The 56,414-nt window shown below is 63.3% G+C and carries 50 protein-coding genes and 1 pseudogene; 27 read left to right on the plus strand and 24 right to left on the minus strand.

Translation table 11 applies throughout. The features are described from left to right. Nucleotides 1-277: 277 nt before the first annotated feature. Together N4G42_RS01615 and N4G42_RS01620 are read right to left on the minus strand one after the other, a co-directional pair. On the minus strand, nucleotides 278-589 hold the full coding sequence (locus tag N4G42_RS01615; RefSeq protein WP_260665927.1) for a hypothetical protein: 312 nt from the start codon (nucleotides 587-589) through the stop codon (nucleotides 278-280). Nucleotides 590-650: 61 nt separating this feature from the next. Continuing rightward, nucleotides 651-1,085 carry a hypothetical protein gene (locus N4G42_RS01620; RefSeq protein WP_260665928.1) on the minus strand — a complete coding sequence of 145 codons (435 nt, stop codon included), beginning with the start codon at nucleotides 1,083-1,085 and terminating at the stop codon, nucleotides 651-653. A 631-nt stretch (nucleotides 1,086-1,716) separates the two neighbouring features. Here N4G42_RS01620 and N4G42_RS25615 point away from each other — a divergent pair. The 11 genes from N4G42_RS25615 to N4G42_RS01670 all read left to right on the plus strand — a co-directional run bounded on the left by N4G42_RS25615 (nucleotide 1,717) and on the right by N4G42_RS01670 (nucleotide 14,143). Then, complete coding sequence (locus tag N4G42_RS25615; RefSeq protein ID WP_409557788.1) at nucleotides 1,717-1,935, plus strand: hypothetical protein; 219 nt, start codon at nucleotides 1,717-1,719, stop codon at nucleotides 1,933-1,935. A gap of 646 nt (nucleotides 1,936-2,581) precedes the next feature. Beyond that, nucleotides 2,582-3,355 (plus strand): hypothetical protein, encoded by a 774-nt coding sequence (locus N4G42_RS01625; protein ID WP_260665929.1) that lies wholly within the window; start codon nucleotides 2,582-2,584, stop codon nucleotides 3,353-3,355. After that, entirely contained in the window at nucleotides 3,348-5,615 is a 2,268-nt protein-coding gene (locus N4G42_RS01630) for a hypothetical protein (protein ID WP_260665930.1), read from the plus strand. The genes N4G42_RS01625 and N4G42_RS01630 overlap by 8 nt, the downstream gene beginning before the upstream one ends. Then, nucleotides 5,612-6,892 (plus strand): ATP-binding protein, encoded by a 1,281-nt coding sequence (locus tag N4G42_RS01635; RefSeq protein WP_260665931.1) that lies wholly within the window; start codon nucleotides 5,612-5,614, stop codon nucleotides 6,890-6,892. The genes N4G42_RS01630 and N4G42_RS01635 overlap by 4 nt, the downstream gene beginning before the upstream one ends. Further along, the gene (locus N4G42_RS01640) at nucleotides 6,885-7,994 is read left to right on the plus strand and encodes a TniQ family protein (RefSeq protein ID WP_260665932.1); all 1,110 of its coding nucleotides are present in this window, start codon (nucleotides 6,885-6,887) and stop codon (nucleotides 7,992-7,994) included. Before N4G42_RS01635 ends, N4G42_RS01640 begins: the two co-directional genes overlap by 8 nt. Nucleotides 7,995-8,158: 164 nt before the next feature. Next, entirely contained in the window at nucleotides 8,159-8,929 is a 771-nt protein-coding gene (locus tag N4G42_RS01645) for a TniQ family protein (RefSeq protein WP_260665933.1), read from the plus strand. Nucleotides 8,930-9,176: 247 nt separating this feature from the next. Further along, nucleotides 9,177-9,578 (plus strand): IS66-like element accessory protein TnpA, encoded by a 402-nt coding sequence (tnpA, locus tag N4G42_RS01650; protein ID WP_121508969.1) that lies wholly within the window; start codon nucleotides 9,177-9,179, stop codon nucleotides 9,576-9,578. Further along, nucleotides 9,575-9,910, plus strand: a complete 336-nt coding sequence (gene tnpB, locus N4G42_RS01655) for an IS66 family insertion sequence element accessory protein TnpB (protein ID WP_121508541.1) — start codon at nucleotides 9,575-9,577, stop codon at nucleotides 9,908-9,910. The genes tnpA and tnpB overlap by 4 nt, the downstream gene beginning before the upstream one ends. 76 nt (nucleotides 9,911-9,986) lie before the next feature. Next, complete coding sequence (gene tnpC / locus N4G42_RS01660) at nucleotides 9,987-11,480, plus strand: IS66 family transposase (protein ID WP_370110907.1); 1,494 nt, start codon at nucleotides 9,987-9,989, stop codon at nucleotides 11,478-11,480. Between the two features lie 316 nt (nucleotides 11,481-11,796). Further along, entirely contained in the window at nucleotides 11,797-13,275 is a 1,479-nt protein-coding gene (locus tag N4G42_RS01665; RefSeq protein ID WP_121508539.1) for a SulP family inorganic anion transporter, read from the plus strand. Nucleotides 13,276-13,285: 10 nt separating this feature from the next. Beyond that, a complete protein-coding gene (locus tag N4G42_RS01670) occupies nucleotides 13,286-14,143 on the plus strand; it encodes a universal stress protein (protein ID WP_121508538.1) in 858 nt (285 codons plus the stop codon). A 100-nt stretch (nucleotides 14,144-14,243) separates the two neighbouring features. Here N4G42_RS01670 and N4G42_RS01675 read toward each other — a convergent pair. The 9 genes and pseudogenes from N4G42_RS01675 to N4G42_RS01715 form a co-directional block, all read right to left on the minus strand. Further along, nucleotides 14,244-14,467 (minus strand): annotated as a pseudogene (locus N4G42_RS01675) (IS3 family transposase); the annotation flags it as partial. A 113-nt stretch (nucleotides 14,468-14,580) separates the two neighbouring features. Then, nucleotides 14,581-17,103, minus strand: coding sequence for a S8 family peptidase (locus N4G42_RS01680; protein ID WP_260665936.1), 2,523 nt, complete (start codon nucleotides 17,101-17,103; stop codon nucleotides 14,581-14,583). A gap of 50 nt (nucleotides 17,104-17,153) precedes the next feature. Continuing rightward, nucleotides 17,154-18,155 carry an AAA family ATPase gene (locus N4G42_RS01685; protein ID WP_260665937.1) on the minus strand — a complete coding sequence of 334 codons (1,002 nt, stop codon included), beginning with the start codon at nucleotides 18,153-18,155 and terminating at the stop codon, nucleotides 17,154-17,156. A 1,025-nt stretch (nucleotides 18,156-19,180) separates the two neighbouring features. Beyond that, nucleotides 19,181-19,795: a chemotaxis protein CheC gene (locus N4G42_RS01690; protein ID WP_108496943.1), complete on the minus strand. Its 615-nt coding sequence runs from the start codon at nucleotides 19,793-19,795 to the stop codon at nucleotides 19,181-19,183. Nucleotide 19,796: 1 nt separating this feature from the next. Next, entirely contained in the window at nucleotides 19,797-20,159 is a 363-nt protein-coding gene (locus N4G42_RS01695) for a response regulator (protein ID WP_225580994.1), read from the minus strand. A 23-nt stretch (nucleotides 20,160-20,182) separates the two neighbouring features. Beyond that, complete coding sequence (locus N4G42_RS01700; RefSeq protein ID WP_260665938.1) at nucleotides 20,183-21,829, minus strand: GGDEF domain-containing protein; 1,647 nt, start codon at nucleotides 21,827-21,829, stop codon at nucleotides 20,183-20,185. Then, a complete protein-coding gene (locus N4G42_RS01705; protein WP_260665939.1) occupies nucleotides 21,810-22,358 on the minus strand; it encodes a molybdopterin-dependent oxidoreductase in 549 nt (182 codons plus the stop codon). Before N4G42_RS01705 ends, N4G42_RS01700 begins: the two co-directional genes overlap by 20 nt. Before the next feature lie 193 nt (nucleotides 22,359-22,551). Continuing rightward, nucleotides 22,552-24,459: a GspE/PulE family protein gene (locus N4G42_RS01710; protein WP_056057444.1), complete on the minus strand. Its 1,908-nt coding sequence runs from the start codon at nucleotides 24,457-24,459 to the stop codon at nucleotides 22,552-22,554. Nucleotides 24,460-24,485: 26 nt separating this feature from the next. Further along, entirely contained in the window at nucleotides 24,486-25,289 is an 804-nt protein-coding gene (locus N4G42_RS01715) for an exodeoxyribonuclease III (RefSeq protein WP_056057754.1), read from the minus strand. Between the two features lie 10 nt (nucleotides 25,290-25,299). On the opposite strand from N4G42_RS01715, the gene pyrE reads away from it, so the two are divergent. Both pyrE and N4G42_RS01725 read left to right on the plus strand, forming a co-directional pair. Continuing rightward, nucleotides 25,300-25,998 carry an orotate phosphoribosyltransferase gene (gene pyrE / locus N4G42_RS01720; RefSeq protein ID WP_056742150.1) on the plus strand — a complete coding sequence of 233 codons (699 nt, stop codon included), beginning with the start codon at nucleotides 25,300-25,302 and terminating at the stop codon, nucleotides 25,996-25,998. 5 nt (nucleotides 25,999-26,003) lie between these two features. Further along, on the plus strand, nucleotides 26,004-26,702 hold the full coding sequence (locus N4G42_RS01725) for a DUF4124 domain-containing protein (protein WP_116748633.1): 699 nt from the start codon (nucleotides 26,004-26,006) through the stop codon (nucleotides 26,700-26,702). A 125-nt stretch (nucleotides 26,703-26,827) separates the two neighbouring features. Here N4G42_RS01725 and gatB read toward each other — a convergent pair whose 3' ends face one another. Genes gatB through gatC form a run of 3 tightly spaced genes read right to left on the minus strand, consistent with a single transcriptional unit; the run spans nucleotide 26,828 to nucleotide 30,155 of the window. Beyond that, the gene (gatB, locus tag N4G42_RS01730; protein ID WP_260665940.1) at nucleotides 26,828-28,348 is read right to left on the minus strand and encodes an Asp-tRNA(Asn)/Glu-tRNA(Gln) amidotransferase subunit GatB; all 1,521 of its coding nucleotides are present in this window, start codon (nucleotides 28,346-28,348) and stop codon (nucleotides 26,828-26,830) included. Between the two features lies 1 nt (nucleotide 28,349). Beyond that, nucleotides 28,350-29,843: an Asp-tRNA(Asn)/Glu-tRNA(Gln) amidotransferase subunit GatA gene (gatA, locus tag N4G42_RS01735; protein ID WP_260665941.1), complete on the minus strand. Its 1,494-nt coding sequence runs from the start codon at nucleotides 29,841-29,843 to the stop codon at nucleotides 28,350-28,352. A 12-nt stretch (nucleotides 29,844-29,855) separates the two neighbouring features. Next, nucleotides 29,856-30,155: an Asp-tRNA(Asn)/Glu-tRNA(Gln) amidotransferase subunit GatC gene (gatC, locus tag N4G42_RS01740; RefSeq protein WP_008907365.1), complete on the minus strand. Its 300-nt coding sequence runs from the start codon at nucleotides 30,153-30,155 to the stop codon at nucleotides 29,856-29,858. 207 nt (nucleotides 30,156-30,362) lie between these two features. On the opposite strand from gatC, the gene N4G42_RS01745 reads away from it, so the two are divergent. From N4G42_RS01745 to mrdA, 4 genes are all read left to right on the plus strand, one after another. Then, complete coding sequence (locus N4G42_RS01745; protein WP_008907364.1) at nucleotides 30,363-31,406, plus strand: rod shape-determining protein; 1,044 nt, start codon at nucleotides 30,363-30,365, stop codon at nucleotides 31,404-31,406. A gap of 132 nt (nucleotides 31,407-31,538) precedes the next feature. Then, the gene (mreC, locus tag N4G42_RS01750) at nucleotides 31,539-32,462 is read left to right on the plus strand and encodes a rod shape-determining protein MreC (protein WP_056742141.1); all 924 of its coding nucleotides are present in this window, start codon (nucleotides 31,539-31,541) and stop codon (nucleotides 32,460-32,462) included. Nucleotides 32,463-32,505: 43 nt separating this feature from the next. Further along, nucleotides 32,506-33,024: a rod shape-determining protein MreD gene (gene mreD, locus N4G42_RS01755; RefSeq protein ID WP_056057460.1), complete on the plus strand. Its 519-nt coding sequence runs from the start codon at nucleotides 32,506-32,508 to the stop codon at nucleotides 33,022-33,024. Between the two features lie 181 nt (nucleotides 33,025-33,205). Continuing rightward, the gene (mrdA, locus tag N4G42_RS01760) at nucleotides 33,206-35,146 is read left to right on the plus strand and encodes a penicillin-binding protein 2 (RefSeq protein WP_260665943.1); all 1,941 of its coding nucleotides are present in this window, start codon (nucleotides 33,206-33,208) and stop codon (nucleotides 35,144-35,146) included. 125 nt (nucleotides 35,147-35,271) lie between these two features. On the opposite strand, the gene N4G42_RS01765 is transcribed toward mrdA, so the two are convergent. The 5 genes from N4G42_RS01765 to N4G42_RS01785 all read right to left on the minus strand — a co-directional run bounded on the left by N4G42_RS01765 (nucleotide 35,272) and on the right by N4G42_RS01785 (nucleotide 39,699). Continuing rightward, nucleotides 35,272-36,159, minus strand: a complete 888-nt coding sequence (locus N4G42_RS01765) for a DMT family transporter (protein WP_260665944.1) — start codon at nucleotides 36,157-36,159, stop codon at nucleotides 35,272-35,274. A 96-nt stretch (nucleotides 36,160-36,255) separates the two neighbouring features. Next, nucleotides 36,256-37,008, minus strand: a complete 753-nt coding sequence (locus N4G42_RS01770) for an amino acid ABC transporter ATP-binding protein (protein ID WP_056057470.1) — start codon at nucleotides 37,006-37,008, stop codon at nucleotides 36,256-36,258. Beyond that, nucleotides 37,005-37,787, minus strand: coding sequence for an amino acid ABC transporter permease (locus N4G42_RS01775; RefSeq protein WP_056057473.1), 783 nt, complete (start codon nucleotides 37,785-37,787; stop codon nucleotides 37,005-37,007). Before N4G42_RS01775 ends, N4G42_RS01770 begins: the two co-directional genes overlap by 4 nt. A gap of 127 nt (nucleotides 37,788-37,914) precedes the next feature. Then, complete coding sequence (locus N4G42_RS01780; RefSeq protein ID WP_260665946.1) at nucleotides 37,915-38,679, minus strand: ABC transporter substrate-binding protein; 765 nt, start codon at nucleotides 38,677-38,679, stop codon at nucleotides 37,915-37,917. 261 nt (nucleotides 38,680-38,940) lie between these two features. Then, nucleotides 38,941-39,699: a sulfite exporter TauE/SafE family protein gene (locus tag N4G42_RS01785; protein ID WP_056742136.1), complete on the minus strand. Its 759-nt coding sequence runs from the start codon at nucleotides 39,697-39,699 to the stop codon at nucleotides 38,941-38,943. Between the two features lie 352 nt (nucleotides 39,700-40,051). Between N4G42_RS01785 and N4G42_RS01790 the strand changes: the two genes are divergently transcribed. Together N4G42_RS01790 and N4G42_RS01795 are read left to right on the plus strand one after the other, a co-directional pair. Continuing rightward, the gene (locus tag N4G42_RS01790; RefSeq protein ID WP_260665947.1) at nucleotides 40,052-41,404 is read left to right on the plus strand and encodes an ammonium transporter; all 1,353 of its coding nucleotides are present in this window, start codon (nucleotides 40,052-40,054) and stop codon (nucleotides 41,402-41,404) included. 108 nt (nucleotides 41,405-41,512) lie between these two features. Next, nucleotides 41,513-41,842, plus strand: coding sequence for a hypothetical protein (locus tag N4G42_RS01795; protein ID WP_099731498.1), 330 nt, complete (start codon nucleotides 41,513-41,515; stop codon nucleotides 41,840-41,842). 36 nt (nucleotides 41,843-41,878) lie between these two features. Here N4G42_RS01795 and N4G42_RS01800 read toward each other — a convergent pair whose 3' ends face one another. Together N4G42_RS01800 and N4G42_RS01805 are read right to left on the minus strand one after the other, a co-directional pair. Then, the gene (locus tag N4G42_RS01800; RefSeq protein WP_192419808.1) at nucleotides 41,879-42,172 is read right to left on the minus strand and encodes an antibiotic biosynthesis monooxygenase family protein; all 294 of its coding nucleotides are present in this window, start codon (nucleotides 42,170-42,172) and stop codon (nucleotides 41,879-41,881) included. Nucleotides 42,173-42,511: 339 nt separating this feature from the next. Beyond that, complete coding sequence (locus tag N4G42_RS01805) at nucleotides 42,512-44,203, minus strand: GMC family oxidoreductase (protein ID WP_260665949.1); 1,692 nt, start codon at nucleotides 44,201-44,203, stop codon at nucleotides 42,512-42,514. 286 nt (nucleotides 44,204-44,489) lie between these two features. Here N4G42_RS01805 and N4G42_RS01810 point away from each other — a divergent pair, with 286 nt between their 5' ends. Genes N4G42_RS01810 through N4G42_RS01825 form a run of 4 tightly spaced genes read left to right on the plus strand, consistent with a single transcriptional unit; the run spans nucleotide 44,490 to nucleotide 48,202 of the window. Then, nucleotides 44,490-45,614, plus strand: coding sequence for an ABC transporter permease (locus N4G42_RS01810; RefSeq protein WP_260665950.1), 1,125 nt, complete (start codon nucleotides 44,490-44,492; stop codon nucleotides 45,612-45,614). Continuing rightward, the gene (locus tag N4G42_RS01815; RefSeq protein WP_260665951.1) at nucleotides 45,611-46,486 is read left to right on the plus strand and encodes an ABC transporter ATP-binding protein; all 876 of its coding nucleotides are present in this window, start codon (nucleotides 45,611-45,613) and stop codon (nucleotides 46,484-46,486) included. The genes N4G42_RS01810 and N4G42_RS01815 overlap by 4 nt, the downstream gene beginning before the upstream one ends. Next, nucleotides 46,486-47,454 carry an MlaD family protein gene (locus tag N4G42_RS01820; protein WP_260665952.1) on the plus strand — a complete coding sequence of 323 codons (969 nt, stop codon included), beginning with the start codon at nucleotides 46,486-46,488 and terminating at the stop codon, nucleotides 47,452-47,454. The genes N4G42_RS01815 and N4G42_RS01820 overlap by 1 nt, the downstream gene beginning before the upstream one ends. 55 nt (nucleotides 47,455-47,509) lie before the next feature. Further along, nucleotides 47,510-48,202, plus strand: coding sequence for an ABC-type transport auxiliary lipoprotein family protein (locus N4G42_RS01825; RefSeq protein ID WP_260665953.1), 693 nt, complete (start codon nucleotides 47,510-47,512; stop codon nucleotides 48,200-48,202). A 77-nt stretch (nucleotides 48,203-48,279) separates the two neighbouring features. Here the strand turns inward: N4G42_RS01825 and N4G42_RS01830 are convergent, their stop codons facing one another. From N4G42_RS01830 to N4G42_RS01840, 3 genes are all read right to left on the minus strand, one after another. Next, entirely contained in the window at nucleotides 48,280-49,656 is a 1,377-nt protein-coding gene (locus tag N4G42_RS01830) for an NAD(P)/FAD-dependent oxidoreductase (RefSeq protein ID WP_260665954.1), read from the minus strand. Nucleotides 49,657-49,744: 88 nt separating this feature from the next. After that, nucleotides 49,745-51,199 (minus strand): DUF1501 domain-containing protein, encoded by a 1,455-nt coding sequence (locus N4G42_RS01835; protein ID WP_260665955.1) that lies wholly within the window; start codon nucleotides 51,197-51,199, stop codon nucleotides 49,745-49,747. Between the two features lie 8 nt (nucleotides 51,200-51,207). Next, entirely contained in the window at nucleotides 51,208-53,082 is a 1,875-nt protein-coding gene (locus tag N4G42_RS01840) for a DUF1800 family protein (protein WP_260665956.1), read from the minus strand. Between the two features lie 372 nt (nucleotides 53,083-53,454). On the opposite strand from N4G42_RS01840, the gene N4G42_RS01845 reads away from it, so the two are divergent. The 4 genes from N4G42_RS01845 to N4G42_RS01860 all read left to right on the plus strand — a co-directional run bounded on the left by N4G42_RS01845 (nucleotide 53,455) and on the right by N4G42_RS01860 (nucleotide 56,319). Continuing rightward, nucleotides 53,455-53,673 (plus strand): CsbD family protein, encoded by a 219-nt coding sequence (locus N4G42_RS01845; RefSeq protein ID WP_056057504.1) that lies wholly within the window; start codon nucleotides 53,455-53,457, stop codon nucleotides 53,671-53,673. A gap of 110 nt (nucleotides 53,674-53,783) precedes the next feature. After that, a complete protein-coding gene (locus tag N4G42_RS01850; RefSeq protein WP_056057507.1) occupies nucleotides 53,784-54,365 on the plus strand; it encodes a hypothetical protein in 582 nt (193 codons plus the stop codon). A gap of 167 nt (nucleotides 54,366-54,532) precedes the next feature. Next, nucleotides 54,533-55,069: a hemerythrin domain-containing protein gene (locus N4G42_RS01855; RefSeq protein ID WP_260665957.1), complete on the plus strand. Its 537-nt coding sequence runs from the start codon at nucleotides 54,533-54,535 to the stop codon at nucleotides 55,067-55,069. A gap of 203 nt (nucleotides 55,070-55,272) precedes the next feature. Next, entirely contained in the window at nucleotides 55,273-56,319 is a 1,047-nt protein-coding gene (locus N4G42_RS01860; protein ID WP_260665958.1) for a GGDEF domain-containing protein, read from the plus strand. The last annotated feature ends 95 nt before the right edge of the window (nucleotides 56,320-56,414 follow it).

Consider the following 56,414-nt stretch of genomic DNA (forward strand, 5'->3'; position numbering starts at 1 on the left):
CTCGCAGGTCTGAGCGGACAGTTGTTCTGTTCGAGCAACCACCGCCATATCCTCAGGATCAAGCGGATGAAACCGCAAACTTAGTCGGCCCCACTTCTCACGTCTGCAGCGCTCTTGCCTGTATTCCGCCCGCATTCGCCTGTGCTTGCAGGTGCCCCAGCAGCACGTCCAGTAGGGCCACCCACCCTGGACCACCTCTGGGATGGCAGTGGGTGTAGATCTTCGGGTATTTCGACTCTAGGTCAGCCAGACTCATTGACGTGTTTCGACGTAAGCATCACTCCGCGCTATTGATCTTTCCGCGTGCATTTTGGGGGCCGCGCAGCGGCTCGTCGATGGCGCCGAAGAATCGTTCCAGCCGCTCTTGTTCTTTCGCTCGCCGCTCCAGCGTCCAGTCAATGTGGTGGCCCATCTTCAGGAGGAGGCGGTAGTGCGTGCGTAAGTTGTCCAAGCCCTTCTGTCGCAACGGATTCACGATTGCGCCGCACACGGCGCAGCGCGCTCCCTGGGCTGTGAGATCCAGCGTACCCAACCAGTCGCAACGGGTGCAGGCGACAGGTGAAGTTTTGTGTATCTGCTGCGCGATCATTGTGGTCTCCATCGGGGCATTGGACAAGACGTCTGAGCCAAGTGCCGTATCGCTGAACAGGTCAGCAGTCCTCCGGAACAATCGCCAACCGGTTGTAGATGCCTTCGGCGTCGTAGAAGCCAACGCCAGCCTGCAGGTAGGACTCTCGCAGCGCCAGATAAGAAGCGGTGGCCTTCAGTTCGCAAGAATACTCGCGGCCAGAGAAAAGGTTCTGTAACGGGCCAAGCAGGATTGAATCTCGGGCAGATTCCTGCCGAAGGAACTGGATGAATGCCTGCTGTGGTTCTCCCAGCTCAACGGGGCGGATGTCCCGTACCTCGTCGTTGACCTCAATTCCAAAGATACTGGCTGTTGTATCGGTCTCCATGAACAAGATGTTCGTGAAGTCGCGCGTGGTGCCCCCATCCCTGGATGCTTTGATTTCGGCCGACCACAGGTGTGTCCCGTCGTATTTGAAGGTCATCAAAAACCGCGCATTGGTCGCCGTGAAAGTCATCGGCCCAGCACTCCCCAGAACATCCCTAGATCTCATCTGTTGATCGCATCGACTCATGGAATCTCCGAGTACGTGGGCCAAAAGCTGCTTTCTCTGCATGCTACGCGGCGAAAACTGCAAGCATTCAATGCGATTTTGGCATATTCCAACATCGCACTGAATGCGGCCTTTTCATGCCTGCCAATGACTATGGCAAGCGTGAAGCGTGTAGGTCGCTCATTCGTTGGGACTTTCTCGCGTTGGGGTGGTATCGAGCCCGCCAATGACGGACACGTGAGACTCCTTCGGCAGGGCTGCTCTCCAGAGAGTGAACACCCGCAGGTGCTGGTGCTGCGATAGCCGTGGGTCAGTAGGCTTCAGTTCCGCTGCGTTGCGAGAGCTGCAAAGGCAAATTTCTCAAGCTCTGGTATAGCCTGGGTGGTAACGACTCAATATGATTTAAATAAATTTCAAAAAGCGTTACGACGGTTTTTTGAGAATTTTCAAAAAATGAAGTTAGTTTCGCAATTAATTAATGTTGGCATGTCGCAGAGCCAGAATTGCTCTCCGAAAATATTATCTAGAGCCTTGCCGAAAGCCCCGGGGAGCGATTATGATTTGATCAAATTAGGATTTCGCGAAGCCCTGAAAAATGCAACATACGCCTTCCCGGCAATGGTTCACAGACTCAAAGACGACCATAGGAGAATGGGCGCTAGCCCATGGTTTTGCGAAAGATCTGGTCTATGGGGTTGTCTCCGGTCGACTCAAGGGAAACCGAGGGAGCGCATTAGCCATCAAGCAAAAGCTGCTTGAAGCTCAAAGCAAGTCTAGTGCTGCCAATTTGGGTGCAGGCGCGCAGCCTGAATGATCTCTCGCAGACACCTTTTCCAAAGTGTAATCAAATCTCAAGGGCGGTACATGAGCTGATGCTAGATTGAATTAAATTGTCCAGATACGAAAAAGCCTGAAATAAATCAGGCTTTTTCGCGCAGTTCAACTGCAGTGTTTTTCTTGGCGGAATAACAACTGCAGTATGAACCGAATACCCGCCCCCTGTCAAGCGATTCGGGCTGGGCTGGATGAACACACCCAAGAAATTCTTGGGTTTTCATTGATAGACCATTCGGAGTTCTTATGCAAGTCCCAACAAGGGGCGGCTGCGTCTCAAACGACAAGCTGCTTTTTTGCACCCCCTCAGGGCGTGCGTCGCTTCCTCAACTTCAAAACGCAGCGGGAAGGCATACCGCGATCTCCATTTTTCCCAAGGGTTCAGGCTGTGGCTCTTTCCACGTCGCAGATGGGAAGCCAGCCTCGTCGAGACATGGCACGGAGGGTCACAGAGCAAGTGGAAACGCGGCAGCTGTGTCAGGCAATGCAAGATGAGCCGAACAATGACGGAGGCCAAGGTGAAGCGCCTTCTAGCTGCAGGCTATGGCTCAGGCCGTGACGAAAACTATCAGGCTTGGATTCGTATCCGCCGCAAGCTTAGTTCCCCCGTCTCTAACTTGCATTGCATGACCTCACCGGTCTACACGCGATCGCTCAACCTGCTATCAGGACTTGAGCACGCGGCTGCGAATGTAGCGCTCTGGCTCCGGTGCAATGAAATTCGCGAGCAGCACCCGTTTTGGCCATGGGAACATCCACACCCCGGAACGGGTCGTCATCCTGACCTGGACCGGGCCTTCCCCCAAGCGCCAGGCCTCTTGGAAATAGCCAAGTCTGCGGGCATCAAACACGGTGTCTATCCAGGTACAAACGTGCCGTTCGTCGCCACCATCGACTTCACGCTGTCGACGGGCATGTGGGCGTCCTCTTCGCTCGTGCATTGGAGCTGCAAGCCTTGGGCCGTACTGACTGAGGCTGCGAATCGTGAGCGAATTCTTGAGCGGATCGAAATGGAGCGGCTCTACAGCGCTGCCGTGGGTGCGCGGCACGTGCTGGTGGATGGAAGGCTTTTCAGCGCCCATCTAATCGGTCAGTTGGATTGGTTCAGACCCCTTCGATCTGAGATGTTGAACCCGGCGATTGTGGGACCGATGCGAGAGTTCAGCGAACACTTCATGTGCGTCGCCGCAGACTCGCTGTCCATTGCAAAACACTTTGCCGCGCAGAAGGCAAAGGTTCCAGATCACTTGGTGGAAGTCATCTTTCGAACCGCGGCCTGGTTGGGCCACATTGACTTGGACTTCTCCCGCCCTATTGTCATGTCGCGGCCCCTGAAGCGTGATGAGAACAAGCTCAAGCGTTCGCTGAGCATGGCGCTTTTGGGAGTTGAGCATGCGTGAGCTTCTCAAAGGTAAGCTCATACGAGTTCATCTATCGGCGGACTTCTACGATCTCGGGCGCATTGTCTACGACTGTCGTGATTGCGACGATGTCATCTACATACCATTGCCGACCAAGAAGCGTGACTCCAAAAATGGAGGGGACCGGCGGCTTCTCGCACCCAAGAAATTGAAGAGATTACAAATCCCGCAGCTGGGCGGCGGTGCTGAAGTCACGCTGGTCGAATTTGTACCACCGGCCGAGTGGCTTTTGACTGATGAACAACTCGCGGAGACATGCATTTCGTTGGACAAGACCCGGCGAAACCTGCCTGAGTGGCGGGCGCATAGGGATGCAAAGAAGGCATTGATTGCTCCCATACTGAGTGAGTTCGGTGAGTACGAGCTTCTCGAACTGGGATTGCTTAATGCGCAGGTGCGAGCCCACGTACAAAAAACTGGTGTGATTGACGGTCGCGTGATCGTTCAGGCAATGCGTCGCTACTTATACGGTTGCGGTCACCCCAATGCGCTTCTTCCCAATTGGGCTGACGTAGGGGCGCGAGGTAGCAGAAAGTATCCTTCAGTCAAAACAGGTAGGCCTAGTGCCAAAAGTAATCGCAAGGATGCCGAGCCCGAATACGTCATCACAGAGGTAGATCGGGATAAGCTTTCCAGAGGTTGGAAGGCTTACAAGAAGAAAGGTGTGTCTGTCAAGGCAGCATACCTCCTGACTTGTCACCAATACTGGCCGGGTTCAGAACCGACAAATGGCTCGTATAAGAACCAATACTTTCTGACGCCGCCTCACCAGCGTCCGACCTTAGCGCAGTTTCGATGGGCGGCGGAATTGCTGGGCTGGTCCGCTTCAAGAGTAAATATGGGCGAGCAAGTCCATCGGTTGACGAAGCGAGCACTGATCGGGCGCGCCACGGATGGCATATACGCTTTGGCCCAGGTGGCGGTGATCGACAGTACGAGCGAAGACCAGACCCCCGTATCCAGCATCAACAGGTTACGGGTCCTTCCGTCGACATATCGGACCATCGTCGTAGAAGCTTGGTGCGGCTACATCCTGGGTGTCTACTGCGGGTATGAATATCCCAGCACGTTGACTTCACTGCTTGCGCTCCTTAACTGCGTTAGTTCGAAGGTCGATTTCTGTGCTCGATATGGCATTCACATCACCGAGAAAGAGTGGCTTTCGCGATTGCCTAAACGCATTAGGGCCGACAACGGCGAACTGAAAAGTGAAAAGGGCATTTCGACTATGAGTGCCTCTGAGGTCGCAAGCGAGTTTGTGCGTTCCTATGCTGGAGATATGAAGTCCGGCCCCGAGAGTTCGCACCATTCATTGCATCGAATTGTTGACCATCACGCTGCCGGTTCCACACAAGGCCGCCGACGAGAGCGTGGCGAGCCTCGTAGAGAACAAGACGCTTGCAGGACCTTTGACGAGAACATGCCGTTTGTTATCAAGGCAATCCTTCGCCACAACAACGAAGAACCTGTGGACCACCTCCTAACTGTGGAGATGCGCCAAGACGAGGTGAAGCCTACACGTCGTGCAATTTATGAATGGCTGCTTTCGAAGGGTTATGCGGCAAGCGAACCAACGCACCTTGACACATTGTTGACGCAATGTCTCCCCAAGTTGAAAGGCGTGGTCCGACGGGACGGCATCCACGTGTTTGATCCTCGGGACGACCGACGACTCATCCCCAATCTGGTGTATGCAAGTGAGTGGCTGAGAGCATCAGGTTTGAGCGAGCGAGCGGGTCGAAAGAGTCTTCCGTGCGAAGTGCAACTTGACCCACAAAATCTTGCTGTTTGCTATGTCTCCAAAGACAACAAGCTTCAACAACTCCATCGTAAGTCGAGCGATCCGCTTGTGAATGAACTGCCGTTGTTCGAGTATTTGCTGATGACTGACGACGACTTGGCGACCGTCACCGACATGCGTAGCTCCCTCGATTCATCGGATGCACAACTCTACGCGGGTAATCGTGAGCAGAACAAGGCCTCGCGAGCAGCCAAGAAGAAGTCTATGGTGCTCGCTTCGGCTGGCGAAGTGCCTGATGGAAGAAGCTATGAGAAACGCAAAAACCGTGAAACCGAACTGGAGTTGAATCGAATGATGAGACTGGGGATTGGTGATGGTCAAGCGTCGCAAACGACGGCTGAGCACAGTAAGTTCGTGAGGGTTCCGCCTCCCACTCCACTGGTTGTGAGTGTCACCGCTGACCTGATGGCTGCGTCGAGAAGGGCTAGAAGAAGGTGAACAGTAAAGCGCATCAGCAGTCCCTCTTCAACTCGGACGACGGGAATCCATTGCTCGGGTCACTGCTGCCTGAAAGAACGTTTTTGGAATGGGCCGAGGTTCTCTACTTCGACCCGCTCGTCATGCAGTCTAAGAATGGAGGGCGCTTAACAGAAAGTTCGATCCATTGTATTGATCAGCTCTTCATTCCAACCCGCATGTCAATTAGATTGGCTCTGAAGCTCAGTGCCATGATGATTGCGAGCCTGCGACGTCGTGATCCACGGGCGGCTGCGAATCGTAAGTATCTTTTTGAGTTGCCAATGTTTGGCGACCGCGTAAATGAACGGAATCTAGACCAAATTCCCTGGCTGGGAGGCGGCGCAGTTGGCGCAATAGTCAGAGGTCCAACCGGTTGCTCCAAAACGCATTCATGCGACGCGTTTCTTCGCCTGTTACCTCAATGTGTCGAACATAAGGCAAATACAGAGTGCGGATGGGAATACTTGCAGCAACTGGTGTACCTGCGCGTTCCAATGCCGGCGGATTCGAGCCGCAAAGGGCTTTTCATCAATATCGTCTGGAAAATCGACGAGGCGCTCGGAACATCCTACACAAAAGAACTTACCAAGCAGCTGACTCAGGAACAGCTTTTGGTGAAGGTTCTTACCTTGCTTGCCGTTCATCGCTGTGGACTCCTCATACTTGAGGAGGTTCAGAATCGAAATGTGAAATCGGAGGTTTTGGGCAGCGAGTTTTCCACAGTCTTTCTGAAGATTCTCAATGCCGGCATCCCGCTCGTGTTGGTTGGAAATCCGATGTCTTTCGAGCACATCATGAGCTTCTCGCAAGATCTACGTCGGCTTACGAATGCAGGTCGGTTCGACTTCGCACCTGCATACGATGATATTGATGAGGATTGGGCGCTGGACCTCGTGCCGGGAGTTTGGGGATGGAACCCCCTTCCTGCAGCGGACCAAAAAATATCTAACCTGGAGCAATTGTTGTATGACAGGACTGGGGGCATCCCGGATGTCTTAAGTATCTATCGGCGGGAAACGCTGATCGAAGCAGTGATGGGTGGATCCACTTGCGTAACGACGGCCCACCTCGACGCGGCATTCTGGTCACCTTCAATAGTGGGTATGCATGAGCTCATTGATGCGTACAAGAACAAGGACCTCAAAGCTCTCGCTCAGAAGTTTACTGATCAGCCAGTAGCGTATCTGGCGGAAATTTGGGAGCGTGAGCGGCTAAGACGAGCCGGAAAAGGTTCGGCTCCACCGTCCAATGTCTGACGAAACTCTCTGCACTCCTCAACGGCTTCCGATAGTCCAATCATGGGCAGAAGATGAGACGCTGTACTCGTGGTGCTGTCGATGGCATCGATTGACGATGAATCGAACACGAAGCTCGGGCAATGCATTGTTCGGTGTGCCGAGTGCGGCGAAGGTCTGGATTTCGCCGAACCCATTCGGCCATTTCAGCGCGGTCACTGGTACGACATTGGGACATCCCTTTGCGGTTGTGCGAGGCAGAACGATCGTTGGATCGTTCCTGGCACTTGCTCGGCCTGAGGATCGACGGCGTGTCGAAACCGGTGAGATACCGCCATCATTCGTGGTGAGCGCCAAATCAGGAATTCCTCTGAGCCTGCGCTACTGCCCAAAGTGCGCTAGTCGGCATCGCAGTTCTTTGGGTATCGCGCTTTGGCGAATGAGCCATCAATTACCCGGGGTTGTTGTGTGTACTGAGCATGGGCAACCACTCGTCGAACATATTGGCAAGCGGCAAAGTTGGTCTCTGCCTGGTACTGACGACAGTCGGGAAATTGATATTGCTTCTGGAGCAGAGTTTGTGGCGCTGCGCTCCGTCGCTGTGGCTGCGCGGTACATCGTCGAAAGTGGTGTTCTGGATGCCGACATCCTGCGTGCGCGCGGGCAAATCGTGGTGTGCGAGAGCTATGGCGCCCTGGACGTGAAGCGCTTGGATCCCCATGCAGTTCACTCAGATTGGCAAAGCTCTGCCTTGGCCGGGTGGTGCAGACGTGTACAACCTGAACAGGTAGCGTTTCCAGAATTCTGGATCACCGACATTCTGCGGTCTAGGCGTTCAGAAAGAAATCCAATGAAGTGGGCGTTCCTGCTCGCCTACTTTCAGGAACGTGCGTGGTCACCGATAGAGGGTTTTTTTGCGCATGCAAAAAGTATGGTGGACCACCAGCTCCACCTTTGGTCTCAGATGGAAAGCATTCCAATCTCAGTGCTTGATGCGTTCGCAAAAGCAAGAAATTCAAGGCAAGCGGGGAGGATCATCGGCGTGACTGGGAGTACCGTTCGCCATTGGGTGAGAGCTAGTCCAGAGCTCGCTGCAGTGAGCCGACACTGGCGGCTGCGATGATGCCGGCGGTGCCGGACGGATGCACACTGCGATCAGTTGTAAATGCAATGCTGTATCTACGCGGCAATTTTTGCTCATCACTGGCTACGCGCTCTAACATTTCGGAAGCTCAGGCAGTAGCGTCACAGCTGCTTGAGGGGCGTCGCACCGCCTTGTGGGCGGCAATGAAATTCACCAGCCTACCTCTCATTGTTTCAACGCTAACAGAGGACCGGGAGAAGGCGCTGCTTTCGAAGCTTAATGTACGAGAACCGGCTGCGGCGGTGCTGGATGAGGTGAAGGCGATGACGTACCGTGCGACCACAAAGTTTCGAATCTGTCGATCATGTGTTGAGGCTGACCGTTTTCAATATGGACTGGCTTTTGCCCGTGTTCTGCATCAGATCCCAGGCATCCGAACATGCTCCACTCACGATCTTCTTCTCGAAACTGCTTGCGGTGATTGCGGCAAAGAATATGATTTTGGCGATAGCCGACGGGGAATATTGCCGGGCCGCTGCCGCGGTTGTCACTCGGAAAAAGGGCTCGCTATGGGCCATGACAGATCTCCGGGGTATGCAGCTTTCTCTGATATCGTGATGCGTGGTTTGTTAGGTAGGGCTCCTGAGGTGCGGCCAGATCGGCTTCTTATCGCACTTGAACGATTCGCAAACCTATCCGCGGCACTGGGTCCTGATCTGGTGAAGATGTTTACGAGTTTTTGGGGCGTCGATTGCTTTCAGAAGGCATGTGACTGCATTGGTGCTAAGCCGGAAGAGATTTGGCGGTCCCTTGTGTCCGGAATTCAACCAGTAAGTGTCTTCGGAGCATACGGGTTGGCCAGCTTCTATGAATCCGGGGTGAAGAACGCCCCAGGTTTGCCCGCGGAAGATGTCCTCAACGCTTCCATCAGGGCCTTCGTGCTCGCGCAAAAACGGAGCCGTTTCGGCTGGTGACGGCGGGGCTTAGCCCGCGGCTAGGAGGAAGCGTGAAGATGATCAGCACATTAATATGTTGGTGCCGATGCAATCTTGACCAGCTAAACCGCAGAGGGGAGTGCGGATAAAAACTTGGACTGTTTTTATGCCGCAAGTCCAAGACTCACCCTGTATTCGATCGGGCTGAGGGTAAGCGAACGGTGATCCCATCTTGAGCAATGGCGAGAGGTAGGGCATCGTGTCCACGAAGGAGATCGTGGACACGATGCAAAGAGAGTCGACACTTGAAGTCCCGAAGCGTCGGGAGTACAGCAAGCAGATGAAGGCCTTGGTGCTGCAGCAATGTTCCCAGGAGGGTGCCTCAGTAGCGGGCGTGGCGCTCAGCCACGGTCTAAATCCCAACATGGTCCATCGCTGGATTCGTGAAGAACGGCAGCACAATTTGGGCGATGCTGGTCAGGTCACTTCGCCGCAGTTCATCCCACTTCAACTACCTGCCGCTGCTGTCATTGAGGCTGAGCCTCCCCAGGCCTGCCCGCCAGGCACAGCGCAAACTGGGGCGGCAATCCATATTGAAGTTCGTCGCGGTTCGGCTGCGGTCTCCATCCACTGGCCGATGGACAGCGCCTCGTCTTGCGCCGCGTGGTTGCGCGATTGGCTGCGATGATCCGCATCGATTCGGCCTGGCTAGCGGTTGCCCCGATAGATATGCGCGCAGGCATTGAGTCAGTGTTGGCGCGCGTGGTCATCGTCTTCGGATCCGCACATCCCCACCATGCCTACCTCTTTGCCAACAAACGTGGCAACCGGTTGAAGGTGCTCGTCCACGATGGCATCGGCATCTGGCTTTGCTCTCGAAGACTGCATCAAGGCCGCTTCGTTTGGCCGACCCCAGGAGGGGCGCATCAGTACTCCGTAAGCCAGTCCCAGTTAAGCGCCTTGGTCCTCGGCTTGCCATGGCAACGTCTTGGCGAAGATGGTGTCATCTCGATCGTGTGAGACGCTGCGCACAGGCTGCAATCCGGGCAATCGACAATGCGAGGTGACGCGGCTTTCGGCACACTACAAAGCCATGGTGGCTCAATTGCAATCCCTGGATGGTCTCAGCGCCGTGCAGCTGCGCGAGCTCACTGTCCGGCTCGCTGCCGAGGTGAAGCACAAGCAGGCACTGATAGACAAGCTCACGAACGAGAACGCACTGCTCAAGCGAATGAAGTTCGCAGCGCAATCGGAACGCTTCAGTGCAGAGCAGTTCAGTCTCCTCGACGGCTTGGATATTGAAGACCTTGCTTGCGAGAGCGAGGCCCCTCCCGCACCCACCTCGTTCATTCGTTCCAAGCTGCAACCGAAGCGGCAACACCTGCCACCGAGCTTGCCGCGCAGAGAGATCCTGCACGATCCGCAATCGACAGTGTGTCAATGCGGTTGCCAGATGAGGCGCGTTGGGCAGGACGTCGCAGAGAAGCTGGACTACACACCAGGTGTTTTCACGGTAGAGCGTCACATCCGCGGCAAGTGGGCCTGCAAGAGGTGTGAGAGGCTAGTACAAGCTCCCGTGGCCGCGCACATCATCGACAAGGGTATCCCAACGTCTGGCCTCCTCGCGCACGTACTCGTGGCCAAGTTCGCAGACCACCTGCCTCTGTACCGCCAGGAAGCAATTTTCAGTCGAGCTGGCTATGCGGTTCCGCGTTCAACCCTGGCGCAGTGGGTTGGCAGCTGTGGAGCGCAGCTGCAGCCTTTGGTCGACGCTCTTCGCGACGAAGTGTTGAGTCACGCCGTGCTCCATGCCGATGAGACGCCCGTCGCGATGCTCAAGCCTGGAATCGGCAAGACTCATCGTGCCTATCTGTGGGCGTACGCACCGGGTGCCTTCGAAGACACTCGGGCGGTGATCTACGATTTCTGCGACAGCCGTGCCGGTATTCACGCCCGCACCTTCCTTCAAGGGTGGCAAGGCAGTCTGGTGTGCGACGACTTCTCTGGCTACAAGGCCTTGATGGGCCATGGTGTGACCGAGGTCGGATGCTGGGCCCATGCGAGACGCAAGTTCTTTGATCTGCATGCTGCCAGCAAGAGCTTGATCGCAGAGAGTGCCCTTCAGCAGTTTGGCAGGATCTACGAAGTCGAGCGGGACCTGCACACCACAAACGCTGATGAGCGGTTGCTTGGGCGCCAGGCTCGGTCCAAACCGCTACTCGAAGCGCTTCATCTTTGGATGGTGCAGATGAGACACAAGGTGCCGGAGGGTTCGGCCACCGCGCGCGCCATCGACTACAGCCTCAAGCGCTGGGCGGCGCTGACGCGCTTCGTGTTCGATGGACGCCTTCCGATCGACAACAACCACATCGAGAACCAGATCCGTCCGATAGCCATCGGCCGTAACAACTGGCTGTTTGCCGGAAGCCTTCGCGCCGGCAGGCGTGCGGCCGCGATCATGACGTTGATCCAGACCGCCAAGCTCAATGGGCATGACCCCTACGCCTACCTCAAGGACATTCTCGAACGCTTGCCCTCTCACCGCGCAAACCGCGTGACGGAGCTTCTTCCCCATAGGTGGGGGTCGTAGAGTACCAAGTCTGGTAGCGATGCCGCACTCGCTTAGGTCCTGCGCTACGCTGCCGGTCTACAATACTTGGGTGCTGCAATCCATGTCCAAGTGCTCCGAAGCCACGGTGTTCGTTCCGAACCGTGAGCTGCCGCTTGGCTACTTCTGCTCCGTCACACCGCCATAGCCTGGTGCGTTTCAAGTCCCTTTTCTAGCGGGCTTTCACTTTCTTCTTTCGTGCGTCACTGCTTTCGGGCGGCTCGGCGCTGCGCATTTCTCTCGTTGTTTCCGTAGTCTGCAGCGCATCGGCCGTCGTCGGTGGCGTTGCCTTTTTCCCATGAATCTTTCTTCCATCCGGCAAACCTGGTTTGCCAATGTCCGGGGCGATCTGCTCGCGGGCATCGTCGTGGCGCTGGCGCTCATTCCCGAGGCCATCGCGTTTTCCATCATCGCGGGGGTGGACCCCAAGGTGGGGCTGTACGCCTCGTTCAGCATCTGCGTGATCATTGCGTTTGCCGGCGGCCGGCCAGGCATGATCTCGGCGGCCACGGGCGCCATGGCGCTGGTCATGGTCACACTGGTCAAGGACCATGGCCTGCAGTACCTGCTTGCGGCCACAGTGCTCACGGGCGTGCTGCAGATCCTGGCGGGCGTGCTCAAGCTGGGGGCGCTGATGCGCTTCGTCTCGCGTTCTGTGATCACGGGTTTCGTGAATGCGCTTGCCATCCTGATCTTCATGGCTCAGCTGCCCGAGCTCACAAACGTGAGCTGGGTGGTTTACGCCATGACGGCAGCGGGCCTGGCCATCATCTACGGCCTGCCCTACCTCACCAAGGCGATTCCCTCACCTCTGGTGACCATCGTCGTCCTTACCGCTGTCTCCATCGCCATGGGGCTGGATATCCGCACCGTGGGCGACATGGGCGAGTTGCCCAGCAGCCTGCCAGTCTTTCTGTTGCCCGACGTGCCGCTGAACCTGGACACGCTCAAGATCATCTTGCCCTATTCGATGACCTTGGCTGTGGTGGGCTTGCTGGAGTCGATGATGACGGCCTCCATCGTGGACGATCTCACCGACACCCCCAGCAACAAGAACCGCGAGTGCATGGGCCAGGGCGTTGCCAACATTGCCACGGGCTTTATCGGCGGCATGGCGGGCTGCGCCATGATCGGCCAATCGGTCATCAACGTGAAGTCGGGCGGGCGCGGGCGCCTGTCGGCGCTTGCTGCTGGTGTGATATTGCTGCTCATGGTTGTGTTTTTGGGCCGCTGGGTGAGCCAGATCCCGATGGCCGCCCTGGTGGCCGTGATGATCATGGTCAGCATCGGCACCTTCAGCTGGGATTCGGTGCGCAAGCTGCGCGAGCATCCGCCCAGCTCGTCCATCGTGATGATTGCCACGGTGGTGGTGACAGTCTCAACACACGACCTGGCCAAGGGAGTGTTTGTGGGAGTGCTGCTATCGGGCATCTTCTTTGCGCACAAGGTGGGCCGGGTGCTGCGTGTGGACCGCAGCAGCGGGGACGAGGGCCGAACGCGGGTGTACGGGGTGGTGGGGCAGGTGTTCTTTGCATCTTCCGAAGCCTTCCTCTCGGCATTCGACTTCAAGGAAGTGGTTCCCCTTGTCCGCATTGACGTGACGCGTGCACACTTCTGGGACATCACCGCCGTCGGCGCACTGGACAAGGTGGTGCTCAAGTTCCGGCGCGAGGGTACGGAGGTCGAAGTCATCGGCATGGACGAAGCCAGCAGCACGCTGGTGGACCGGTTCGCCGTCCACGACAAGCCCGGCGCTGTCGAACAACTCATGCACTGAGGAGACACCAATGAAGAAGGTTTACGCTTGTATCGATGGCCTGACGACAACGCCCGCGGTGATCGACTGGGCCGCCTGGTCGGCCCGGCGCCTTGGGGTTCCGCTGGAGCTGTTGCATGTGCTGGAGCGCGATCCCGATGCGGCCGCTGTAACGGATTTCAGCGGCGCTATCGGCCTCGGCGCTCAAGAGGCACTGCTAGGCCAGTTGAGCGACTTGGATGCCCGACGCGGCAAACTGGCCCAGGAGGCTGGGCGCCAGATGCTGGCGAGCGCGCAGGAGCGTGCCCGGTCCGCAGGGGTACAGCAGGTGGATGGGCGCATGCGCCACGGCGAGGTGGTGGACACGGTGCTGGAGATGGAGCCCGACGCGCGCCTGGTGGTTCTGGGCGAGCACCAGCGCGCCAGCAAAGCGGGAAGGTTGCATCTGGACCACCACGTGGAGCGCGTCGTGCGGGCAGCAAAGTGCCCGGTGTTGGTTGCGACGAAGGAAGAATTTGCAGAGCCTGCGCACTTCGCCATCGCCGATGACGGCAGTGCCACGGCCATCAGGATGGTCGAAGCGGTGGCGCGCAGCCCCATGCTGGCGGGCCTGCCGTGCACTATCGTGAGGTGCGGCACGGACGACAGCGAGGCGCGTCGGTCGCTGGAAGAAGCCCAGCAGGTTTTGCAGGCCGCAGGTTTCGAGGTGAATGTGGCGATGCTGCAAGGCGATGCACACGAGGCAATACCCGACTGGCTTGCCTCGCAAGGAACCTCGCTTCTGGTTATGGGCGCCTATGGCCACTCCCGAATTCGCCACCTTGTTGTTGGAAGCACTACGACCACCTTGCTCAGGGTGAGTCCATGCCCGGTTTTGATACTTCGGTAAATCAGTAGCAAGTAGAGGCTGCAACCCTACCTATCGAAGTCTTTGAGCGCAGGGGAAGGGCTGTGTTGGCGATTTCCCCGAGGGACGCAAGATGACTTCCCTAGACGCTTACGGCTGAGGCCCCCAGGGAGAACTTGATCCGCTTCTCGTTGTACCTGCGGATTCGATGATCGTGCCCTTCCAGCCCCGAGGACAGAACAGTTTGTTCATCAGCCTACCAAAGAAGCCCTCGCACGCTGCGTTGTCCGGAGAACAGGCCTTGCGGGACATGGAGCGGGCAAGGTTCGCCTCGCTCATTCTCGATAGCCAGACTGGCTGTTGGTGCAGCTTGCGGAATGGACAAGCAGCCACAGTATCAACTGGGAGGTGCGTAGTTGAGCTTGGTCCCGTTCACAAAGATCAGCATCTCCCCGTTCCACCGGAGATTGCGATAAACCCTAGAACACCTCCACTGGCAACCCGATCTTCACAGCAATCGGATTGTAGATATCGACGTCCACCGTCGCGTGAACCTTGAGAGTTACTAGCAGGCTGTAGCGCACGGTCTGCGTTGCCTCTCCCGCATCTGAATCTCGCCACCAGCCTCCCACAGGAAACACCGCCACGTGGGATTTCAGCGCAAGCTGGGCCGCGGTGCCCTTCCAGGTGTCGGAGTGCAGGGATCCACTGGTGCGCATCTGTGCGCCCCAGAACCAGTTGTCCTTGTCCGGGTCGGATCCAACGTCGGACTCGACGTCATCGCTGGCGTCGCGGTCGATCTTGTTGATACGGTTGTTGAAGCGCTCTGGCGTCTCGGTGGCGCCCTTGACCGCGAAGCGCAGTCCGTGGGACTGATATCGGTACTTGCTGCGCCACCCACGGCGGCTGGGATTGGGTGCGATGAAGTAGGACAGTGTCACCCGCATCTCGACGGGAGTCTCTTGCAGCCGCTGCAGCTCTTCGACCGGCCATGGCAGTGCATGCAGGCACAGCTGTCCCAGCTTCAACGTACCGTCCTCCTTACACGTGTAGGGCTGTATCGTCTCCTGCACAAGCAGCGTCGCTCTGTCCCGGGTCGAAGTCAGCGCGGCATGGAGGTCGACCTTGCCATGCCCATAACGACGCAAGACGCCCCGTTTGTGTTCGGTGCGAGCGGTTCCCGTCGGCCAATCGGCGAGCATGGCCGGCGTCAGCTCGGCTGTGTGGGCAATCAGTCCTCGGCGTGTTTCTGCCCAGTACTGTGGGTACTGCGCTTGGACCAACGCGGCCACGCGCGCAACTTCCGCTGCGGCCGCACTCGTATCGCCTGTCTCGCCCAGCGTGGACCGTGTGAACTCATGGTGTGTCGTCAAAACGCGCAGGCTCTCCGGGCCTACGCTGGGTACTGCCATGCGCGAGTCTTTGCTGCCGTTGCCGCCTTCGGCAACGACATCAGGCCGATTCGGCCAGTTGAGTGCCCAGCCAAGCGAAGTGGTTGACGACGGTGACAAGCCGCCCTTCGGCGCCAACGGCGTGTAAGAGGGCCACTTGGTGGTGTCGTAGGTCACCAGGTCTGTGCACGCCCCCACCACCAGCGCGTTCCATGACTGAGCGGGGTCCTGCGCGTGCGATAGGGCATTGACCGTCGGATAGTCGTTCCATTGCTGCCATGGCACATTGCCAACGGACATGATGAAAAGCCGCGGCTCGCCCCGAGCGTCCGGGTTCGCGCTGGCGTTCTGCGGTGTGAGCGAGTAGCCAAATGCAAGCCTATCGATAGTGCCCGAGTACTCGGTCGGCATTCCAGCTTGGCCGGCGGCCGTCGTCATGGTCACGAAGGTTCGGCTGCGCTGCGGAAACGCTGTCTCCGCAATGCTGGTTGCCTTGGACATGATCCAGCCGTAGAGACGGGGCGGGTTCTCGCCCACGGGCGGCAGTATCTTTACGGACTCAAGGCGGTGGGGGATTCTGACTTCCTGAGCACTCGTCAACGGGCCCGCCAGATCGCCATAGGCCGCAATGCCCGCCATTTCCGTGCCGTGACCATCGTGGTCGTTGGACAGCCACTGGTTTTGCACGGCATGGCAGTCAGCTGGAGCAAGCAACGGTGCAAGCAGTGGGTGCGGCCAGTTCACTCCGGTATCGAGCAGGGTGATGTGGGGTCCCTGCCCCACGGGAGGGACGGTAGTTCGAGCTGCCAGGTTCTGTACCCAAGGCACTTGCTCGTAGGGCTTGAGTGTCGCCAGGAAGAAATCCGAGGGAGGCATCACCCCTCGGACCTCCGCAACCAGGTCGAGCAGCTCAAGCGCTCGTTCCAGATTGGATCTCGTGGTCCAGGCTGCCACCACGACACGATCTGGAAAGCTCAGATAGCCCTGGTCCACTTCGATCCCAAACCGTTTTCCCACCTCCACGAAATGATTGCGGGTCTGGTGCGCGGTAGGCTTCGTCGGGCGTAGCCAGACCTGAAACCAAGTCAGCGTCTCTGGAGCCGGTGGCGGTGACAGTTCAGTCCACAGCTCCTCAAACACAGCCTTGCGGAAATCCGAAACGGCATTGACCAGTTTGACGTTCTTCGGCTTTGTCACACCCTTTTTGTCGGTCGTGTCCAAGTCAGGGTTCAGGTAGGCGGTAATCCGCTTCTCGAATTCCGAAAACTTGCCTTCGGGAATATGCAGCGTGACGATCTCGGAGTTGCCAGCCTCTTTTGCGCTGAGCACTTCGATGCCGGCGCGCCGCCATTCGAGCTGTTTCTGAAAATCGATGGACCAGCCATTCGCCACTTGAAGGGTGACGGCCATTCCGGTGCCAGGCTCCAGACCTGCTTCAGCCCGGGCAACGCGAAGCTGCCCTTCCTTGACTTTCAGCTCACCGAGTTGGCGCAAGAGCTTCTGCCCATGGGCCACCTGCCTGCTGGCTAGCGGAATGACAGAAGAAGCCCTGAGCGTCGACTGAAAATCACGCCGCTCCGTTGCTTCGCTGACAAGCAAATGATTCGCCATATTGCCCCCTCGACACTTCTTGGTTTGGAATCAATATAGCGGAAGCTTCGTCAAATACCAGGAAGTAATTCGCGCTGGGCGGCTGAGCGCTCTTTCAGGTGCTCGATCACCTGTGCTTCGGCAACGTGATTTTGCTGCTCAAGCACCGCATCCTTCATCGCGTCATTGCATGCTCGAATAATGTCCGAATGCGACAGTCCATGGGCATACCCTGAGAGCATTTCGTAGTCGAGGGACGGGGATGCGAGAACGGCCAATGCATTGCGCAGAAGCTCGGCAGTCTGATGGGCGGTGGGTGTGTCGTAGCGCACTACATCGTCGAATCGGCGAAACAGCGCTGTATCAAGCGAGCGGCCGTGGTTCGTCGCGGCAATGATCAGGCTGTCTGAAGTGTCCTGCTCGATGAGCTGCAGGAACATGTTCAAGGTCCGGCGCATCTCGGCCACATCGTGCTGGCCACCGCGCTGCAGGCCCAGGGTGTCGAACTCGTCGAACAGGTAGACACCCCGGGTGGACTTGAGCGCTTCGAACACCAGGCGCAATTTGGACGCGCTCTCTCCCATGAACTTTGTAATGAGGCTGTCGAAGCGCGCGATGAACAGCGGCAACCGCAGCTCCGTGGCCAGAACGCTGGCTGTCAGGGTCTTTCCGGTCCCTGGGGGACCGACCAGCAGCAGTTTGCGACGTGGCGTGAGCCCATGGCTCGCAAGGCGCTCATGCTGGCGTTGCTCCTTGAGCACACGTTCGATCTTCTGCTCGACCTCTGCAGACAGCACCATGTGGTTCAGGTGCACCTGGGGATAGTGAACGGTCAGGAGCTCAGCAAGCTCACCCTTCGGCTGCCCGATGGGCATGGGACGTGTAGCCGAGCTGCCTCGGGTGGCGACCTGGTTGCGTCCCGCTTCGATCAGTTCTTTGAGCTCCGCTGCAAGCTTGACATGGCCACGCTGCGCCTCAGCTGCGGCAACCTGCATTGCAACTGAATAGAAATGCCCGCTCTCGTTGCCTGCAAAGGCACGAACCAGCGCTTTGACTTGATCTGCGCGTGCCATGTGTGTTTCCCGGTATCGATCTTAGAGCAGTGGCGGTCTGAGCGCGAAACCGCTTGATGGTGCTATTATCGCACCAAACTATGCGGCGGCAATGACTTCTTTCACTAAGTTTCCAGAGTCTCAGGGCGAGCTCATCAAATGGGCTCGTGGCACAAAGAGCCAAGCTGAGTTTGCGCGTGATCTGTGCATTGACCGCACATGTCTATCGCGATATGAGACCGAGAAACTAGGCGCTCCAACGACGCTCATCAATCACTGCCTTAGAAAGCTTGGTCACAAACTTGCGGTCTCAAGCGACCGAACCAGCTCGCTGGAGCAGTCTCTCGCCCAGGCGCGATCCCTGGTCGGCTCACTGGAGAGAGCGATCGAGGACCATCAAATGGACGTGCAATAAATGCACATATCTGCCGTACGTGTGCAGTACGTGCTCAGCCATTACCTGCCGCAGGCATTGCCAGTACGAGGGACAGCACGCAGCAGCCCATTGAATTTCAAATCCGCATTACCGGAGCGTCCGAAAAGACTTGACCACGGCACAGGGTCCGATCTCCGCGAGTGGGGAAAACAAGGTAGCTGCAAGCTATCTCGGAATTGTCCTGAGTGGACTTGGCTTCGCAAGTTGCACCTCGGCAAAGGCGTCCAAGGTGTCCTATGTCTGGTGTTTTGCTGTACCTTCAGCTGAACGACTTTCGAGAAGACACTTGGATATTGATGTTGCTTTGAGCGGTCTAGTAGTTGCAGCCACTCTTTGTTAGCAAAAACTGAAGCTTTCCCGAAATGGCCACGCTTTGACTTGTGAGAAATATCGCAGTGCCTGCTGGAGGCCTCGTCGAGGCTGGGGCGTCTGACCACACTCTGTTAGCAACAAACAAGGCAGTAAACCCATCGCCCATCGGGCCAGGGCTGCTTTCTCCCAGGGGGCGATAGCGGGCTGGCGCGGCGGCGGCAGGGCCGGAAGGCAACAGCCGCGAGTTTCGCACAGGGCCTGTGCAGCGCCCGCCGTCCCTTGGCGGCCGCTTGGGGCCTCAGTCTGCGTCCACGGGCCGGCCCAGCAGCCGGTTCACGGCGGTGCGCAAGCCTTCGAGCGACGTGGTGTTGAGCACGAACACCACAAAGCCCTCGATCTGGCTGCTCAGCAGCTCAAAGCGGATGTGCAGGAACACCACCAGGTGGTTCTGGATGCGGGTGCCCAGGATGGTGCGGCTGTCGCCCATGTCGAACCGTGGCGGGCTCAGTTCGAACTCGTGGCCCAGCAGGTCGGACAAGGCGGCGATGCAGGCGTTGAGCATCACGTTGCCCACCTCGGTCAGCGCATCCTGCTCGATGGCGCTCAGGTCTTCGCTGGGTACGTTCTGCCCGGCGACGATGCGCACGATCTCCAGGCTGCGGTGGCCTGGAAAGATCAGCAGGGCATCGCCGTTGAGCACGCCGCGAAACGGCTGGCGCACGCCATACATGGGGTGGCCCTGGGTGCCCAGTTGCTGCGCCGCCTCGCTCACGGTGAACACGCTGACATGCGGCACCGACAGCAGCACCTCGTCGCGCAGCAGGCTGCCCATGGCTGCGGCGGCCTTGCCCACGCCGATGTTGAAGATCTCGCTCAGTGCATCGATCTGTTCGGCGTCTAGCTGGATGGGCATGTCAGGCTCCTGCGAGGGCGATGAGCTGTTGGGCGGCTTGGGCGGTGATGGGCTTGGCAATGAACACCATACCCGCTTCCTCGATGCGCTCCTGCACGGCGTTCTGCACATTGGCCGTGAGGATGGCAATGGGCACCCGGGGCAGCAACTGGCGCAACGCCAGTGCGGCATCCAGGCCGTTCATGCCGTGCATGTTGAAGTCCATGGAAACCAGGTCCACGGGGTTCTCGCGCGCCAGCTGCAAGGCTTCTTCGCCGCTGCTGGCATGCACGATGGTCCAGTCGGGGTGGGCCTGTTGCACCAGGCCCTGCAGGATCAGGCGGGACATGCGGCTGTCATCCACAATCAAAAGGCGCAGGCTCATGGTTGTTGTGTCGTTGGTTAAGGTCAGAGTGCGGGGTGCGCCGCCTCGTGGGTCAGCACCCGGTTGCGGCCGGCGGCCTTGGCGAGGTAGAGCGCCGCGTCGGCATCGGCCATCAGCGGCTCGATGCCTGTGTGGTGGCGCTCGCTGGAAGCCATGCCGATGGAAATGGTGAACGTGACCGGGTGCCCTGCAGGCGACGCCAGGCCCAGCTGTGCGATGGCGCCCCGGATGCGCTCGGCCACCTGGCGTGCGCTGTCGGCGCTGGCATGGGGCAGCAGCGCGGCAAATTCCTCCCCGCCCAAGCGGCCGAGCAGGTCGGCCTCGCGCAGGGCCTGGCCGATGGCCTCGGCACAGGCGCGGATGGCGGTGTCGCCCATCTGGTGGCCGTACCGGTCGTTGATGCGCTTGAAGTGGTCGATGTCGATCATCAGCACGGTGCAAGGTTGTCCATGGCGGCGGCAGTGGTCGAACAGGGCGGTGCTGCGCTCCATGAAGGCCCGGCGGTTCAGCAGGCCGCTGAGCGCATCGCGCGTGGCCAGTTCGCGCAGCTGGGCTTCCAGGGCCTTGTGGGTGCTGATGTCAAAGCCCCACAGCAGGTGGGCCAGCTGGCCCTCGACGTCGATGAGGCGGGCCGACAGCGAACTCCAGCGCGGGGCATGGGTGCCGATCTGCGCCTCCATGGCATCGACCTGCCCGTACTGGTCCAGGGTCTGCATGAAGCGCTGGCGTGTGTCGGGGTCGTGCAGCAGGTCGGGCAGAAACAGGGTCTGAGGAGCGGTTTTGAGCCCCAGGCGCTCGGTCAGCCGGTGGTTGATGAAATGCACGCGACCGCTCTCGACCTCGGCCAGCAGCACGTCGCTGGGGCTGGTGTCCAGGATGAAGCCCAGCAGCGCGCGGCTTTCTTCGAGCTTGCGCGTGCGCCGGGCCACGCGGTCTTCCAGCTCCCGGTTGGTTTGCGCCAGCTGCCGCGATGCGGCTTTGGCGGCGCGTGCATCCTGCACCAGCCGGGCAATCAGCAGCGTGGTGCCCACGAGCAGAGCGCTCAGCACCACGCTGAGCACGATGAAGCGCTGGTGCAACTGCTGGCGCGCCTGGTCTGTCTGCTGGGTGCTGAACAGGTGCACGGTGGCCACCGCCTGGCGCAGGCGCTCCAGCAGCGCGTCGGACTGGCGGGTGATGTCTTCGGCCACGCGCAGCGCCTGGGTGGGTGCGGCCGTCGCCTGCGTGCGCCGCGCCGCGGTGCTGCCGGGCTCGTTGGCGCTGCCGCTGGCCTGCGACGACCAGCGCTCCACCTGAGTGCGCAACCCGTCCAGGCCCTGTGCGGTGTCCGGCAGTGCCTCGCGCAGCTGGGTGCTCACGCGCGGTCCGCGACCGCTGGTGTCGAGGGTGCTGTACAGCACGTCCAGCCGGTCGACCAGGTCTTGCGCGCTGGCCTCCCGGGCCCGCAGCTGGCGCGCCAGCAGACTCACCCGCGCCAGTTCGTTGTGCACGCTGGCGATGTACCAGAGGTCGTTTTGCTGGTGGGGCTGCGCAAGGTCCTGGGCCTGGCGCAGCGTCCACCACAGGGCCGCAGAGGTGCCCAAAGCCATGGCCACCACCAGGGCCAGCAGCCGGTGGGTGGTGCGTGTGTTGCTGGCGGCGGGCTGCTGCTTAGCGGATGGAGACAGCATGGACCTGCCAGATGGTGCGGTTGACGTAGTCCTGGCCCTGCTGCAGAGCGGGGTGGGCATCAAACGGGTAGATCAGGATCAGTGGCCCCTTGTCGCGGATGCCCATGCGCTGGCCGTCGCGCCGGTAGGCCAGCACGGGGTTGTAGCGAAGCAGGTCGCTCCAGGGGATCGCGACGGCATAGTCGTTCAGGGCCATCAGCACGATGCGGCTGCGTTCGCCGCCCCCGAGCTGCTCCACCAGGTGGCGCAGCGGCACACCGGTCCAGCGGTGTGTACCCGCCATACCCAGCGCGGGGGGCAGGGCGGTGGTGATGTCTTGCGCTGGGAGTCGCTCCAGGGCCTGCAGGTCGCAGGCCTGCGCCTGGCCGTCGCCGGCAGGCTGCAGTTGCAGCACGCTGCGGCCCTGGGGGGCTGGGCACAGCGGGGCGGGGTGGGCCCACAGCGGCAGGCACAGGCTCAAAGGTCCGAGCAGGGCCACCAGGGTGGCGTCTGTGCGGGCCTGCAGGGCAGCCAGGAATCGGAACAACATCGTCACCACTTTCACATCCAGCCAGCGCGCAGGGGACTGGAATGGCTCCAGGTGCGGCAGCTGGCACGGCTTGACTATGCCTGTGAAAGCAGGAAAACCGACTGCCGTCCAACGGGAAATTGCCGCGAGATGGGTGGTTTTGACAATTGTTGACGGTTTTTGGGGGCTTGTGGGTGACTGTTGGGGCTGAAGGCTACAGGTTGGTCGCCGCCACCACTTCGCTCATGTCGGTCAGGCCCTGCAGGACTTTTTCGATGCCGTCCTGGCGCAGGGTGAGCATGCCGGCGGTGAGCGCAGAGTGCCGGATGTCCGAAGCCGGGGCCCGGTGGCGGATGTGCTGGCGAATGGCTTCGTCACTCATCATCAGCTCGTGGATGCCCAGGCGACCGTGGTAGCCGTGGCCTTCGCATTTGGCGCACCCCACGGGGCGCCACATCCGCAGCTCGCCCTGGGCGCCGCCGTATTGCTGGCGCCAGCGTCCGATCTGCGCCTGGCGCGCCTCAGCGGTGTTATGTGTGCCACTCTCCAGGTACTGCGACGCCAGGCCCGCCAGCATGTCGTCGTCGGCCACACGCGGCTCGCGGCAGGCGGTGCACAGGCGCCGCACCAGGCGCTGCGCCAGGATGGCCAGCAGCGAGTCCGAGAAGTTGAAGGGGTCGAGGCCAATTTCGAGCAGGCGCGCAATACTCTCGGGCGCGGAGTTGGTGTGCAGGGTGGACAGCACCAGGTGCCCGGTGAGCGAGGCCTCGATGGCGATGCGCGCCGTCTCCTCGTCGCGCATCTCGCCGATCATGATCACGTCCGGATCAGCGCGCAAAAAGGTGCGCATGGCGGCGGCAAAGGTCCAGCCGATGCGTGGGTTCACCTGCACCTGGCGCAGGCCCTCCTGCGTGATCTCGATGGGGTCTTCGGCCGTCCAGATCTTGCGGCCTGCGGTGTTGATGTCGCGCACCACCGAGTGCAGCGTGGTCGTCTTGCCGCAGCCCGTGGGGCCACACACCAGCACCAGGCCATAGCTTTTTTGCACCACCGCACGCAGCGCCAGCAGGTTGGGCTGGCTCAGGCCGATGTTCTCCAGCGGCAGGGGCTTGGCGCCTGCCAGCAGGCGCAGCACCACGTCCTCCAGTCCGCGCGAGGTGGGCACCGTGACCACCCGCAGCTCCACCGGCGGGCCGCCAAAGCGGGCAAAGTCGATCTTGCCGTCCTGCGGTTTGCGGTGCTCCGAGATGTCCATGCTGGCCATGATCTTGATGCGTGCCACCATCGCAAAGCGGTAGCGCGCGGGCAGCTCCAGGTAAGGCACCAGGTCGCCATCGATGCGCAGGCGCACGCGCACGTTGTGCGGGGCGGGCTCGGTCTCGATGTGGATGTCCGACGCACGGTGGCTGATGGCTTCGTCAATCACCGAGTTGATGAGCCGCACCAGGGTGTTGTCCGACTCGCTGATCACGTCGGCCTGCTCGGTGTCTGCGTCTGGCGACGCAGTGGCCAGGTTGGTCAGCAACTCCTGCGAGGTGGCGCGTGCGCCGGCTGCCGCGCCGCCCGCGTCGGCAGGGCGGGTGCGGTAGGCCTTGTGGATGGCGGGCATCAGCGTGCCGGGCGCTGCGCGCAGCGGGATCAGCCGCCGCTGGGTCAGAAAGCGGATCTCGTCGATCAGCACGCGGTCCCAGGGGTCCGCCATCAGCAGCACCAACGCGTCCTCGCGTGCGATCAGGGGCAGCACGGATTCGCGCTCGGCCACGGCACGGGGGATGAGTGCCAGGGCCGGCGCTTCGGGCGTGATGTCGCCGGGGTGCACGGTGTATTCACCCAGCCAGGTGGCAATCACGCTGCGCAACTGGTCCTGGGTGAGTGCCCCCCGGTCCACCAGAATCTGGCCGATGGGCCGCTGCACGCCATTGCCGCGCTCCTCCTGCTGCGCCTGCAGGCCCTCTGCCAGGTCCGGCGTGGACAGCAGCCCCGCGTGGACCAGCGCCTCGCCCAGATGCCGCGCCTTGCCCACTGTGGGGTGAGGGGTGGAGATCTGACGCCACAGCGCTTCGGCGCTCTGAGGGCGAAAACTGTGGGCGGGAGGCGGGGCGGAGGTGCTGGCGTCGGTCATCGGGGGCAGAGGGGCTGGGGCAGGGCTCAGAGGGTCAGTGCGTAGTCCACCGTGATGGGTGCGTGGTCCGAGAACTTTTCGCCCTTGTAGATATGTTCAGCACGCGCCAGCGCCGCGATCGCAGGGGTGGCCAGGTGGTAGTCCAGCCGCCAACCCACGTTGTTGGCATAGGCCTGGCCGCGGTTGCTCCACCACGTGTAGGCGGTGTCGGTGGCGGTAGGTTGTAACTGACGGTAAACGTCTATGATGCCGCCGCCTTCATCAGTTGTGTGCAACAACTTTGTCATCCAGGCGCGTTCTTCGGGCAAAAAACCACTGTTCTTCTGGTTGCTGCGCCAGTTTTTGAGGTCGATTTGCTGGTGCGCAATGTTGATGTCGCCACACAGGATGAAGTCGCGCTCTGCCTTCAGGCGCATGAGGTGGGGGTGGAACTCCGCCAGAAAGCGGAATTTGGCCTGCTGCCGCTCTTCGCCCGACGAGCCGCTGGGAAAGTACGCACTGATGATCGACAGCTTGCGGGCGGGCGTGTCAAAACGCAGCTCGACGTATCGGCCTTCTGCATCGAACTCGGTCGATCCATAGCCAATGACTACATCCGACGGCACGTGCCGCGTGTAGATGCCGACGCCCGAATAGCCCTTTTTCTGGGCAAAGTGGAAGTGCCCCTGCAGGTCGGCCAGGCGCTCGAAGCGGTTGGCCATGTCGGCGGCCTGGGCCTTGACTTCCTGCACACAAATACAATCCGGCCGCGTGGCTGCCATCCAGCTTTCCACGCCTTTGCTGGTGGCCGAGCGGATGCCATTGAGATTGAGGCTGGTTAACTTGAACAAGGATTTCCCCATGGTGGATGTTGGCGTGCAAACCCCCGAACAGGGCCAGCTGGCGCAGGATTTCGTCCGTTTTGCCGTCGAGTCGGGCGTGCTGCGGTTTGGCGAATTCAAGACCAAAGCCGGGCGCCTGAGCCCCTATTTTTTCAACGCCGGACTGTTTGACGACGGCCGCAAGATCGGCCGGCTCGCGGAATTCTATGCAAAAGCCCTGCTGGCCAGCGGCATCGAATTCGACATGGTGTTTGGCCCCGCGTACAAAGGCATTCCGCTGGCTGCCACCGTGGCGGTGGAGCTGGCGCGCCTGGGCCGCAACGTGCCCTTTGCCTACAACCGCAAGGAGGCCAAGGACCATGGCGAAGGTGGGACCCTGGTGGGCGCGCCTCTCAAGGGCCGGGTGCTCATCGTGGACGATGTGATGTCGGCCGGCACGGCCGCTCGCGAGTCCATCGCCATCATCCGCGCCGCCGGCGCCACGCCCCATGCAGTGGCCATTGCGCTGGACCGCCAGGAGAAAGCCACCGAGAATGGCCAGGACGTGGACCACAGCGCCGTGCAGTACGTGCGCAACCAACTGGGCATGCAGGTGTGTGCCATTTCACGGCTGGCAGACTTATTGCTCTTTCTTGAGCAGAATGGGGAAGAGGGGATGCGTTCCCACCACGAAAAGGTGCTGGCCTACCGCCAGCGTTACGGCGTCAACGAGGGGTAGATGGTTTGAGCAAATCGGCGTGGATCATGGGCGGGGTTCTGTTGGCCACCCTGGGCGCCGATTGGGCGCGGGCGCAAGCCCCCGGGACATCCAGCGGCATCTACACCTGCGTGGACCGCAATGGCCGGCGCCTGACGGCCGACCGTCCGATCGCCGAATGCCTGGACCGCGAGCAGCGGGAACTCGGGCCCTCGGGCATCGTACGTCGGCAAATTGGCCCCTCGCTGACCGAGCAGGAACGCGCCGCGCAAGAAGCGCAGCGCCGCAAAGAGGCCGAAGCCCGTGCCCGCGAGCTGGAAGAGCGCCGCCGCGAGCGCGCGCTGACGGCCCGCTATCCCGACAAGGCCACGCACGATGTGGAGCGCGCTGCGGCTATTCAGCTCGTCGATGACGTGACCGCCACCGCCGAAAAGCGCCTGGTCGAACTGGCCCAGCAGCGCAAAGCCTTCGATGTGGAGATGGAGTTCTACAAAAAGGACCCCAACAAAGCCCCCATGGCGCTGCGCCGCAAGATTGCCGAGAACGAAGACAGCATTGCCGAGCAGCAGCGCTTCATTGCAGGGCAGGACCAGGAAAAGCGCCGCGTGCACCAGCGCTTTGACGTGGAGCTGGCCCAGCTGCGCAAACTGTGGGATGCGCAGCGCATGCCGCTGCCGGGCACAACGCCTGCCAGCGACGCCTCCGCTCCAGCCGCCACGCGGTGAGGTCCGCGGGGGGGGCAATTCCCTTGCCTTAGGCCCTCGACGGCCACCACCCCATTGAGAAGATCGAAACAACAAAGGGCCTCGCGGCCCTTTGTTGTTGGTGTTGTTGCCAGTCGGCTTGCGCGTCAGCCCGCCAGCTTGGCGCGCAACAGTTCGTTGACCTGCGTCGGGTTGGCCTTGCCCTTGCTGGCCTTCATGATCTGGCCGACCAGCGCGTTGAAGGCCTTGTCCTTGCCCGCGCGGAACTGCGCCACGTTGTCGGGGTTGGCGGCAATCACCTCGTCGATGATCTTCTCCAGCGCGCCGGAGTCGTTCATCTGCTTGAGGCCCTTGGATTCGATGATTTCGTCGACAAGGCTCACATGACCAATGGCTCGAAAGGAGTCGCTATCTGATTCGGCTGCATTCATAACACCTGTGCGTGTTGGCTTACTCCAGAGTTCATCAAACACTTGTTTGGCGGCGTTGTTGGAGATCGTGCCATCAGCAATGCGAGTCAGTAGCGCAACCATTTGTCCTGGTTTTACGGGCGCGTCTTCAATGGCAACTTCATCCAAATTGAGTCGTCGCGACAACTCGCCCATGATCCAGTTGCATGCAATTTTTGGCGATACAGGTGCATTGGCCCCCAAGACAACTTGCTGGAAGTAAATCATGGTTGCTTTGCTTTGCGTAAGAGCAGACGCGTCGTATTCAGACAGACCGTAGTCTCTGACATAACGTGCGGCAACAACGCGAGGCAATTCGGCCATCTGCGCACGCTCATCCTGCACCCACTGCTCTGAAATGTGTAGCGGAGGCAGGTCGGGGTCCGGGAAGTAGCGGTAGTCCGCCGCGTCTTCCTTGGTGCGCATCGCGCGCGTTTCGCCCGTGTCGGGGTCGAACAGCACGGTGGCTTGCTGGATTGCATGACCGTCTTCGATCTGCTCGATCTGCCAGCGGATTTCGTAGTCGATGGCCTGCTGCATGAACTTGAACGAGTTCAGGTTCTTGATCTCGCGGCGCGTGCCCAGTGGCTGGCCAGGCTTGCGTACGGACACGTTGGCATCGCAGCGGAAGCTGCCCTCCTGCATGTTGCCGTCGCAGATGCCGATCCAGGTGACGATCTTGTGCAGCTCCTTGGCATACGCGACGGCCTCTTCGGACGAGCGCATGTCGGGTTCGGTCACGATCTCCAGGAGCGGCGTGCCCGCGCGGTTCAGGTCGATACCACTCTGGCCGATGAAGTCTTCATGCAGCGATTTGCCTGCGTCTTCTTCGAGGTGGGCGCGCACCAGGCGCACGGTCTTCTTCTCGTCGCCCAGAAAGAACTCGACCTCGCCGCCCTGCACCACCGGGATCTCGAACTGGCTGATCTGGTAACCCTTGGGCAGATCGGGGTAGAAGTAGTTCTTGCGCGCGAAAATGCTCACGGGCGCAATGTGGGAGCCGAGGGCCAGTCCCAATTTGATAGCGCAGGCCACGGCTTCGCGGTTCATCACCGGCAAGGTGCCGGGCAGGGCCAGGTCCACGGCGCACGCCTGGGTGTTGGGCTCGGCGCCAAAGGCGGTGGGAGCGCGGCTGAAGATCTTGCTCTGGGTGGCGAGCTGGGTGTGGGTTTCGAAGCCGATGACAACTTCGTAGCCATGGATCAGTTTGGCGGTCATGTCAGAAGCCCTCCGGACGGCGGAGGTGGAAGTCGGTGGCTTGCTGCAGGCGGTGCGCAGCGTTCAGAAGGCGGGCTTCCTGGAAGTAGTTGCCCAGCAGCTGCAAGCCGACGGGCATGCCGCCCTCGCCAAAACCGGCGGGCACGCTCATGCCGGGCAGGCCGGCCAGCGAGCCGGGCAGGGTGAAGATGTCGGCCAGGTAGTCGGCCAGCGGGTCGTTGCCGTGGTCGCCCAGCTTCCAGGCCACCGTGGGGGCCACGGGGCCGGCGATGACGTCACAGCTCTTGAACGCGTTTTGGAAGTCGTCGGCGATCATGCGGCGGATCTTCTGTGCCTGCAGGTAGTAGGCGTCGTAGTAGCCGTGCGAGAGCACGTACGCACCGATCATGATGCGGCGCTTGACCTCGTCGCCAAAGCCTTCGGCGCGGGTCTTCTTGTACATGTCCACCAGGTCGGTGTAGTCCTTGGCGCGGTGGCCGAACTTCACGCCGTCAAAGCGGGAGAGGTTGGACGATGCTTCGGCCGGGGCAATGATGTAGTAGACCGGGATGGACAGCTGCGTGCGCGGCAGGCTGATGGGCACGAGCTTGGCGCCGAGCTTCTCGTATTCCTTCAGGGCACCATCTACGGCGGCGCGCACGTCGGGCGCCAGGCCTTCGCCAAAGAACTCGGCCGGGATGCCGATGCGCAGGCCATCGATGCTGTCGTTGAGCTTTGCGCTGAAGTTCTCTGCGGGCACGTCCAGGCTGGTGGAGTCGCGGTCCGGGTCCGGGCCGCACATGGCGGACAGCAACAGTGCGCAGTCTTCGGCCGAGCGGGCCATGGGGCCGGCCTGGTCGAGGCTGGAGGCAAACGCGATCATCCCGTAACGGCTGGCGCGGCCATAGGTGGGCTTGATGCCGGTGATGCCACAGAACGACGCGGGCTGGCGGATGGAGCCGCCGGTGTCGGTGCCGGTGACGGCCGGGGCCAGGCGCGCGGCCACGGCCACAGCGCTGCCGCCGGACGAGCCGCCAGGGATACGGTCTGTGGCCCAGGGGTTGCGCACCGGGGCGGGGGCGTCAAAGCCCACGGGGGCGACGGCGGAGTTCTCGTTGGCCGAGCCCATGGCGAACTCGTCGCAGTTGAGCTTGCCCAGCGTCACGGCGCCAGCGTCGGCCAGCTTGGTGACCACGGTGGCATCAAAGGGTGACTGGTAGCCCGCGAGCATCTTCGAGCCTGCGGTGCTGGGGAAACCTTTGGTGACAAAGATGTCCTTGTGCGCAATTGGCACGCCCGCCAGCGGGCCGGCGGTGCCTGCGGCAATGGCGGCGTCCTGGGCGCGGGCCTGGGCCAGGGTGATGTCCGGGTTCACGGCCACGTAGGCGCCCAGGTTCTGGTGGGCCTGCGCACGGGCGAGGAAATGCTGGGCGGCCTCGACGGCCGAGACGCGGCGCTCGCGCAGCTCGGCAGCCAGCTGGGCCACGCCCAGGTCATGCAATGCGGTGGAAGTCATGCGGCGGGGCTCTTACTCGATCACTTTGGGCACGAGGAACAGGCCTCGTTCGACGGCGGGGGCGCTTTGCTGGTTGGCTTCGCGCTGGTTGGGCTCGCTGGCCACGTCCTCGCGCAGCCGCAGGGCCACGTCCTGGATAGCCGCGACGGGGTGGGCCAGGGGCGTGACGCCCGAGGTATCCACAGCCCGCATCTGTTCCACGATGTCAAAGAAGCCATTGAGCTGTGTGAGCATGCGCTCACTTTCGGAGGGCGTCAGCTCAAGCCGCGCCAAGTTGGCAATGCGGCCGATGTCCTGGGGGGTCAGTGCCATAGGGAGGAGAATCTAGAGAAACCAGAAGTAAAGCTGTGATCCGGGCTGCGCCGGAGGGAGTTATTCACAGGGGATGGGGTATTATCCCGGCTTTGCCGCAAAGCTCCTGGAATGGGAGTCAATTGCGTGAAAAAAGCCCATAAACACCCCCCTGAATACCTGGCGATGGCAGGCCGACGCGCATGCCGTGCCCGAGAGGATTTTTGAATGTTCGGAGCTTTCCGTCGGTATTTCTCCACCGACCTGGCCATTGACCTTGGCACAGCCAATACCCTCATCTTCGCCCGCGACAAAGGCATCGTGCTCGACGAGCCCTCCGTTGTCGCCATCCGCCACGAAGGCGGGCCCCATGGCAAGAAAGTCATCCAGGCCGTAGGCCACGAGGCCAAGGCCATGCTGGGCAAGGTGCCCGGCAACATCGAAGCCATCCGCCCGATGAAGGACGGCGTGATCGCCGACTTCGTGATCACCGAGCAGATGATCAAGCAGTTCATCAAGATGGTGCACCCGCGCACGCTGTTTACCCCCAGCCCGCGCATCATCATCTGCGTGCCCTGCGGCTCCACCCAGGTCGAGCGCCGCGCCATCAAGGATGCGGCCGAGGCCGCAGGCGCCACGGCGGTCTACCTGATCGAAGAGCCCATGGCCGCCGGTATTGGCGCGGGCCTGCCGGTGTCGGAAGCCAGCGGCTCCATGGTCGTGGACATCGGCGGCGGCACCACCGAAGTCGGGGTGATCTCGCTGGGCGGCATGGTCTACAAGGGCAGTGTGCGCGTCGGTGGCGACAAGTTCGACGAAGCCATCATCAGCTACATCCGCCGCAACTACGGCATGCTGATTGGCGAGCCCACCGCCGAAGCCATCAAGAAGAACATCGGCTCGGCCTTCCCGGGCTCTGAAGTGCGCGAGATGGAAGTCAAGGGCCGCAATCTGTCCGAAGGCGTGCCACGCAGCTTCACCATTTCTTCTAACGAAGTGCTGGAAGCCCTGACCGACCCGCTGAACCAGATCGTCTCGGCCGTGAAGAACGCGCTGGAACAAACCCCCCCCGAGCTTGGCGCCGACATTGCCGACCGCGGCATGATGCTCACCGGCGGCGGCGCGCTGCTGCGCGACCTGGACCGCCTGCTGGCCGAAGAAACCGGCCTGCCCGTGCTGGTGGCCGAAGACCCGCTGACTTGCGTGGTGCGCGGCTGCGGTATCGCCCTGGAGCGCATGGACCGCCTGGGCAGCATTTTCACGAGCGAGTAAGTCGGCAGGCCTGTATGCTGCAGGCACTTTTTTTGCGCTCTGAATTGCATGACTGCCCCTGCTCCAATGCTTGTTTCTGAGCACCCGCCCGTGGAGCCCGCTCCCCGTGGCAGATCCTGACCGCTGCGCACCATGCCCTTGGGTACTCTGGAGCGCAGCGCTCCCCCTTTCTTCAAACAGGGCCCTTCGGCCCTGTCGCGTTTGGCCGTGTTCAGTGCGCTGGCGCTGTTCCTCATGGTGGCCGACGCACGCTTCCAGATTACCGGCCCCTTCCGTCAGGCCGTGGCCACGGTGCTGTACCCGGTGCAGTGGCTCATGTTGCAGCCGGTGGAGTTCGCGAGCCACGGGCGCAGCTATTTCCAGTCGTTGCAAACCGCGCAAGAAGACCTGGATGCCGCCCGCAAGAAGATGACCGTGATGGGCCAGCGCGCCAACCAGGCCGACCAGCTGGCCATGGAAAACCAGCGGCTGCGCAAACTGCTGGAGCTGCGCGACCGGCTCCAGACCCCTGCACAGGCGGCCGAAGTCATCTATGACACCGCAGACCCCTACACGCGCCGCGTGGTGCTGGACCGGGGGCAGCTGGGCGGCGTGGAGCTGGGCGCTCCGGTGATGGACGAGGCCGGTGTGCTGGGCCAGGTCACCCGTGTGTTTCCGCTGGTCAGCGAAGTCACGCTGCTGGTGGACCGTGACCAGGCGATTCCGGTGCTGAACATCCGCACCGGCGTGCGCGGCGTGGCCTATGGCGATCCGGTGGCGGGCCATGGTGGTGGCATGGAGCTGCGCTTCATGCCCGCCAACGCCGACATCCGCGAAGACGACTTGCTGACCACCAGCGGCGTGGACGGCCTGTATGCGCCGGGCCTGCCCGTGGCGCGCGTGGTGAAGGTGGAGCGCCGTGCCGACTCCGCGTTTGCGCGCATCTACTGCGTGCCTTTGGCGCAGGTGCAGGGTGCGCGCCATGTGGTGGTGCTCAAGCCCCTGGCCGACAACGAATTGCCCCGCCCGGATGCGGCCCCCGCCGCGCCCGCGAACAAACGCGGGGGGCGCAAATGAGCCGCCGCCTTGCCCCGATGACCCCGACACAAGGAGGCCCGCGATGATCATGCCGCGGGGTGAGCCCCTGCTGATGCCGGTGAACCCGGTGTTCATCTGGGCCAGTCTGGCTGCGGGTCTGGCCATCAACATGCTGCCGCTGGGCCGCGTGGTGTGGATGCCTGATCTGCTGATGGTGTTGCTGGTGTTCTGGGGCGTGCACCAGCCGCTGCGCATTGGCATGGGGGCGGCCTTTGTGCTGGGCCTGTGCATGGACGTGAGCCAGTCTGCGCTGCTGGGCCAGCATGCGCTGTCCTACACCGTGCTGTCGTTCGGAGCCATCGCCATCCACCGCCGTTTGCTGTGGTTCAGTGTGCCGTCGCAAGCGCTGCAGGTGTTTCCGCTGTTTGCCGTTGCCCATGCCATCGAGCTGCTGCTGCGCATGGCAGCGGGCGGAATTTTCCCGGGGTTCTGGAGCTTTCTGGCCCCGTTCCTGGAGGCGCTGCTGTGGCCCCTGGCCAGTTGGGTGCTGCTGGCGCCCCAGCGCCGCCCGCCCGACAAAGACCAGAACCGGCCGTTGTGAACATGAGGCAACAACCCCCTGAGCGGCCGCGCTGTCTCCCCCCTCTCTCGCAGCGCTGCGCACTGCGGGAAGGGCGGCGACGCGCTCGCGGCGGGGCGACCCTTGCTCGGCGTCCCCTGGCCTGGGCCGCGCCAATCACACAGGCAGCCAGCTTCTGGGCCGTGTTTTCAGGGGTGAGGCCATGACCGAGGTGCGCAGCAGCGAAGCCGACGCCTCGCGGTTCCGGGTGCGCGCCTTGGTGGTGGGCCTGGTGGTGATGGCGGCGTTCTGCCTGGTGGCGGCGCGTCTGGTGTACCTGCAGGTGGTGCGCCATGAGGACCTGGCAGCCCAGGCGGAGAGCAACCGCACGGCCGTGGTGCCCATCGTGCCCAACCGGGGGCTCATCCTGGACCGCAACGGCGTGGTGCTGGCCACCAACTATTCGGCCTATACGCTGGAGATCACGCCCTCGCGTGCCGGCGTGCTGGACGAGACCATCGATGCCCTGGCCAAGGTGGTGGACATCCAGGCGCGTGACCGCCGCCGCTTCAAGCGGCTCATGGAAGAGTCGCGCAACTTCGAATCCCTGCCCATCCGCACCCGCCTGACGGATCAGGAGGTGGCGCGTTTCACCGCCCAGCGCTACCGCTTTCCGGGTGTGGACATCAAGGCGCGGCTGTTTCGCAACTACCCGCTGGGCGACGTGGCCAGCCATGCGATTGGCTACATCGGGCGCATCAACCAGACCGAGAAGGCCCGTATCCAGGACTCGGAGGACGAGGCCAACTACCGGGGCACGGAGTACATCGGCAAGCTCGGCATCGAGCACAGTTTCGAGTCGGCCCTGCATGGCGCGACAGGTGTGGAGCAGATGGAAACCTCGGCGGGTGGCCGCGCCGTGCGCAAGCTCTCCAGCCACGCCGCCACCCCCGGCGACAGCGTGATGCTGTCCATCGACATCAAGCTGCAAAAACTCATCGAAGAGCTGTATGGCAGCCGCCGTGGAGCGCTGGTGGCGATCGACCCGCGCAATGGCGAGATCCTGGCGCTGGTGAGCAAGCCCACCTTCGACCCCAATCTGTTTGTCGAAGGCATTGACGCCGAAAACTGGGCCGCGCTCAATGAGTCCATCGACAAGCCGCTGCTCAACCGCGCCCTGCGCGGCACCTACCCGCCCGGCTCCACCTACAAGCCCTTCATGGCGCTGGCGGCGTTGCAGCTGAACAAGCGCTCGCCCAGCCTGGTGGTGAACGACCCCGGCTTTTACACCTTCGGCGGCCACACCTTCCGCAGCCACGAGGGCGGGCTGGGGGGCGTGGACATGCACCGCGCCATCCAGTTCTCCAGCAACACCTACTTTTATTCGCTGGCCGTGGACATGGGTGTGGATGCCATCCACGACTTCATGAAGCCGCTGGGTTTCGGCCAGTCCACGGGCATCGACCTCAACGGCGAAGTGCGGGGCACGCTGCCCAGCACCGAGTGGAAGCGCAACACCTACAAACGCGCCGACATGAAACGCTGGTTCCCGGGCGAAACCGTGTCGCTGGGCATTGGCCAGGGCTACAACAACTTCACCATGCTGCAGCTGGCGCTGGCCGAGGCCACGCTGGCCAATGGCGGCACCCGCTACCGCCCGCACATGGCCAAGGCGGTGAAGAATGCGGTCACCGGTGCCATCACCGAGATCGTGCAGCCCCCCGGCATCAACCTGGGCTACCAGCCCAAAAATGTGGAGCTGGTGCGCAACGCGCTGGTGGCGGTGAACAAGGGTGGCACGGGCACCCGGGTGTTCATGGGCGCGCCCTACACCTCGGCCGGCAAGACGGGCACCGCCCAGGCCGTGTCCATGGGCCAGAACGTGAAGTACAACGCCAAGGCGCTGGAAGAGCACCAGCGCGACCACTCGCTGTTTGCCGCCTTTGCCCCGGCCGAGAACCCCACCATTGCCCTGGCGGCCATTGTGGAGAACGCAGGCTTTGGCGCCGCCCATGCCGCCCCGATTGCGCGGCGCGTGTTTGACTACTGGCTGCTGGGCGAATACCCCAGCGAAGAAGACATCGCCGCCGTACAAAAGGGCCTGGCCAGTGCCCCCATGGGCAAGCCCCGCAAGGCCAGCGAGGTGCCGCTGGTGACACCTTGATCTGGGCCGCTATAAAATTAATAGCTGTTGGTGCAATATCAACTAGCGCTACGGGCTGATTCGGCTTCAAAGCGGCCACTGGGTGCCTGCGCGCCTTGCCGCCGAGGGCCTTTTTCAGCGCTGTCCTAAGCGCTGGCGGTGCGCGGTGACGGCTGAAGCTGGCTGAACACCAGCGCTGCCACAATCAGCGCCGCCCCGCTCAGCCCGGCCCAGCCCAGCTGCTCGCCCAGCAAGACCCACGCCGTGAGCGCGGCAAACACCGGCTCCAGCCCGAACACGATGGCGCTGCGCATGGCATCCACGCGCTGCTGGCCCCAGGCCTGCAGCGTTACTACCACCACGCTGGCCAGCAGGCCCAGATACAGCAGTGCCACCAAGGCATCCGTTGGCAGGTCGGCGGCGGAGCGGAGCCAGTCCATGTTGCCGCCCTGCGCCAGCAGCAGCGTGGTGGAGGCCAGCGCCATCACCGTGGCCTGTGCGGCGGCCATGCGGGTGGCACGCAGGGGCTGTGCGGCCGTGCGGCGCGCGCATTCCTCCAGCGCCAGGATGTACAGCGCATAGAACACGGTGCTGGCCAGCGTCAGCGTGTCGCCCAGGTTCCAGGGCTCGTTCTCGTGGAACATCAGCGCCATGCCTGCCAGCGCCATCACGCAGGCGCCCCACAACCGCCAGCCGTAGCGCCGCCCCAGTGCTGCCATCGCGATCAGCGGCACCACCAGCACGTTGAGCCCGGTGACAAAGGCATTGCGGTTGCTGCTGGTGCGCGCGAGGCCCTCGATCTGCAGCCAGAACGCCAGGAACAGCAGCAACCCCAGCGCGCAGCCCCAGCGCCGCTCGTGGCGCAGCATGCCGCGCCACAGCGGCGCCAGCACCAGCAGTGCGATCACAAACCGCAGCCAGATGATCTGCAGTGCGTCGAGGTGCGCCGAGAGCAGTTTCATCGCCGGGAAGGTGGTGCCCCACACCACGGTCACAGCCAGCAGGGCCATCAGGCCCCAGCGTTCAGTACGCATTGGAAGAATTCTCCAAACCAACAAGAACGTGTTCAAAGAAAAAGGGCCACCGGTTGCCCGGTGGCCTCTGCTTTGCAGAGTGTGCAGCGTGCCCGTTCAGTGGCTGACCTGGCCCAGGAACGCGCGGATGCGGTCGTTGGCCGGGTTGCTGAAGAACTCCTGCGGCGGCGCATCGTGCGCGATACGACCCTGGTCGAAGAACATCACCCGGTCGGCCACCTCGCGCGCAAAGCCCATTTCGTGGGTCACCACGATCATGGTCATGCCGCCACGGGCCAGGCCGCGCATCACGTCCAGCACTTCCTTGACCATCTCGGGGTCCAGCGCCGAGGTGGGCTCGTCGAACAGCATCACCTTGGGTTGCATGGCCAGTGCGCGGGCAATGGCCACCCGCTGCTGCTGCCCGCCCGACAGCTGCCAGGGGTACTTGTGCGCATGGTCCTGCATGCCCACGCGGCGCAGCAGCTGCATGGCCTCGTCGTTGGCCTGGGTGCGCGGGGTGCGGCGAATGCGGCGGGGCGCCAGCGTCACGTTGTCCAGCACGCTCATGTGGCCGAACAGGTTGAACTGCTGAAACACCATGCCCACCTCGCAGCGCTGGCGCTGCAGGGTGGTGAGGTCGTCACACACCTCCACGCCATCGATGGTGATGCGCCCGCTGTCGTGGGGCTCCAGGCGGTTGATGGCGCGCAGCAGGGTGCTCTTGCCCGAGCCCGAGGCGCCAATGATCACCGTCACCTCGCCGGTGTGGAACACGGTGGACACGTCCTTGAGCACCTGGTGCGCGCCAAACGACTTGCACACGCGCTCGGCCACGATGTAGGGCTTGGGTGGAACGTTGGAGTTCATTGGTTGCGGCCCTCCACGTCAAAGCGGTACTCGACGGCGTTGGAGATCTGTGTGACCAGTGTGGTCAGCAGCAGGTAGGTGATGGCCACCGTGGTCAGCGTGGCGATGGGCTGGAACGTGGCCGACTGGATGCGGTTGCCCACGTTGGTCAGCTCCACCACGCCGATCGCGTAGGCCAGCGAAGAGTCCTTGAGCAGCGCCACAAAGTTGCTCACCAGCGGCGGCAATGAGATCTTGAACGCCTGCGGAAACACCACGTCCATGAACACATGCATGCGGCCCAGGCCCAGCGCCCGGGCGGCCTCGGTCTGACCGCGTGGCACGGCCAGCAGGCCCGCGCGCAGCGCTTCGGCGTTGTAGGCGCCCACATTGAGTCCCAACGCCACGACGGCGGCGGCAAAGTCGGGCAGGTTCAGCCCTGGCACCAGCACCGGCAGCGCAAAGTACACAAACAGGATCTGCACCAAGAGCGGTGTGCCGCGAATGGCCCAGATGTACACGCCAGCAATCCAGCGCACGGGCGTCCAGCGGGCGGTGCGGGCCAGCGCCGCAGCTGTGCCCAGCACCAGGCCCACGGCACCGCTGACCAGCGTGAGCCACAGCGTGGTGCGCGCACCTTCAGAAAACGCCTGGGCATTGGGTCCGATGGGGTCAGGGAAGAACGACAGCAATTGGCCCAGCAACGAGAGGGCCAGCACCATCACCACCAGTGCAGCGACCAGCGTGGCATTGCTGCGCTGCTGTCGGGACCAGCTTTGTGGCCAAAGAGCGAGAAGCATGGATCAGACGACCAGAAGGTCTTGGTTGGAAATCGGGTGGGCGGCAGGGACATTGGCCTGCGCCGCCACAAAAGGCAAAAGGTGCGCAGAGGCTCCCGGCCTTCTGCGCACCCCATGTGCCGTCATATCAATTGCAGCGCACGTCTTCGTTGAAATACTTCTTGGAGACGGCGGCGTAGCTGCCATCGGCCAGCACTTCGGTGAACGCCTTGTTCCAGGCATCGGCCAGGCCGGTGTTGCCCTTGGCCATGGCGGGGGCGATGCGCTCGATGAACAGCATGTCGCCCAGCTTGAAGCCGGCCTTGGCGTTCTTGGCAGCGGCTTCCTTGGCCACGAACTTGTCGCTGACCCAGGCGTCCACGCGCTTGGAGATCAGGGCACGCTGGGCGTCGGTGTCTTGCGGGAAGTTCTTCACCTCCTTCACGCCGCTGACCTTCTTCACCTGCTCCAGGTAGCTGGTGCCGGTCTGCACGGCCACGACCTTGCCGGTCAGGTCCTTGGCGTTGCGGATCTTGTCGTCCATGGCCACGATGATGCCGCCCGAGCAGTAATGGGGGTTGGCAAAGGTCACGGCCTTGGAGCGCTCGTCGGTCACACCGTGCGAGGCGATCACGGCGTCCCAGCGGTTCTGGCCCAGGCCGGTCAGCAGGGCGTCAAAGCCCAGGGTCTTCCATTCGAGCTTCAGGCCCATCTTCTTGACCACCAGCTCCGCCACTTCCACCTCAAAACCCGTCAGCTTGGTGCCTTCGAAATAGTTGAAGGGAGCGAACTGGCCCTCGGTGGCCACGATGATCTTGCCGTCCTTCTTGACTTCGTCCAGCGTGCGGGCCTGGACGGCGAGGGCAGCGCACAGCGCCACGGCGGTGACAAGGGCAGACTTGAAAAATTGCATGACAGGTTCCTGTGGGGGTGGTTCAGGTACAAAAAATCCGGCCTGCGGGTAGGCAGGCCGGAGCGGGTGGATGCGGACATCGCCATTGGCGATGGGCCTCGTCATCAAACGGAAACGTGCGGAAATTATAGGACGCGCGTTCACATTCGGGCCATGCAGGGCAACCCCGATGACCTCGGAGCGCCCTGGTGGTAGGCCTTACGGGGCGTTGCAAGTTGGGTGCCACCCTGGCGACCGACACCCGGTGCGTGAAGAGCAGGCCTACCGCAGAAAGGCGTCGTACCCCGTCTTCAGGATCAGGGTGCTCACCACCACGATGAAGATGCCCCGCACAAAGCCGGTGCCATGCTTGAGCGCCATGTGGGTGCCGAGCAGGCTGCCCAGCACGTTGGCCACGGCCAGCGTCACCGCAAAGTGCCACCACACATGGCCCTTGGCGGCAAACAGCGCAATGGCGGCGACGTTGGTGGCGCAGTTGAGCAGCTTGGCCGACGCCGAGGCATTGAGAAAGTCGTAGCCCAGCAGCCGCACGAACAAAAAGACGAAGAAGCTGCCGGTGCCCGGGCCAAAGAACCCGTCATAAAAACCGATGAGCACACCAATCAGGCAGGCGGCGATCACCTCGGCCCGGCCCGCAAACCGGGGGGTGTGGTGCCGCCCCAGCTCCTTCTTGGCCAGGGTGTAGAGCAACACGCCCAGCAGCACCAGGGGCAGCAGCTTGCGCAGGAAGTCGGCCGACACCACGGTCACGGCCCAGGCGCCCACGAACGAGCCCGCAAAACCGGCGGCAGCAGCAGGCAGCATGGCCGACCAGCGGATCTGCACCTTGCGGCTGTATTGCCAGGTGGCCATGGCGGTGCCCCAGACCGAGGCCGCCTTGTTGGTGCCCAGCAGGGTGGCTGGGGGCGCCCCCGGAAAAGCTGCAAACAGCGCGGGCACCATCACCAGTCCACCGCCCCCCACGATCGCATCCACAAAGCCCGCGAGCAGCGAGGCCAGGGTCATCAAAATCCATTCCATCGCAGGATTGTCGCACCGGGCCTGCTATCGATTCAGGACCGCTCAGGATCGAGCGGGCAAGAAAAAGGCGCTGGGATCGCCAGCGCCTGAAAGGGTTCACACCTCGTTGGGTGTTTTGAATGTGGTTCTTGGTAGAAAGGTTGTCTCCTCGGGCCCCTCGCTTGGCACACCGAAGCGCGCTTTCGAGTGCCGTGACTGTAACGGCTGCACCCTGCTGGTGCATTGGGGGTTTCCCGCCCCCCGTTGTTGGGCGCCGGACGGCTTGCGGGGGCGCTCTGTGCCCCGATTCGGGGGCAACTGGCTGGCATGGCTCGTGCAATGCGCTTGTAACAAATTGCGAAAGGGAGCGTGCATGCGTGCAGTCAACCACCGGGTGTTTGCGGTCGTGTCGTTGTGTCTGGGGCTGTGCACCTGCGCGCTGGCCCAGGGCGTGCCAGAGGCTCCTGCAGTCGCGGCGCCCCTCACGCGCCCCGCCCTGGTGGCCCAGGACACGGTGAATGCAGCCCATACCGGCTGGATGATGACCTCCACCGCACTTGTGCTGCTGATGACGCTGCCAGGCATTGCGCTGTTTTACGCAGGCATGGTGCGCAGGAAGAACGTGCTCAACACCATGGCCAGCGTGGTGGCCATTGCAGCGCTGGTCAGCCTGCTGTGGTTTGCGGCGGGGTATTCACTGGCCTTCACACCGGGCAGCGCCTGGCTCGGCGGCTGGGACCGTGCTGGCTTTGCCGGGCTCGACTTTCAGCTGGAGGCGGGCAAGCTGGCTGTGAGTCACATTGCGCCGCTGATCCCGGAGTCGGTGTACGCGATGTTCCAGCTCACCTTTGCCATCATCACGGCCGCGCTGCTGGTGGGCGCGTTTGTGGAACGCATGCGGTTTTCGGCCATGCTCGTCTTCATCAGCCTGTGGACACTGGTGGTCTATGCGCCCGTGGCGCACTGGGTGTGGGAGCCGGGTGGCTGGCTGGCGCAGATGGGCGCGCTGGATTTTGCGGGTGGCTCGGTGGTGCACGTGAACGCGGGCGTGGCGGGGCTGGTGTGCGCCTGGTTTCTGGGCCGCCGCGCGGGGTATGGGCGCGAGCCGTTTGAGCCCTACAACCTGGGGCTCACCATGGCGGGCGCGGGCATGCTGTGGGTGGGCTGGTTTGGCTTCAACGCGGGCTCTGCGGTCGCGGCCGATGGGCGCGCCGGGCTGGCCATGGCAGTGACGCACCTAGCCGCTGCGGCCGGTGCGCTGTCGTGGATGCTGGGTGAGTGGGTGGTGCGCGGGCGCCCGTCGCTGCTGGGGCTGTGCTCCGGCCTGGTGGCGGGGCTGGTGGCCATCACACCTGCCGCCGGTTTTGTCGCGCTGCGCTCGGCCGTGGTGATTGGGCTGGTGGCCGGGCTGGCCTGCTACTGGGGCGCGACGGGGCTCAAGCGGCTGCTGCGGGTGGATGACTCGCTCGACGTATTTGGCGTGCATGGCGTTGGCGGCATCGTGGGGTCACTGCTCACCGGTGTGCTGGCCAGCAAGACCGTGGGCGGGGTGGCGGGCAGCCTGCTGACCCAGGCCATCGGCGTGGGCGCCGTGGCGGCCTACAGCCTGGTGGTGACGGCCGCGCTGCTGTGGGTCATCAACTTTGCGATGGGCCTGCGGGTGGACGAACAGAGCGAACAGACTGGGCTGGACATTGCCCAGCACCGCGAGCGCCTGGGCGGCTGAATGAGCCCCCGAGAGACCCGGCAGGCCTTCCCCGCTCCCGCATCGTTGCGCAACGCGGGCAAGCAGGTGCAGTCCGATGGATGACCCCAATGCATTAAGGAGCCGACCATGTCCGATTCCGACAAGCTGGCAATTGCCGCCCACCTGCATGTGCTGTTGCGGCGCAAAACGGGTCGCGTGACCGATACCGAATGGATGGCGGTCAACGCCGACTATGCGCAGGAGATCGTGCGGTTCGCGCGCCAGCGCGCTGTGGACGACAACGCGCCCGATCTGGCCGAGTGGGCCGACCGCCTGGAGCACGCCCTGCACGCCACTCCCCTTGCAGCGCCGCGCCGTCCGCTGCTGGATGTGGCGGCGCAGGCTGTGCGCTCGCGCCCTGCACCGCCCCCCGAGCCCGGGCCCGAGGTGCCGCGCTATGTGGGCGGCATCCGCTGAACGCTGCAGGGACCTGGGCGCCAGGGCTTGAAAAAATCAGTGGGGCGCAGTGCCTTGCGTGAACAGCCCGGCCGTGGGCAGCAGCCCGGTCAGCTGGTTGTCGCCGTAGGTGCGCAGCACCTGCGCAATCACCACCTGGTAGCCATTGAGCCACTGCGCCTGCGCGGCCTTGGCCTTCAGGTGCGCGGGGTGTTGCATCAGCGTTTGCAAGGCTTCCAGCGACTGCCAGTAGTACACGTTGGACACCAGGCCGTTGCCCGTGTCCGTCCAGGACTCCTCGCCCAGGTAGCCGTCGATGGAACGGGCGGCGGTGGCAATCGCCTCGTCCAGGCGGTGAAAGGCGTCGTCGAATTGAGAACCTGTTCAAGCTATGTTCGGGGATCGCGTTGGAGTGCAATCGGGATGAGTGGATGCTTCGGGTGCGCCGCATGGGCTCGTGCCCATGCAAGCAGCCGGGGCGTTCAATCACCCGATTTCACTCCAACCCTTCGGGCAAGTGCCTTGCCGGGCGGTCTGCGGTGTTGCGGCGCTTGTGGATAGCCAAGCTATCCACCGCGCACCGCGCCTAGCACCCCATCCCGGCAAAGCGCTTGCGCGACCCCGAACATAGCTTGAACAGGTTCTTCGTCGCAAAGATGAAAGTGGAGGAGTACATCGGCGCGATGGTACTCACGCCGCCCGCCTTGCCTGGATGATCCACTCCGCCGCCTTCTCCGCCATCATCAGCGTGGGCGAGTTGGTGTTGCCGCTGGTGATGGTGGGCATGGCGCCCGCATCCACCACGCGCAGGCCGGCCACCACGCCGCCGCGCCCATTGCGCACGCGCAGTTGAGCATCCAGCACGGCCATCGGGTCGCCGTCGCGGCCCATCTTGGTGGTGCCCACGGGGTGGAAGATGGTGGTGGCAATGTCACCCGCCAGGCGCGCCAGGTCTTCGTCGCTTTCAAACTGCACGCCGGGCTTCCACTCCTGCGGCTGGTACTTGGCCAGCGCGGGCTGGGCCACGATGCGGCGCGTGACACGCAGGCTGTCGGCGGCCACCTGGCGGTCTTCGGGCGTGCTGAGGTAGTTGGGCGCGATGGCGGGCGCGGCCTTGAAGTCGGCGCTCTTGATGTTCACCGTGCCCCGGCTGGTGGGGTTGAGGTTGCACACGCTGGCGGTGAAGGCCGGAAAGCTGTGCAGCGGCTCGCCAAACGCATCGAGCGACAGGGGCTGCACGTGGTACTCGATGTTGGGATAGGGCTGGTCGGGGCTGCTGCGGGTGAACGCACCGAGCTGCGAAGGCGCCATGCTCATGGGCCCGCTGCGCTTGAGCGCATATTCGAGCCCGATCTTGGCCTTGCCGACCAGCGAGTTGGCCATGGTGTTGAGCGTCTGCACCCCTTGCACCTTGAACACCGCGCGGATTTGCAGATGGTCCTGCAGGTTGGCACCCACGCCCGGTAGGTCCACCGCCACATCGATGCCATGCTGGCGCAGCAGTGCGGCGGGGCCGATGCCCGACAGCTGCAGCAGCTGGGGCGAGTTGACGGCGCCTGCGCTCAGGATCACCTCGCCCGCCGCGCGGGCCGTGACCATCTCGTGGCCGTCCCACACCAACACGCCGGTGCAGCGCTGGCTGCCGTCGGGCTGGGTCTCGATGAGGAGCTTGGACGCCTGCGCGCTGGTCCACATCTCGAAGTTGGGCCGGCCGTAGCAGGTGGGGCGCAAAAAGGCCTTGGCGGTGTTCCAGCGCCAGCCGCTTTTCTGGTTGACCTCGAAATAGCCCACGCCTTCGTTGCTGCCGCTGTTGAAGTCGTCGGTGGCGGGGATGCCGGCCTGCTGCGCGGCGTGGGCAAAGGCGTCGAGCACGTCCCAGCGCAGGCGTTGCTTCTCCACCCGCCACTCGCCGGTGCTGCCGGTGGCCTTGTTGCCGTGCAGGCGTTTGAAATTTTCGTTCACGCCTCCGGGCTGGTCCAGGCGCCAGTGGTCTTCGTGGCGGCGGAAGTAGGGCAGGGCGCTGTCCCAGCGCCAGCTGGCGTCGCCCGTCAGCTCGGCCCACTGGTCATAGTCGCGCGCCTGGCCGCGCATGTAGATCATGCCGTTGATGCTGCTGCAGCCGCCCAGCGTCTTGCCGCGTGGGTAGCGCAGGGTGCGGCCGTTCAGGCCCGCGTCGGGCTCGGTGTTGTAGAGCCAGTCGGTGCGCGGGTTGCCGATGCAGTACAGGTAGCCCACGGGGATGTGGATCCAGTGGTAGTCGTCCTTGCGGCCGGCCTCGATCAGCAGCACGCGGTGGCGGCCGTCGGCGCTCAGGCGGTTGGCGAGCAAGGCACCGGCTGTGCCTCCGCCGATGATGATGGTGTCAAACGTGGTGTCGCTCATGGAGGAGGGGCGGTGCCGATCAAAGGTGGTAACGGTGGGCCATTGTGCGGATGGGGCAGGCCCTGTCGATAGGGTGTGTGCCTATTGCTACACTTTTGGTAGCTGCTGATGCTTGAATTGATTGCGCTTGGCGCTGATTTGATAATAATTACACGCTTCGCCGCCTGTCTGTGCTTGACAGGCTCGTGTCCGACAGCGCGTGCAGGATTCGCTCCGCTACCATGCACGCTCTTCCTTGCTGCTTCTTGACGACCCCACCCCTGCGGCTGCCCTGGCGGCCAGACCCATGACCGACCACGCTCCCCACATCGTCCGCGCCGATACGCCCCAAGGGCCGTGTGCGCAGCTGCGTGGGCGCTGGGGTGCGGCCGAGCTGGGCAACGCGGCGCAATGGGAGGCCGTGTCGGACCAGCTGCGCGGCGCACCCCCCGCCCCCACGCTGGGCTGGGACCTGCGGGAGCTGCAGTGGCTGGACCATGTGGGCGCGCAGCTGCTGTGGAACCACTGGCAGCACGCCTGGCCCGCACAGCTGGCCTGCACCGACAGCCAGCGCACCATGCTGGCACGGGTGGCGCAGTTCACCTGTGTTGCACCGCCGCCTGAGCCTTGGCGCCTGGGCGAACAGGTCGATCACCTGGGCGTGCTGGTGTTGCATGGCGTGGACCATGCCCGCCACCTGCTGGAGATGGTGGGCCAGCTGGTGCTGGACCTGGGCCGCCTGGCACGCGCACCGCGCAAGGGGCCATGGCGTGATGTGTCCGGCCATCTGTACCGCATGGGCGCCACGGCGCTGCCCATCACGGCGCTGGTGGGCTTCCTCATCGGTGTGGTGCTAGCCTACCTGATGAGCCTGCAGCTGCGGCAGTTTGGTGCCGAGTCGTTCATCGTCAACATCCTGGGTATCTCGCTGATCCGCGAGCTGGGGCCCATGCTGGCGGCCATCCTGGTGGCGGGCCGCTCCGGCTCGTCCATCACCGCACAGATCGGTGTGATGCGGGTGACCGAGGAGCTGGACGCCATGCGCGTGATGGGTATCCCGCACGGGTTCCGGCTGGTGATGCCACGCACCTTGGCGCTGGCGCTGGCGATGCCGCTCATCAGCGTGTGGACCACGCTGGCGGCGTTGGCGGGCGGCATGCTGGCCGCCGACATCTCCATGGACATCTCGCCGTCGTACTTTGTGCAGGCACTGCCCGCAGCGGTAAAGATCGGCAACCTGGGCCTGGCCATGGCCAAGTCGGTGGTGTTTGGCGCGTTCATTGCGCTGATCGGCTGCCACTGGGGCCTGCGCGTCAAGCCCAACACCCAGAGCCTGGGCGAAGGCACGACGGCGTCGGTGGTGTCGTCCATCACCATGGTGATCATCGTGGACGCGCTGTTTGCCATAGCGTTCAAGAACATCGGCATATGACTGAGCGCATCGCCAAGCCCGAACACATCGCCGTCGCGCCCGGCGAGCCGCCCATCGTGGACGTGCAAGGCCTCTGGACGCAGTTTGGCAAGGGCAACGAGACCTTCACCGTGCACCAGGACCTGAACTTCACCGTGCAGCGCGGCGAGATGCTGTCGCTGGTGGGCGGGTCGGGCACGGGCAAGACGGTGTTGCTGCGCCAGATCCTGGGCCTGGCCCGGCCCACGCGCGGGCAGGTCACCGTGCTGGGCCGTCCCGCGTCCGAGATGGGGCGCGAGGGGGCAGCCAGCCGGGTGGGCATGCTGTTCCAGCACGGTGCGCTGTTTTCGGCCTTCAACGTGCTCGACAACGTGGCCTTTGCGCTGCGCGAGCAGGGCACGCTGCCGGCCGAGCTGGTGCGCGATGCCGCGCTGGTCAAGCTGCAGATGGTGGGCCTGCAGCCCGAACACGCCACGCGCATGCCGGCGGACCTGTCGGGGGGCATGGTCAAGCGCGTGGCGCTGGCCCGCGCGCTCATCATGGATCCACCGCTGCTGCTGCTGGACGAGCCCACGGCGGGCCTGGACCCGAGCAGCTCTGACGACTTCTGCGCGCTGCTGCGCGAGTTGCGCGCGGCGCTGGGGCTCACGGTCATCATGGTCACGCATGATCTGGATACGCTGTTCGCGCTCAGCACCCGCGTGGCGGTGCTGGCGGACAAGAAGGTCATCGTCACTGGTCCGCCGCACGAGGTGGCGCACTTTTCGCATCCGTTCATCGAGCACTTCTTCATGGGCGAACGTGGCCAACGCGCCATGGCCCCCGTGCCCCCTGTGCAGCAGGCCCCGGTGCAGACCGCAGCCGTGCCTGCGCCCGACAAGGAACATCCCTGATGGAAAACAAATCCCACGCCCTCGCCGCAGGCATCTTTGTGCTGGTGGTGGCCGCCATGCTGGCAGGCCTGGCCATCTGGCTCACGCGCGACAACGCCAACTACGAGCAGTACGAACTCTCCACCCGCGACGGCGTGAGTGGCCTGCAGCCCCAGGCCACCGTGCGCTACAAGGGCGTGGCCGTGGGCAAGGTCACGCGCATCGGGTTCGACCCCCAGGTGAGCGGCAACGTGCTGATCCGTATTGCGGTCAACGAACAGGCGCCCATCAGCCCCACCACCTTTGCGGTGCTGGGCTACCAGGGCGTCACCGGCCTGGCACACGTGCAACTGGACGATGCCGAGAAGCCCTACCCCGAGCTGCCTCCCGGCCCCAGCGGCCTGCCGCGCCTGCCGCTCAAGCCCTCGCCGTTTGGCAAGCTGGCCGAACAGGCGCCCGCCATCCTCGGCCAGGTCGAAGAGGCCACGCGCCGCATCAACCAGCTGCTGGGCGACAACAACCAGCAAAAGCTCACCGAGGCGCTGTCCAGCATTGGCCAGGCCGCCGGCAGCGTCAACACCCTGACCCAGCGGCTCGATGCCACCGTGGCCCAGCGCCTGGACCCGGCCCTGGCCGCGCTGCCGCCCCTGGCCAGCGATGCGCGCCAGACCCTGCAGTCATTGCAGCAGGCGGGCGCCAGTGTGTCGGCCTTGGCGGTGGACTTGGGCAAGACCAACCAGCGGCTCAACGCCGACGGTGGCCCCATTGACCAGATCACCGCTGGCACCCAGTCGCTGGCGCGCGCAGCGGACCAGTTCAGCACCGCGACCCTGCCCCGAGTGAACCGCGCCGCGGACGACACGGCCCGCGCCGCCCGCCAGATGGGCCGCGCTGCGGGGGGCATCAGCGACAACCCGCAGCTGTTCATCTATGGCTCGGGGCGCATCCCGCCCGGGCCGGGTGAGCCAGGGTTTGGCGGCACCCCGTGAGCTGGACCCCCTCCCGCGCTGCATTGGTGGCGCAGGCCCTCTGTGAGGAGTGAACATGAATACTATTAAAAATATAGCAACCAAGGCATATTCATCTAGCGCTACTGCGCTGTGGGGCTGTGGTTTGGCGGCGGTGCTGGTGCTCACGGGCTGCTCGGCCCTGCCAGCGCCTCCGGCCCGCCCCGTGCTGTATGACTTTGGTCCCGGCCCGCTGGCCACCGTGCCCTCTGACCGCCGTGCGCCCCTGCCTCCGCTGGCGATGGCCGACATGGACGCCCCCGGTCTGCCCGAGGGGGGGAACGCCGTGCTGTACCGCCTGGCCTATGCCGACGCCCAGCAGCTGCGCCCCTACAGCCAGGCCCGCTGGAGCCAGCCGCCTGCACAGCTGCTGCAGCAGCGCCTGCGCGAGCAACTGGGCCAGCGCCGCGCCGTGCTCAAGGCCGACGACGGCGCCGCCCAGGCCCGCGAGCCCGCCCAGGGCAACAAGTTGCCCCTGGTGCTGCGCACCGAGCTGGAGGAGTTCAGCCACCTGTTCACCAGCCCCAGCGACAGCGCCGGGGTGGTGCGCCTGCGCGCCACGGTGGTCGAGCTGACCCCGGCGGGCGAATCGCTGCGCGGCCAGCGCGTGTTCATCGTGCAGCAGCCCGCCAAGTCGGCCGATGCGGCGGGCGGCGTGGCCGCTCTGGCAGCGGCGTCGGGCCAGCTGGCCAGTGAGCTGGCGGCGTGGGTGGAGCAGGTGGGGCCGTAACGCAACAGGTCTTTGTGGCGAGAGCCTGCAGGCAAGGCACTGGCTTTGGCCGCTGCGCCACGCAGCGCGCGTGGCCGTCAGGTGCCCGGCGGTGTCGGGGACGGGGGCGCGGTCTCATGGCGTTCAATGCCCGTCACCACCCGCGCGTAGCGTGCAAAGCTCCAGTACGCCCAGGCCCAGTCCAGCAGCACCACCAGCCGGTTGCGAAAGCCGATCAGGAAGTACACGTGCGCAAACAGCCAGAACAGCCACGCAAAGTAGCCTGAGAACCGCACTGGCCCGGCGGGCGAGGTGAGGTCCACCACGGCGGAGTTGCGGCCGATGGTGGCCAGGTTGCCGTAGTCGCGGTAGCGAAACGGCTGGGTGGGCTGGTCTGCCAGGCGGCGCAGGATGTTGGCCGCCGTGGCGCGGCCCATCTGCTTGGCGCCGGGCGACACGCCGGGCACGGGCGTGGGCTCGTGGCCGGCCACGTGGCTCTTGGCCGCCGCCAGGTCGCCGATCACGCTGATCGCGGGGTGGCCGGGCAGCGTCAGGTCGGGCTCCACCACCACGCGGCCCGCGCGGTCGGTGCTGGCGCCGGTGGCATCCGCCAGGTGGCGGCCCAGGGGTGACGCAGCCACACCGGCGGCCCATACAATGCATTTGCTATTTATTTGATAGCTATTTGCGCTTGATGTACTGACGCTTGCAGGCGATTCGACCTTCAAGCCATCGCTGTCGATGGCGGTGACGCGGGCGCCCGGGCGAACGTCCACGCCCAGCTTTTCCAGTTGTTCCTTGGCGCGCTGGCTCAGGGCCTCGGGCATGGCCTGCAGCACGCGTGCACCGCCTTCGAGCAGGATGATCTTCGCGCTCGCGGGGTCGATGTGGCGGAACTCGCCAGGCAGCGTGTGGCGCGCAATCTCTGCCAGCGTGCCGGCCATCTCCACGCCCGTGGGGCCTGCGCCCACGACCACAAAGTTGAGCCAGTCTGCGCGGCGTACGGGGTCGGGCTCCTTCTCTGCTGCCTCGAACGCCAGCAGGACGCGGCGGCGGATCTCGAACGCGTCGTCCAGCGTCTTGAGCCCTGGCGCGTAGGCCGCCCAGTCGTCGCGGCCAAAGTAGCTGTGTGTGGCGCCGGCGGCCACGATGAGGTGGTCATACGGCAGCGTGGCGCCGTCTGCCAGATGCACGGACTGCTGGCCCACGTCGATGCGGATGACTTCGCCCAGCAAGGTGGTCACGTTGCGCTGCTGCCGGAACAGATGCCGGATGGGCGCCGCAATGGCCGGGGCCGACAGCCCGGCCGTGGCCACCTGGTAGAGCAGGGGCTGGAAGAGGTGGTGGTTGGTCTTGTCCACCAGGGTCACATCCACCGCCGCGCTTTTGAGAGCCCGGGCGGCTTCAAGGCCGCCGAACCCGCAACCGATGATGACCACGCGGGGGCGAAGCGAGGAAGCAGAGGGAGTCGTCATGCTGCCATTATTGGGGAGCCGGGTGGTGGCCCAGGCCCTTGCCGTGGTCGCGACCTGCAGGCCCCTGGGTCACGGGGGCTCCATCGAGTTACAGGAACCCCAGATCCACCGGGTAGTCCGGCCGCCCCGCCGCTGCGCCAAAGTGCGTGATGTTGGGCAGCACTCCCGCCATTTCGTTGTCGGCCACGCCAAACCACTTGGCCAGGGTGGCGGCGTACTGGTCCACGGAGGTGGACGGCAGCAGGCGGCCCTGGCCCACATGCCACTGGTCCTCGGGGGCGGCCGTGTTGGTGATGCTGACCGGCGGCGCGCTGCCATAGAAGGCCTTGCCTTTGACGGCGCCGCCGACCACCAAGTGGTGGCTGCCCCAGCCGTGGTCCGAGCCATCGCCGTTGGAGCTGAGCGTGCGGCCAAAGTCGGAGGCGGTGAACGCCGTGACCTTGTCGGCCACTCCCAACTCCACCGTGGCGTTGTAGAACGCGGTCATGGCCTCGCTCACGCGCTGCATCAGCACCGGCTGTTGCGCGATCAGGTTGTCGTGCAGGTCAAACCCCCCCAGCGACACCAGGAACACCTGGCGTTTGCTGCCCAGGCTGGTGCGTGCGCCAATGAGGCGCGCCACCATCTTGAGCTGGTTGGCCAGGGAGTTGTTGTTGGGGAAGGTGGTAGCCAGCGTCACGCCCGCGATCCCGTTGGTGATCTGGCTTTCGGCTGTCACGGCGCGGGTGGTCACGCGGTTGTATTCGTTCTCCAGCGTTTGCGTGCGTGGCTGCTGGATGAGCGATGCGAGCGCACTCTGCACCGCTGAAGAACCGTACACCCGGTTCTTCACACCGTTAATGGCCACGGCCCCGTTGGTGCTGACCTGGTACTGCAGCGCCGAGTCGCCCGACAGGAACACCGCATTGCCCGTGACCGAGATACAGGTGAACAGCGAATTGCCGTTGGAGGACAGCGCCAGGTCGCCGATGTTGCCACCCCAGCCCACGGTGGAGCCCTCGGGCGAGGATGACTGCCACACCGACTGCTGGTCGTTGTGCGAGAACAGCTTGGGCGGCACGGGGTAGGTGGCGCGGTCGGCACTGTTGTACTGCGCGCGCGTCAGCGGAACCACCAGCGGGCCCACGTTGAGCTGCACGGCCGCCTTGCCGTTGTTGAACAGGCCAGCCAGCCCCGTCATGGCCGGGTGCAGCGCGTACTGGCGGCCGCCGGGCAGCGGCGTGGTGGGTGTCAGCAGCGTGGGGGCGAGGGCTGCCTTGGCCAGCGCGATGCCACCCGCCGTCTGGCCTGAGCCACCGCCTCGGATGGTGTTGTAGCGGTTGTAGCTGTCGTCGTCGTAGGTGACCACGGTGTTGGCATAGTCGTTGCCGCCGTACAGAAACACGCAGACCAGCGCCTTGTAGTCGGTGGCGTTGAAGGCCGCCGCCTCGCCCATGGCAGCCAGGTTGAGCGCAAAGGGCAGGGCCGTGCCCGCAAGGCCCAGCTGGGTGGAGCGGCGCAGAAACGCGCGGCGGGTGTGGAGTTCGGGTTGAAGCAGGTGCATGGCAGGGCTTACTTTTGAACGAGGTATTCGGCCGAAGCCATGACCAGGAAGACGGCGGCCGCCACGCGGTCGAGCTTGACGGCGTCGGTGCTGGCGGCGGTGACGGGCGTTGCCTTCAGCGCGTCCGCAATGAGCTTGACGGTGGCTGCGGACAGCTGGCCTGCGCACATCAGCAGGTTGATGCGTGCGACCAGTGCGTCCGCATCCGCCACGATGGCCAGCTCGTTGGCGTAGCTGGCCTTGATGTCGTACCCGTTGTTGGAACTGCTGGCATTGTTGGGCAGCTCCGGGGCATTCACAAAGATGCCGTTGCGGATCACGCCCTGCATGTAGTTGAGGTAGCCCCCCACGCTGCTCTCGTTGACCAGCTGGAACTCGGGTGCCACGGCGCCCGCTGCCGCCAGGGCCGTGGATGGTGGAACGTAGCCTGGGCGGAAGAAGTTGAACACCGAGGGCGAACGCAGCGGGCTCTGGCCCAGGCGCGAGCCGGGGTCGCTCAGGTCGCCGATCTTCCAGCTGCCCTGCACCGAGTTGATGCCAAAGGTGCGGCCCCACTGCACAAAGCGCAGCATGGGCTCGCGCAGCTTGCCAAAGCCAGGCTGGGTCAGCCCGGTGGGCGAGCGTGCCTCGTCGTCCAGCAAGATGGCCTTGACCACTGCGCGCAGGTCACCCCGCACGCCGGCGCCGTTGTTGTTGAAGGCGGCTGCCACCCGGGCCACGTAGGCGGGTGACGGGTTGCTGGTGACCAGCCGCTGGATCAGCTGCTTGCCGATGAAGGGGCCCACGTTAGGGTGGTTGAACAAGGTGTCCAGCGCGGTCTTGAGTGCCGCGGCGCCGGGCGTGTTGGCGGGCACGGTGGTGCCCAGGAAGGTGGCGGCCAGCGTGGAGTGGCGCGATGCATTGAGCGCCATGGGCAGCCGCGCAAAGGTGGTGTTGGAGACCACCCGTGTGGTGCCTGGCACGGTGGTCGGCACGTTCTGCGTCTGGTCGTAGTCGTAGCCCGTGAACACGCGTGCCAGATTGGTCACGTCGTTCATGGTGTAGCTGTCAATGGGCTTGCCGGCGCCGTCTTTCTTGGGGGTTCCGTCCAGGTTCAGCTCGACCAGTCCGATGGACATGAGCTGCATGACCTCGCGGGCATAGTTTTCGTCGGGCTGGCGGCCCGTGGCGGCGTTTTCCTTCTGGTTGCCACGGGTGTTGAGGTAGTAGCCCATGGCCGCGTTCAGCGTCACGTTCTCCAGCACCGAGCGGTAGTTGCCAAACGCGTTGTTCACCAGCTGGTCCCAGTACCAGGCCATGGCATGGCAGCGCCAGGTGATGTCCACGCCGCTGAGCGAGACCACGCAGATTTCGGACAGTGCCAGCGCCACCCGCTTGCGCAGACCGTCCGGCGACTTCATGAGCTGGTACCAGATCATGTAATCGGCAGGGTAGGAGTTGTCGTAGTAGGCCGTGTCGTTGCTGATGTCTGCGTAGCCGCGCTGGTTCAGCCAGTCCCAGCCGCCCTGGCTGGGGCCCGCATTGAACTGGCTCTCCAGCCAGTCGGCGTAGGTGGTGGTGCGCAGCGCCGCGATTTCGGCAGTCGATGCCGAGAACTGGGCCTGCAGCAGAAAGCGGGCGGCCTCGTTGTCCGTGCCGGCGGAGGGATGGGCGTAGTTGCCCAGCGAGGGGGTGGATGGCGCAGGTGCACTGGGTGTCCCCGTGCCTGGCGCGCTGTCGCCACCGCCGCCTCCGCAGGCGGCCAGGGCGGTGGACGCAAACAGCGCGGTCAGCAAGGGCGCGTGGGCCCTGCTGGCGGTGGTGGGGTTTTCGGGGGGGAGGGGCAGGCCCTCTGGTGCCTCTGCAACCGCGGTTGTCAGAGTCTCCTCGTATGGATGTGTCATGGTGGTCGTGGTCAAAAAGTCTGCCGCTGGCAGCACAGTCATGACTAAATCACACGCCACGCCCGCCTGGAAACACAAGTGTTACCAAGCGAAACACGCCTATGCAATGTCCGCTGTGCCAACGGCCTGAATGATGGGCCATTGCAACACTTTGTACCTTGCATGGAGCCCTCGCTCGTCTTCGCCAGAGGGTGGGAGCCGACTTCATCGGCGATGTCCGTCACGCCCGTAGTCCTGTGCTGACGTGTGCTGCGTGGCATGGACTACGGCGCCATCGCCAGATCATTTTTACAGTGAATCCCATCGCATCACGCAAAGGTTCCACGCACTCCGAGTGGATGGCTGAAGCGAAGTTTTTTGAGGAGTCACACCATGAATGAAGACACCATCAAGGGCAACTGGAAGCAGTTCAAGGGCAAGATGATCGAGCAGTGGGGCAAGCTCACGAACGACGACTTCGATGTCATCGACGGCAAGCGCGAACAGTTCCTGGGCAAGCTACAAGAGCGCCAGGGCATCGCCCGAGACGTGGCCGAAAAGCAGCTCAAAGAATGGCAGGACCGCCACCCCGACTTCCGCTTCAACGACTGATAGCGCGACCGCGCTGCGGGGCTTTCGCCCCGCCCCCGCCAGGCCACCCCTGGCGCGCCGCCCCTACAAGATTCACACCCATTGCATTCAATTTCATCGAGGAGAAAACCATGACATTCCAACGCACCCTGATCGCCGCCTGCGCCGCCGGTCTGATGGCTACCACCGCTTTTGCCATGACCCCCGCAGAGCACAAGGCCGCCAAGGACAGCATCTCGGCGGACTACAAGATGAACAAGCAAAAATGCGATGCCCTCAAGGCCAACGCCAAGGACATCTGTATGAAGGAAGCCAAGGGCACCGAAGACGTGGCCAAGGCCGAGCTCGAAGCCCAGTACAAGCCCAGCGCCAAGGCCAGCCAGAAGGTGGCTGAAGCCCGTGCCGACGCCGCCTACGCTGTCGCCAAGGAAAAGTGCGACGACCTGACCGGCAACGCCAAGGACGTGTGCGTGAAGGATGCCAAGGCCGAACATGTGAAGGCCAAGGAAAATGCCAAGGTGGCCGCCGCCCAGGCCAAGCCTGCAGACACAGCGGCCGAGAAGGCCGCCAACGTGGCCGAGGCGCGCAAGGACGCCACCGCCGAGAAGAATGAAGCCAACTACAAGGCTGCCAAGGAGCGCTGCGAGACGATGACTGGCGACCTCAAGTCCAAGTGTGTGGACGACGCCAAGCGCATGTACGGCCAGAGCTGATGGTGCGGGCGCTGGGCGCCCAAATCCCTTGCACCACCAGGCCCTGCCCGCCACGCGCGGTGCAGGGCCTGGCTGCGTATGGCGTTGCCATGACCTGCATCAACACCCGGCCGGGCCGGGGCTTCTAAGCTCGCACCTTCGTTTGATCTGCCCGCCCAAGGAGTCCCATGGCCCACCTCGAATGGTCTGATGCGTTGAACCTCGACCTGCCCCTGATGGATGACACCCACCGGGAGTTCGTCGACTTGCTGGCCGCTGTGGACCAAGCCGGTGACGCCGACCTGCTGCCCCGCTGGTGCGCGCTGGTGGAGCACACCGAGCAGCATTTCGGGCAGGAAGACGACTGGATGGCCTCCACCCGATTTGCATCGGGCAACTGTCACAGCATGCAGCACAAGGTGGTGCTGCAAGTGATGCGTGAAGGCACGGCCCGCGCCGAACAGGGCGACCTGAAGGTGCTGCGCGTGATGGCCAGCGAGCTGGCGCTATGGTTTCCGCAGCATGCGCAGAGCATGGATGCCTCGCTGGCCCTGCACCTGCGCCGTGTGGGGTTTGACCCTGTGACAGGCGTGGTGCACGCGCCCGGTGCGTTGCCGGGTGCGTTGATTCACGGTTGCGGTGGGGCCACGTGTTCGGACGCCGACGCCCCGGGTGCCAGCGAGCCCGCTGCCCAACGCGATACCGCGCCCGCTGTGGCTGCCTGACAGCAACGCAGCTGCGCTGTCCGCCCGCAGCGGCAAGCGCCAGCAGACGCTGAACGAACAAACCAGAGGCAGGCACGGCACGGCCAGAGCACCACTCTGGCGTGACCCGGGGGCCATCGGGCTTCCACCCGTGCAGCCGTCCTGCTTGTGTGGCATGCTGCCCCATCTCAAGGCAATTGGGGGCGGCGCGGCCGCTTCGCATCATGGCCGACACCACCCCTCCCGACGACCCCTGCGACGACACGGCCCGTCTCCAGGCCCTGCAGCGCTACGGCATTCTCGACACGCCCATGGAGCCCGCCTACGACGAGCTGGCCGACCTGGCGGGCTACGTGTGCGAAGCGCCGGTGGCATTGATCAGCCTGCTGGACAGCCAGCGCCAGTGGTTCAAGGCCGCCCGGGGGTTTGCGCTGCGCGAAACCCCGCTGAGCGAGTCGGTGTGCCGCTATGCCATCCGCCAGTCCGGCGTCTTCATCGTGCCCGACCTGGCACAAGACCCGCGCTTTGCGCACTATGCGATCGTCACGCAGAAGAACCCCCTGCGCTTTTACGCCGGGGCGCCGCTGGTCACACCCGATGGCTTTGTGCTGGGCACGCTGTGCGTGCTGGACCACCGGCCGCGCGAGCTGTCAGCCAAGGTGCAGGACCTGCTGTCCGCCCTGGCGCGCCAGGTGATCCGGCTGCTGGAGCTCAAGCGTGCCAACGACCGCCAGGGCCAGATGCTGATGGAGCTGGAGGCGGCGCGCCACCAGATGGCGGTGCTGGCCCACACCGATGTGCTGACCGGGTTGGCCAACCGCCGCTCGTTCACCGATCGCCTGCGCCAGGAATGGGCACTACTGCAGCGCGGCAATGAGCCAGCCAGCCTGCTGATGATGGACCTGGACCACTTCAAGCGCGTGAACGACGTGTACGGCCACCATGTGGGTGACCAGGCTCTGCAGCTGTTTGCCACCCTGTGCCGCGACGCCTTCCGCGCGGCCGATGTGCTGGGGCGCTGGGGGGGCGAGGAGTTTCTGGCCCTGTTGCCCGCCACCGGGCTCGACCAGGCACAGGTGGTGGCCGAGCGTGTGCATGCGGCGCTGGCCGCCCACCCGCTGCCCGGCATCGAGCCGGCGCTGGTGCTGTCGGTCAGCATGGGGCTCACCCTGTTCGACCCGCTGCGGCCGCTGGACATCACCCTGCGGCTGCTGGACTCTGCGCTCTACACCGCCAAGCGCGAGGGGCGCAGCCGCACTGTGGTGGTGTAAATGCTCTGCTTTTGATAGCTGCTGGCGCATATTGCACTAGCGCTACCACCCGTTTTTACTAAAAATTGTGCCCCAGGGGCCTGCGCACGGCCCTC

The organism is Acidovorax sp. K2F, from assembly GCF_025246485.1.
Lineage (GTDB): Bacteria > Pseudomonadota > Gammaproteobacteria > Burkholderiales > Burkholderiaceae_C > Acidovorax > Acidovorax delafieldii.

Coding starts and splice junctions, on each gene's coding strand:
- N4G42_RS01615 (WP_260665927.1), bottom strand. CDS start 589: ATGATCGCGCAGCAGATACACAAAACTTCACCTGTCGCCTGCACCCGT.
- N4G42_RS01620 (WP_260665928.1), bottom strand. CDS start 1,085: ATGACTTTCACGGCGACCAATGCGCGGTTTTTGATGACCTTCAAATAC.
- N4G42_RS25615 (WP_409557788.1), top strand. CDS start 1,717: ATGCAACATACGCCTTCCCGGCAATGGTTCACAGACTCAAAGACGACC.
- N4G42_RS01625 (WP_260665929.1), top strand. CDS start 2,582: ATGACCTCACCGGTCTACACGCGATCGCTCAACCTGCTATCAGGACTT.
- N4G42_RS01630 (WP_260665930.1), top strand. CDS start 3,348: ATGCGTGAGCTTCTCAAAGGTAAGCTCATACGAGTTCATCTATCGGCG.
- N4G42_RS01640 (WP_260665932.1), top strand. CDS start 6,885: ATGTCTGACGAAACTCTCTGCACTCCTCAACGGCTTCCGATAGTCCAA.
- N4G42_RS01645 (WP_260665933.1), top strand. CDS start 8,159: ATGAAATTCACCAGCCTACCTCTCATTGTTTCAACGCTAACAGAGGAC.
- tnpA (WP_121508969.1), top strand. CDS start 9,177: ATGCAAAGAGAGTCGACACTTGAAGTCCCGAAGCGTCGGGAGTACAGC.
- tnpB (WP_121508541.1), top strand. CDS start 9,575: ATGATCCGCATCGATTCGGCCTGGCTAGCGGTTGCCCCGATAGATATG.
- N4G42_RS01665 (WP_121508539.1), top strand. CDS start 11,797: ATGAATCTTTCTTCCATCCGGCAAACCTGGTTTGCCAATGTCCGGGGC.
- N4G42_RS01670 (WP_121508538.1), top strand. CDS start 13,286: ATGAAGAAGGTTTACGCTTGTATCGATGGCCTGACGACAACGCCCGCG.
- N4G42_RS01680 (WP_260665936.1), bottom strand. CDS start 17,103: ATGGCGAATCATTTGCTTGTCAGCGAAGCAACGGAGCGGCGTGATTTT.
- N4G42_RS01685 (WP_260665937.1), bottom strand. CDS start 18,155: ATGGCACGCGCAGATCAAGTCAAAGCGCTGGTTCGTGCCTTTGCAGGC.
- N4G42_RS01690 (WP_108496943.1), bottom strand. CDS start 19,795: ATGCCCATCCAGCTAGACGCCGAACAGATCGATGCACTGAGCGAGATC.
- N4G42_RS01695 (WP_225580994.1), bottom strand. CDS start 20,159: ATGAGCCTGCGCCTTTTGATTGTGGATGACAGCCGCATGTCCCGCCTG.
- N4G42_RS01700 (WP_260665938.1), bottom strand. CDS start 21,829: ATGCTGTCTCCATCCGCTAAGCAGCAGCCCGCCGCCAGCAACACACGC.
- N4G42_RS01705 (WP_260665939.1), bottom strand. CDS start 22,358: ATGTTGTTCCGATTCCTGGCTGCCCTGCAGGCCCGCACAGACGCCACC.
- N4G42_RS01710 (WP_056057444.1), bottom strand. CDS start 24,459: ATGACCGACGCCAGCACCTCCGCCCCGCCTCCCGCCCACAGTTTTCGC.
- pyrE (WP_056742150.1), top strand. CDS start 25,300: ATGGTGGATGTTGGCGTGCAAACCCCCGAACAGGGCCAGCTGGCGCAG.
- gatB (WP_260665940.1), bottom strand. CDS start 28,348: ATGACCGCCAAACTGATCCATGGCTACGAAGTTGTCATCGGCTTCGAA.
- gatA (WP_260665941.1), bottom strand. CDS start 29,843: ATGACTTCCACCGCATTGCATGACCTGGGCGTGGCCCAGCTGGCTGCC.
- gatC (WP_008907365.1), bottom strand. CDS start 30,155: ATGGCACTGACCCCCCAGGACATCGGCCGCATTGCCAACTTGGCGCGG.
- N4G42_RS01745 (WP_008907364.1), top strand. CDS start 30,363: ATGTTCGGAGCTTTCCGTCGGTATTTCTCCACCGACCTGGCCATTGAC.
- mreC (WP_056742141.1), top strand. CDS start 31,539: ATGCCCTTGGGTACTCTGGAGCGCAGCGCTCCCCCTTTCTTCAAACAG.
- mreD (WP_056057460.1), top strand. CDS start 32,506: ATGATCATGCCGCGGGGTGAGCCCCTGCTGATGCCGGTGAACCCGGTG.
- mrdA (WP_260665943.1), top strand. CDS start 33,206: ATGACCGAGGTGCGCAGCAGCGAAGCCGACGCCTCGCGGTTCCGGGTG.
- N4G42_RS01765 (WP_260665944.1), bottom strand. CDS start 36,159: ATGCGTACTGAACGCTGGGGCCTGATGGCCCTGCTGGCTGTGACCGTG.
- N4G42_RS01770 (WP_056057470.1), bottom strand. CDS start 37,008: ATGAACTCCAACGTTCCACCCAAGCCCTACATCGTGGCCGAGCGCGTG.
- N4G42_RS01775 (WP_056057473.1), bottom strand. CDS start 37,787: ATGCTTCTCGCTCTTTGGCCACAAAGCTGGTCCCGACAGCAGCGCAGC.
- N4G42_RS01780 (WP_260665946.1), bottom strand. CDS start 38,679: ATGCAATTTTTCAAGTCTGCCCTTGTCACCGCCGTGGCGCTGTGCGCT.
- N4G42_RS01785 (WP_056742136.1), bottom strand. CDS start 39,699: ATGGAATGGATTTTGATGACCCTGGCCTCGCTGCTCGCGGGCTTTGTG.
- N4G42_RS01790 (WP_260665947.1), top strand. CDS start 40,052: ATGCGTGCAGTCAACCACCGGGTGTTTGCGGTCGTGTCGTTGTGTCTG.
- N4G42_RS01795 (WP_099731498.1), top strand. CDS start 41,513: ATGTCCGATTCCGACAAGCTGGCAATTGCCGCCCACCTGCATGTGCTG.
- N4G42_RS01805 (WP_260665949.1), bottom strand. CDS start 44,203: ATGAGCGACACCACGTTTGACACCATCATCATCGGCGGAGGCACAGCC.
- N4G42_RS01810 (WP_260665950.1), top strand. CDS start 44,490: ATGACCGACCACGCTCCCCACATCGTCCGCGCCGATACGCCCCAAGGG.
- N4G42_RS01815 (WP_260665951.1), top strand. CDS start 45,611: ATGACTGAGCGCATCGCCAAGCCCGAACACATCGCCGTCGCGCCCGGC.
- N4G42_RS01820 (WP_260665952.1), top strand. CDS start 46,486: ATGGAAAACAAATCCCACGCCCTCGCCGCAGGCATCTTTGTGCTGGTG.
- N4G42_RS01825 (WP_260665953.1), top strand. CDS start 47,510: ATGAATACTATTAAAAATATAGCAACCAAGGCATATTCATCTAGCGCT.
- N4G42_RS01830 (WP_260665954.1), bottom strand. CDS start 49,656: ATGACGACTCCCTCTGCTTCCTCGCTTCGCCCCCGCGTGGTCATCATC.
- N4G42_RS01835 (WP_260665955.1), bottom strand. CDS start 51,199: ATGCACCTGCTTCAACCCGAACTCCACACCCGCCGCGCGTTTCTGCGC.
- N4G42_RS01840 (WP_260665956.1), bottom strand. CDS start 53,082: ATGACACATCCATACGAGGAGACTCTGACAACCGCGGTTGCAGAGGCA.
- N4G42_RS01845 (WP_056057504.1), top strand. CDS start 53,455: ATGAATGAAGACACCATCAAGGGCAACTGGAAGCAGTTCAAGGGCAAG.
- N4G42_RS01850 (WP_056057507.1), top strand. CDS start 53,784: ATGACATTCCAACGCACCCTGATCGCCGCCTGCGCCGCCGGTCTGATG.
- N4G42_RS01855 (WP_260665957.1), top strand. CDS start 54,533: ATGGCCCACCTCGAATGGTCTGATGCGTTGAACCTCGACCTGCCCCTG.
- N4G42_RS01860 (WP_260665958.1), top strand. CDS start 55,273: ATGGCCGACACCACCCCTCCCGACGACCCCTGCGACGACACGGCCCGT.